52 protein-coding genes (2 of these 52 only partly in view) are annotated in these 56,944 nt (G+C 71.6%); 30 read left to right on the top strand and 22 right to left on the bottom strand.

Annotation, left to right across the window (positions count from 1 at the left end; genetic code table 11):
• From ACFPLC_RS13815 to trmB, 3 genes are all read left to right on the top strand, one after another.
• On the top strand, window positions 1–505 hold the 3' portion of the coding sequence (locus ACFPLC_RS13815; RefSeq protein WP_378191717.1) for a hypothetical protein. 251 nt of this gene lie to the left of the window's left edge; 505 of the gene's 756 nt are visible here — the last part of the coding sequence; its start codon lies beyond the left edge, outside the window; the stop codon is at window positions 503–505.
• 159 nt (window positions 506–664) lie between these two features.
• Window positions 665–1,234, top strand: coding sequence for a hypothetical protein (locus ACFPLC_RS13820; RefSeq protein ID WP_229902884.1), 570 nt, complete (start codon window positions 665–667; stop codon window positions 1,232–1,234).
• A 75-nt stretch (window positions 1,235–1,309) separates the two neighbouring features.
• On the top strand, window positions 1,310–1,945 hold the full coding sequence (gene trmB / locus ACFPLC_RS13825) for a tRNA (guanosine(46)-N7)-methyltransferase TrmB (RefSeq protein WP_378191945.1): 636 nt from the start codon (window positions 1,310–1,312) through the stop codon (window positions 1,943–1,945).
• 92 nt (window positions 1,946–2,037) lie between these two features.
• Here trmB and ACFPLC_RS13830 read toward each other — a convergent pair whose 3' ends face one another.
• Window positions 2,038–4,287, bottom strand: a complete 2,250-nt coding sequence (locus tag ACFPLC_RS13830) for an FtsX-like permease family protein (protein ID WP_378191720.1) — start codon at window positions 4,285–4,287, stop codon at window positions 2,038–2,040.
• A complete protein-coding gene (locus ACFPLC_RS13835; protein WP_378191722.1) occupies window positions 4,284–4,985 on the bottom strand; it encodes an ABC transporter ATP-binding protein in 702 nt (233 codons plus the stop codon). The genes ACFPLC_RS13830 and ACFPLC_RS13835 overlap by 4 nt, the downstream gene beginning before the upstream one ends.
• A 190-nt stretch (window positions 4,986–5,175) precedes the next feature.
• Between ACFPLC_RS13835 and ACFPLC_RS13840 the strand changes: the two genes are divergently transcribed.
• The 3 genes from ACFPLC_RS13840 to ACFPLC_RS13850 are packed head-to-tail and all read left to right on the top strand — an operon-like array spanning window position 5,176 to window position 8,953.
• A complete protein-coding gene (locus ACFPLC_RS13840; protein WP_378191724.1) occupies window positions 5,176–6,975 on the top strand; it encodes a sensor histidine kinase in 1,800 nt (599 codons plus the stop codon).
• Window positions 6,972–7,622 carry a response regulator gene (locus ACFPLC_RS13845; protein ID WP_191313514.1) on the top strand — a complete coding sequence of 217 codons (651 nt, stop codon included), beginning with the start codon at window positions 6,972–6,974 and terminating at the stop codon, window positions 7,620–7,622. Before ACFPLC_RS13840 ends, ACFPLC_RS13845 begins: the two co-directional genes overlap by 4 nt.
• Window positions 7,623–7,645: 23 nt before the next feature.
• Window positions 7,646–8,953 carry an amidohydrolase family protein gene (locus tag ACFPLC_RS13850; RefSeq protein WP_378191727.1) on the top strand — a complete coding sequence of 436 codons (1,308 nt, stop codon included), beginning with the start codon at window positions 7,646–7,648 and terminating at the stop codon, window positions 8,951–8,953.
• A 183-nt stretch (window positions 8,954–9,136) separates the two neighbouring features.
• On the opposite strand, the gene ACFPLC_RS13855 is transcribed toward ACFPLC_RS13850, so the two are convergent.
• From ACFPLC_RS13855 to ACFPLC_RS13875, 5 genes are all read right to left on the bottom strand, one after another.
• Entirely contained in the window at window positions 9,137–9,814 is a 678-nt protein-coding gene (locus ACFPLC_RS13855) for an SDR family oxidoreductase (protein WP_378191729.1), read from the bottom strand.
• Entirely contained in the window at window positions 9,811–11,445 is a 1,635-nt protein-coding gene (locus ACFPLC_RS13860; protein ID WP_378191731.1) for a DUF7850 domain-containing protein, read from the bottom strand. The genes ACFPLC_RS13855 and ACFPLC_RS13860 overlap by 4 nt, the downstream gene beginning before the upstream one ends.
• Window positions 11,446–11,532: 87 nt before the next feature.
• On the bottom strand, window positions 11,533–13,596 hold the full coding sequence (locus tag ACFPLC_RS13865; protein WP_378191733.1) for a PhoX family protein: 2,064 nt from the start codon (window positions 13,594–13,596) through the stop codon (window positions 11,533–11,535).
• A 98-nt stretch (window positions 13,597–13,694) separates the two neighbouring features.
• Window positions 13,695–14,912, bottom strand: a complete 1,218-nt coding sequence (locus ACFPLC_RS13870; RefSeq protein WP_378191735.1) for an MFS transporter — start codon at window positions 14,910–14,912, stop codon at window positions 13,695–13,697.
• Entirely contained in the window at window positions 14,902–15,360 is a 459-nt protein-coding gene (locus ACFPLC_RS13875; protein WP_191313508.1) for a MarR family winged helix-turn-helix transcriptional regulator, read from the bottom strand. Before ACFPLC_RS13875 ends, ACFPLC_RS13870 begins: the two co-directional genes overlap by 11 nt.
• 67 nt (window positions 15,361–15,427) lie before the next feature.
• Between ACFPLC_RS13875 and ACFPLC_RS13880 the strand changes: the two genes are divergently transcribed.
• Window positions 15,428–16,066 carry an HAD family hydrolase gene (locus ACFPLC_RS13880; RefSeq protein WP_378191738.1) on the top strand — a complete coding sequence of 213 codons (639 nt, stop codon included), beginning with the start codon at window positions 15,428–15,430 and terminating at the stop codon, window positions 16,064–16,066.
• Here ACFPLC_RS13880 and ACFPLC_RS13885 read toward each other — a convergent pair.
• From ACFPLC_RS13885 to ACFPLC_RS13900, 4 genes are all read right to left on the bottom strand, one after another.
• Window positions 16,059–16,757 carry a hypothetical protein gene (locus ACFPLC_RS13885; protein ID WP_378191740.1) on the bottom strand — a complete coding sequence of 233 codons (699 nt, stop codon included), beginning with the start codon at window positions 16,755–16,757 and terminating at the stop codon, window positions 16,059–16,061. The genes ACFPLC_RS13880 and ACFPLC_RS13885 overlap by 8 nt on opposite strands.
• Entirely contained in the window at window positions 16,754–17,284 is a 531-nt protein-coding gene (locus tag ACFPLC_RS13890; RefSeq protein WP_378235823.1) for an RNA polymerase sigma factor, read from the bottom strand. Before ACFPLC_RS13890 ends, ACFPLC_RS13885 begins: the two co-directional genes overlap by 4 nt.
• Window positions 17,285–17,375: 91 nt before the next feature.
• Window positions 17,376–18,464 (bottom strand): inositol-3-phosphate synthase, encoded by a 1,089-nt coding sequence (locus tag ACFPLC_RS13895; protein ID WP_378191742.1) that lies wholly within the window; start codon window positions 18,462–18,464, stop codon window positions 17,376–17,378.
• A 13-nt stretch (window positions 18,465–18,477) separates the two neighbouring features.
• Window positions 18,478–19,080 (bottom strand): PadR family transcriptional regulator, encoded by a 603-nt coding sequence (locus ACFPLC_RS13900; protein WP_191313504.1) that lies wholly within the window; start codon window positions 19,078–19,080, stop codon window positions 18,478–18,480.
• 245 nt (window positions 19,081–19,325) lie between these two features.
• On the opposite strand from ACFPLC_RS13900, the gene ACFPLC_RS13905 reads away from it, so the two are divergent.
• From ACFPLC_RS13905 to ACFPLC_RS13915, 3 genes are all read left to right on the top strand, one after another.
• A complete protein-coding gene (locus ACFPLC_RS13905; protein WP_378191744.1) occupies window positions 19,326–19,721 on the top strand; it encodes a DUF5318 domain-containing protein in 396 nt (131 codons plus the stop codon).
• A gap of 67 nt (window positions 19,722–19,788) precedes the next feature.
• Entirely contained in the window at window positions 19,789–22,458 is a 2,670-nt protein-coding gene (locus tag ACFPLC_RS13910; RefSeq protein WP_378191746.1) for a transglycosylase domain-containing protein, read from the top strand.
• Window positions 22,459–22,599: 141 nt separating this feature from the next.
• The gene (locus ACFPLC_RS13915; protein ID WP_378191748.1) at window positions 22,600–24,888 is read left to right on the top strand and encodes a transglycosylase domain-containing protein; all 2,289 of its coding nucleotides are present in this window, start codon (window positions 22,600–22,602) and stop codon (window positions 24,886–24,888) included.
• Window positions 24,889–24,954: 66 nt separating this feature from the next.
• Here the strand turns inward: ACFPLC_RS13915 and ACFPLC_RS13920 are convergent, their stop codons facing one another.
• Window positions 24,955–26,001 (bottom strand): Gfo/Idh/MocA family oxidoreductase, encoded by a 1,047-nt coding sequence (locus tag ACFPLC_RS13920; protein ID WP_378191750.1) that lies wholly within the window; start codon window positions 25,999–26,001, stop codon window positions 24,955–24,957.
• A 76-nt stretch (window positions 26,002–26,077) separates the two neighbouring features.
• On the opposite strand from ACFPLC_RS13920, the gene ACFPLC_RS13925 reads away from it, so the two are divergent.
• Both ACFPLC_RS13925 and ACFPLC_RS13930 read left to right on the top strand, forming a co-directional pair.
• The gene (locus ACFPLC_RS13925) at window positions 26,078–27,136 is read left to right on the top strand and encodes an ROK family transcriptional regulator (RefSeq protein ID WP_378191752.1); all 1,059 of its coding nucleotides are present in this window, start codon (window positions 26,078–26,080) and stop codon (window positions 27,134–27,136) included.
• Window positions 27,137–27,184: 48 nt separating this feature from the next.
• Complete coding sequence (locus tag ACFPLC_RS13930) at window positions 27,185–28,735, top strand: glycosyltransferase family 87 protein (protein WP_378191754.1); 1,551 nt, start codon at window positions 27,185–27,187, stop codon at window positions 28,733–28,735.
• On the opposite strand, the gene ACFPLC_RS13935 is transcribed toward ACFPLC_RS13930, so the two are convergent.
• Complete coding sequence (locus ACFPLC_RS13935) at window positions 28,732–29,505, bottom strand: deoxyribonuclease IV (protein ID WP_378191756.1); 774 nt, start codon at window positions 29,503–29,505, stop codon at window positions 28,732–28,734. The two genes, ACFPLC_RS13930 and ACFPLC_RS13935, sit on opposite strands and share 4 nt — an antisense overlap.
• Before the next feature lie 111 nt (window positions 29,506–29,616).
• On the opposite strand from ACFPLC_RS13935, the gene ACFPLC_RS13940 reads away from it, so the two are divergent.
• The 12 genes from ACFPLC_RS13940 (at window position 29,617) to dnaB (ending at window position 39,421) form a co-directional block, all read left to right on the top strand.
• On the top strand, window positions 29,617–30,435 hold the full coding sequence (locus ACFPLC_RS13940; RefSeq protein ID WP_378191947.1) for a hypothetical protein: 819 nt from the start codon (window positions 29,617–29,619) through the stop codon (window positions 30,433–30,435).
• A gap of 117 nt (window positions 30,436–30,552) precedes the next feature.
• A complete protein-coding gene (locus ACFPLC_RS13945; RefSeq protein WP_378191758.1) occupies window positions 30,553–31,461 on the top strand; it encodes a hypothetical protein in 909 nt (302 codons plus the stop codon).
• Window positions 31,462–31,563: 102 nt separating this feature from the next.
• A complete protein-coding gene (locus tag ACFPLC_RS13950; RefSeq protein WP_378191949.1) occupies window positions 31,564–32,424 on the top strand; it encodes a hypothetical protein in 861 nt (286 codons plus the stop codon).
• A 116-nt stretch (window positions 32,425–32,540) separates the two neighbouring features.
• Entirely contained in the window at window positions 32,541–32,864 is a 324-nt protein-coding gene (gene rpsF / locus ACFPLC_RS13955) for a 30S ribosomal protein S6 (protein ID WP_191313494.1), read from the top strand.
• Window positions 32,865–32,881: 17 nt separating this feature from the next.
• Window positions 32,882–33,394 carry a single-stranded DNA-binding protein gene (locus tag ACFPLC_RS13960; RefSeq protein WP_378191760.1) on the top strand — a complete coding sequence of 171 codons (513 nt, stop codon included), beginning with the start codon at window positions 32,882–32,884 and terminating at the stop codon, window positions 33,392–33,394.
• Between the two features lie 43 nt (window positions 33,395–33,437).
• On the top strand, window positions 33,438–33,686 hold the full coding sequence (gene rpsR, locus ACFPLC_RS13965) for a 30S ribosomal protein S18 (protein WP_003098744.1): 249 nt from the start codon (window positions 33,438–33,440) through the stop codon (window positions 33,684–33,686).
• 14 nt (window positions 33,687–33,700) lie between these two features.
• Window positions 33,701–34,162 carry a 50S ribosomal protein L9 gene (gene rplI, locus ACFPLC_RS13970; protein WP_003098743.1) on the top strand — a complete coding sequence of 154 codons (462 nt, stop codon included), beginning with the start codon at window positions 33,701–33,703 and terminating at the stop codon, window positions 34,160–34,162.
• A gap of 126 nt (window positions 34,163–34,288) precedes the next feature.
• The gene (locus ACFPLC_RS13975) at window positions 34,289–34,645 is read left to right on the top strand and encodes a hypothetical protein (RefSeq protein WP_378191764.1); all 357 of its coding nucleotides are present in this window, start codon (window positions 34,289–34,291) and stop codon (window positions 34,643–34,645) included.
• Window positions 34,642–35,241 (top strand): DUF3558 domain-containing protein, encoded by a 600-nt coding sequence (locus ACFPLC_RS13980; RefSeq protein ID WP_378191766.1) that lies wholly within the window; start codon window positions 34,642–34,644, stop codon window positions 35,239–35,241. Before ACFPLC_RS13975 ends, ACFPLC_RS13980 begins: the two co-directional genes overlap by 4 nt.
• A gap of 1 nt (window position 35,242) precedes the next feature.
• Window positions 35,243–36,604, top strand: a complete 1,362-nt coding sequence (locus tag ACFPLC_RS13985) for a hypothetical protein (RefSeq protein WP_378191768.1) — start codon at window positions 35,243–35,245, stop codon at window positions 36,602–36,604.
• 101 nt (window positions 36,605–36,705) lie between these two features.
• A complete protein-coding gene (locus ACFPLC_RS13990) occupies window positions 36,706–37,494 on the top strand; it encodes an ESX secretion-associated protein EspG (RefSeq protein ID WP_378191770.1) in 789 nt (262 codons plus the stop codon).
• 517 nt (window positions 37,495–38,011) lie between these two features.
• Entirely contained in the window at window positions 38,012–39,421 is a 1,410-nt protein-coding gene (gene dnaB, locus ACFPLC_RS13995) for a replicative DNA helicase (RefSeq protein ID WP_191316255.1), read from the top strand.
• Here the strand turns inward: dnaB and ACFPLC_RS14000 are convergent.
• Window positions 39,418–39,870 carry a MarR family winged helix-turn-helix transcriptional regulator gene (locus ACFPLC_RS14000; RefSeq protein WP_191316254.1) on the bottom strand — a complete coding sequence of 151 codons (453 nt, stop codon included), beginning with the start codon at window positions 39,868–39,870 and terminating at the stop codon, window positions 39,418–39,420. The two genes, dnaB and ACFPLC_RS14000, sit on opposite strands and share 4 nt — an antisense overlap.
• Before the next feature lie 66 nt (window positions 39,871–39,936).
• Between ACFPLC_RS14000 and ACFPLC_RS14005 the strand changes: the two genes are divergently transcribed.
• A complete protein-coding gene (locus ACFPLC_RS14005) occupies window positions 39,937–40,329 on the top strand; it encodes a helix-turn-helix domain-containing protein (RefSeq protein WP_378191772.1) in 393 nt (130 codons plus the stop codon).
• A gap of 67 nt (window positions 40,330–40,396) precedes the next feature.
• The gene (locus tag ACFPLC_RS14010; RefSeq protein WP_378191774.1) at window positions 40,397–41,167 is read left to right on the top strand and encodes a dioxygenase family protein; all 771 of its coding nucleotides are present in this window, start codon (window positions 40,397–40,399) and stop codon (window positions 41,165–41,167) included.
• A 230-nt stretch (window positions 41,168–41,397) separates the two neighbouring features.
• On the opposite strand, the gene ACFPLC_RS14015 is transcribed toward ACFPLC_RS14010, so the two are convergent.
• A complete protein-coding gene (locus ACFPLC_RS14015; RefSeq protein WP_378191776.1) occupies window positions 41,398–45,018 on the bottom strand; it encodes a PE-PGRS family protein in 3,621 nt (1,206 codons plus the stop codon).
• Window positions 45,019–45,225: 207 nt separating this feature from the next.
• On the bottom strand, window positions 45,226–46,206 hold the full coding sequence (locus tag ACFPLC_RS14020) for a hypothetical protein (RefSeq protein WP_378191778.1): 981 nt from the start codon (window positions 46,204–46,206) through the stop codon (window positions 45,226–45,228).
• 288 nt (window positions 46,207–46,494) lie between these two features.
• On the opposite strand from ACFPLC_RS14020, the gene ACFPLC_RS14025 reads away from it, so the two are divergent.
• Genes ACFPLC_RS14025 through ACFPLC_RS14035 form a run of 3 tightly spaced genes read left to right on the top strand, consistent with a single transcriptional unit; the run spans window position 46,495 to window position 49,534 of the window.
• Window positions 46,495–47,736 carry an AI-2E family transporter gene (locus ACFPLC_RS14025; RefSeq protein WP_378191780.1) on the top strand — a complete coding sequence of 414 codons (1,242 nt, stop codon included), beginning with the start codon at window positions 46,495–46,497 and terminating at the stop codon, window positions 47,734–47,736.
• Window positions 47,733–48,869, top strand: a complete 1,137-nt coding sequence (gene macS / locus ACFPLC_RS14030) for a MacS family sensor histidine kinase (protein ID WP_378191782.1) — start codon at window positions 47,733–47,735, stop codon at window positions 48,867–48,869. The genes ACFPLC_RS14025 and macS overlap by 4 nt, the downstream gene beginning before the upstream one ends.
• A complete protein-coding gene (locus ACFPLC_RS14035) occupies window positions 48,866–49,534 on the top strand; it encodes a response regulator (protein ID WP_378191784.1) in 669 nt (222 codons plus the stop codon). The genes macS and ACFPLC_RS14035 overlap by 4 nt, the downstream gene beginning before the upstream one ends.
• 3 nt (window positions 49,535–49,537) lie before the next feature.
• On the opposite strand, the gene ACFPLC_RS14040 is transcribed toward ACFPLC_RS14035, so the two are convergent.
• Window positions 49,538–50,548, bottom strand: coding sequence for a hypothetical protein (locus ACFPLC_RS14040; RefSeq protein ID WP_378191786.1), 1,011 nt, complete (start codon window positions 50,546–50,548; stop codon window positions 49,538–49,540).
• 78 nt (window positions 50,549–50,626) lie between these two features.
• Between ACFPLC_RS14040 and ACFPLC_RS14045 the strand changes: the two genes are divergently transcribed.
• Window positions 50,627–51,289, top strand: a complete 663-nt coding sequence (locus tag ACFPLC_RS14045; protein ID WP_378191788.1) for a DUF1707 SHOCT-like domain-containing protein — start codon at window positions 50,627–50,629, stop codon at window positions 51,287–51,289.
• A gap of 72 nt (window positions 51,290–51,361) precedes the next feature.
• Here ACFPLC_RS14045 and ACFPLC_RS14050 read toward each other — a convergent pair whose 3' ends face one another.
• The 5 genes from ACFPLC_RS14050 to ACFPLC_RS14070 all read right to left on the bottom strand — a co-directional run.
• Window positions 51,362–52,795, bottom strand: coding sequence for an MFS transporter (locus tag ACFPLC_RS14050; RefSeq protein ID WP_378191790.1), 1,434 nt, complete (start codon window positions 52,793–52,795; stop codon window positions 51,362–51,364).
• Window positions 52,796–53,273: 478 nt separating this feature from the next.
• Complete coding sequence (gene ptsP, locus ACFPLC_RS14055; RefSeq protein WP_378191792.1) at window positions 53,274–54,920, bottom strand: phosphoenolpyruvate--protein phosphotransferase; 1,647 nt, start codon at window positions 54,918–54,920, stop codon at window positions 53,274–53,276.
• Window positions 54,913–55,650, bottom strand: coding sequence for a hypothetical protein (locus ACFPLC_RS14060; RefSeq protein ID WP_378191794.1), 738 nt, complete (start codon window positions 55,648–55,650; stop codon window positions 54,913–54,915). Before ACFPLC_RS14060 ends, ptsP begins: the two co-directional genes overlap by 8 nt.
• A gap of 28 nt (window positions 55,651–55,678) precedes the next feature.
• Window positions 55,679–56,548 (bottom strand): ribokinase, encoded by an 870-nt coding sequence (locus ACFPLC_RS14065; protein ID WP_378191796.1) that lies wholly within the window; start codon window positions 56,546–56,548, stop codon window positions 55,679–55,681.
• Between the two features lie 328 nt (window positions 56,549–56,876).
• Window positions 56,877–56,944: the final stretch of a hypothetical protein gene (locus ACFPLC_RS14070; RefSeq protein ID WP_378235824.1), read on the bottom strand. It continues 991 nt past the right edge of the window; 68 of the gene's 1,059 nt are visible here — the last part of the coding sequence; its start codon lies beyond the right edge, outside the window; the stop codon is at window positions 56,877–56,879.

The raw sequence follows: 56,944 nt of genomic DNA on the forward strand, positions 1-56,944 counted from the left end.
CCAGGCGGTGCCGAGCCGGGTGCCCGCGCTGCTGGCCAAGGTCGCGGTCGTCGGCGCGGTGGGCGCGGCGCTCGGCCTGGTCATCGGCTTCGGTTCGTGGGCGATGGCCGCACTGGTGCAGCCGGACGCCGACTTCGCGCTGCACACCGCCGCGGACTGGCGCGCGGTGCTCGGCCAGAGCCTGGTCTTCCTGTTCACCGCGGTGGCGGGGGTCGGCGTGGCGCTCCTGCTGCGCAGCGTCGCCTTCGCGCTGACGGTGGTCATCGTGTGGACCCAGGTGCTCGAAGGGCTCTTGGTCTTCATCCCGGGCATCGGCAAGCACGTCTACCAGTGGATGCCGTTCCACGCCGCCGACGAGTTCGTCGGGGCGGGCGGGTTCGCCGCGGGACCGCTGGGGCTGGCGCCCGCGCCGCTCGGCCCGTGGGGCTACTTGGGTTACTTCGCGGCGATCACCGTCGCCCTGCTGGCGGCCGGGGTGCTCGTGACGGCACGACGCGACGCCTGAGCGTGACCGCCGTCTCAATACCGCACGAAACCTTGTTAACAAAAGGTGAAACAACTGTGGCTTCTCTCACAGGCACCGGACATACTGCTACGACCAGGCAAAATTCATAAGTGAGAGCACCGGACCCGTCTGAACTCCCCCTGGAGGTGAATCTTGACGGTGGACACCGGGCAAGAATTGGGTGGCACGATTCCCCGAGCCCGCGTCGAAGGCGACGCTCCCCGGCTCGAACCCATGCTGGACCTCGAATGGTCGCGGGCGATCGAACTCCCGCAGGCCGCCATGACGGCCGCGACGCCGTCCGAACTCCGCCGGGCGTGGGTGCACCGCGCGCCCGAAGACAGCGTCCTGGCCCTGTTCCGCGCTTCGGCCGGGATGGCCGGGCCGATCCCCGCGCCGTGGTGGCTGCGCGCGATGGCGGACGGCAAGCTCGATTCCCGGGAACAGGGTTTCCGCGTCGAGGACCGGATCGCGCAACTGCTCGGCAGGCGCCCGGGGTGGGAATTCGTCCCGTGGGCCGCGGACGGCGAATCCGGCTACTGGGAGTTCATGCCGTCCGAACGCGGGAAATCGGGACACGCGATTCCGACCACGGTGATGAACACCGACCGGCACGAGGGCTGGATCGACGTCCTGCCGGCGCACACCGGGCCGACGCCGGACCCGATCCCGATCGCCGGGCTCGCCGGACTGCGGTCGCGTCTCGGGGTCATCGAAGCCGTTCGTTAACCTCGGCGGGTGCAAAACGAGGAAGGCGGACGTCGGCTGCGCAGCGTGGTCAGTTACGTCAAGCGCGGTGGCCGGATGACCGTCGGGCAGCAGCGGGCGTGGGACGACCACTGGCCGCGGCTGGGCCGCACGGTGAGCGAGCTGCCCGAGGGGCCGCTGGACTTCACCGAGTGGTTCGGCCGCGAGGCGCCGGTGATGCTGGAGATCGGCTCCGGCATGGGCGAGACGACGTCGCAGCTGGCCGCCGCGGCGCCGGAGCTGAACTACGTCGCGGCCGAGGTCTACGACCCGGGCCTCGGCCAGCTGATGCTGCGTGCCGAAAAGCTGGGCGTCGAGAACCTGCGGCTGCTGCACGGTGACGCCGTCGTCCTGCTGACCGAGCACGTCGAGCCGGACACGCTGCACGGCGTGCGGCTGTTCTTCCCGGACCCGTGGCCGAAGAAGAAGCACCACAAGCGGCGGATCGTGTCGCCGTCGTTCGCCGCCCTCGTGGCGTCGCGGCTCGCGCCGGGCGGCACCTTCCACATGGCGACCGACTGGGAGAACTACGCCGAGCAGATGCTCGAAGTCTGCTCCGCGGAACCGGCCCTGCGGAACCGGTACGACGGCTGGGCGCCGCGGCCGGAGTGGCGGCCGGTGACCAAGTTCGAGCAGCGCGCCGACGTCGAAGGCCGCGTCTCGCACGACCTCATCTTCGAAAAGCGGTCGTGAGTGCGTAACAGTGTTCTAACACTGTTACGCACTCACGACCTCCCTCTGTACCCCCGGTGTTCGCCCCTCCCCCGACAGAGGGGCGAACACACCTATTCGTCGGCCAGCGGCTCGGCCTGGACCCGCTTGAGCGCGGGCGTGCAGACCGACGCGCCGAGCAGGGCCACCCCGACCCCGAGCACGACCGGCGCCAGCAGCCACGGGCTGAGCACGATGCCCCGCGCGTCGACCATGCTGTAGAGCCCAACGCCGACCAGTACGCCGACGATTCCCGCGCCGATGGTGGCGACCAGTGCCGGCAGCGCGGCTTCCATCCGCAACGCCCTCGCCAGCACCCGCACCGGCGTGCCCGCGGCCATCAGCGCCCCGAAGGTGCGCCGCCGGTCCATCACCGAGCCCGCGGTCGCGACCGCGGCACTGCACCCGGCCAGGATCCCCGCCGCGATCAGCCCGATCACGGTCACCCGGCGCAGGTCGCCGAGCTCGGTCTGCTGGTTGAACAGGTACTGGTCGCGGCTGCCGACCTCCGCGCCGGCCGCCGGTCCGGCCAGTGCCGTCCGGACGATCTCGCGGTTCGCGTCGGTGGTCGGCGCGACGACGGTGTAGTCCGTCGGCGTGAGGCCGTCCGGCAGCGCGGCCGGATCGACGATCAGCGTTTCCGACAGGTCCGCGTCACGGGGATGGACGGCTTCCACCCGCGTCCCCGACTTCGCGGCCACCGCCGGTCCCTCCCAGCTCGCGGCGAACTTGTACTCGGCCAGGTCGACCGCCGAGTCACCGAAAACGCCCGGGCCGCCCGCGCAGTTCTCCGGCGTGAGCCCGTAGCGGGTCAGCTTGACGGCGTCGGCGCAGGTCATCACCAGCGCGCGGTGGCCGTACCGGTTGGGGGCCTGGCCCTTCACCAGGTAGACCTCGCCGACCGCGACGGCCTTCTCGTTCTGGCCGTACTTCTGCAGGGCGGCGTTGGCCTGGTCGACGATCGTGCCCGCGTGCCGGCCGTCGCTGTCGACGTAAAGCACGGAGTCGACGTAGGACCGCCCGCCGCCGGCCATCGATTCGAACGTCGGCAGCAGCGTCAGCGCCATCGACCCGGCGAACACCGCCAGCACGATCCCGGCGGACGCGCGGTAGGCGCCCTTCGGATCGTCACGCAGACGGCGGCCGGCGAGCAGCGCGGACGGGCGCCGCCAGATCCGGACGAACGTGCCGCCGACCGCCGACGTCACCCACGGCCCGACGATCGCGGCCGAGCCGACCAGGAAGAACAGCCCAGCCATGACGAGCCCGATGCCGCCGTAGTCCTTCGCCGTCGTCACCGCGACGAGGAAGAACGCTCCGGCCGCGGGCAGCGCCAGCAGCCGCCACCAGTGCAGCGGTTTCTTCGTGTGACCACCGGTGGCGAACAGCGGGTTCTTCAGCACGCGGCGCAGGCCGAGGACACCGGCCAGGACCACGAGCACCGGGATGGCCACGACGATGGACACCGTCAGGCCGACCGGCAGCGCGAAGTCGGACGCCAGCCAGGTGCCGCCGGCCCACGGCACGAACGACGCGAGACCGTGCAGCGCCGGGCTGATCAGCAGCCCGAGCACCGCGCCGATGCCCGCGGACAACGTCGTCTCGGCGGCCACCATGTTCGTGACCTGCCCCGGCGTCGCCCCGGCCAGCCGGATCGCGGCGAGCCGCCGTTCCCGCCGGGCCGCGGTCAGCCGCGCCGAGGACGCGACCAGCACCAGGCTCGGCACCAGCAGCACGATGATCCCGACCCAGGACAGCAGCATGAGCAGCGGGTCCGGGCTCGCCTTCCCGCTCGGGAAGCCCGGTACCTGTGAGGAGTTCTCCGGCATCGCGTCCGGCGCGTGCCCGGTGAGGGCGACGAGCTGCTCCGGGAACCGGAGGCCGTCTTCGCCGAGCGCGCCGACGGGCCTGCCGAACCGGTCGCCGAGCCGGTCGGCCGGGTTGGCCTGCAGGAGCCGGCCGAGCGCGGGCGACACGACGGTCTCGCCCGGGCCGGGCAGCTGCGGCACGCCCGGCGGCAGCTGGATCGACCCGGGCGTCGCCCCGGGCGCCAGCGCCACGTCGACGCGGATGATCTGCTTGCCGTCGAAGTAGTCCTTCGACGCGTTGAAGAGCAGGTTGACCGGGCCGTCGGACCCGTGGCTGTAGAACTGCTCGCCCTGCCAGAGGGCACGCTGTTCGCGGTTCTGGGTGGCGAACGGCAGCGTCGCCAGCAGCAGCACCAGCCCGGTCGCGACGGCCACCCCGATCGCGGTGAGGATCGCCGACGTCCGGGTCCGCCGATCGACCTTCAGCACCCGCAGGGCGATCTGGAGGGAGTTCACGCCGCCAGCCTCGTCGCGATCAGGCCGTCGCGGATGGCGACGGTCTTGGGCATCGACTCGGCCAGTTCGCGGTCGTGCGTCACGACGATCACCGCGGCGCCGGTCTCGTGCGCGGCGCCGAGCAGGGCGTCCATCGTCTCGCGGCCGGTGCGCGTGTCGAGCGCGCCGGTCGGCTCGTCGGCGAAGATGACCTTCGGCCGGTGGGTCAGCGCCCGCGCGATCGCGACGCGCTGGGCCTCGCCGCCGGACAGCTCACCGGGGCGGCGCTTTTCCTTACCCGCCAGGCCGAGCCGGGACAGCCAGCCGCGGCCGGCCTCGATGGCCTCCTTGCGCCCGAGCCCGGCCAGCAGCGACGGCAGGGCGACGTTCTCTTCGGCCGACAGCTCGGCCACCAGCATCCCCGACTGGAAGACGAACCCGAACTCGGTGCGGCGCAGTTCGCTGCGCTTCTTCTCGCCGAGGTGGTCGATCCGCTGCCCGCCCAGGAAGATCTGCCCGTCGTCGGCCCGGAGGATGCCGGCCAGCACGTGCAGCAGCGACGTCTTGCCCGAGCCGGACGGCCCGACGATGGCGACGGCGTCCCGCGGCTGGATGTCGATGTCGATGCCGGCCAGGGCGTACTGGGTGCCGTAGCGCTTCACCAGCCCGCGGCCGGAGAGCACCGGGCCGTTCGTCGCGTGTGGCGTGTTCGGGTGCACGAGGTTCTCCCCTGCGGTTCGATGTCACAGTCGGTTCGGATCTTGATGCCGACGAGCCTCGCCGAAACCACCCGGTGTCCACTTCGGGCAGACGGCCACCGCCGCCCCGGTCCGCCTCGGCCGATCGGCCGAGGGAGAGCGGGCCAGTCGGCCAAGGTGCGGGTCCCGGGGAATCACGTAACGTCACGCTGTGCCCGCCGCGCCTCCGCCGAAAACCCTTTCCACCCGCGCCACCGCCTTGGTGCGGCGCATCGGCGTGCCCTCGGTCGTGCTCTACGCGGCGCTGGTGTTCGACGTCCTGTTCACCACGCAGGCGGCGCTCGACGACCACGGGCCGCGCCTGGTCGACTTCGGCCTGCTGCCGGGCATCCTGGCGATGGCCGCCTGTGGCGTCTGGGCGCAGAAGCGGGCCGCGGTCGCCGGCGTGACGGGTGGCGGGGTGCTGATTTTCTCCACCCTCTTCATCCACGCGTTCCACATCCCGCCGTACTCCAGTGTGCTGCCGAAGGTGACGATCACCGAGGTCGTGGCCGGGGTGCTGATGGTCTACTACGTGGCCCGCCGGGCCCGGGCGGGCGTGGCGTTCTGCGTGGTCGGCTTCCTGGTCGTCGCGGGCCTCATCGCCGTCTTCGGCCGGTACTCGAGCGTCGCCGACATCGACGGCGGCACCGGCACGCAAGCCCTGTTGTTCGGGTTGCTGCTGCTCGCCGGCCCGCTGGTGCCGGCCATCGCGGCCCGCGACCGCAGCCCCCGCGCCGATCCGCGGACGCGGCGGCTACACCGGGTGAACGAGCTGGCGATGGGGCAGTGGCCGCTGATGGGCGTGCTCGGCTTCGCGCTGCTGTTCGAGTTCGGCTACACGTATTCGAACACCGTCCGCGGCTTCCCGATCCTGTTCTGCTCGATCGCCGCGGCCGTGATCGCGGTGCTGTCCCCGCGGCGGCCCGCGGACGCGCTGCTCGGCCTGGCCGGGATCGTGCTGCTGTCCGCGGTCATCACGCCGTTCCTGCAGCTGCGGTCCTACGACTACCCGGTGCCGGGCGGCATCCCGGCCACCCAGATCGTCGCCGGGATGGGCGTGGTGGTGAACCTGACCCGCGCCCGCGGGCTGAGCCAGTCCTGGGCGCGGGTCGCGGTGCTCGCCAGCGTCGTCGCGCTCGGGGCGATCCTCAACTCGAGCGGGCACGAGGGCCTGCAGACCGATCCGCAGGTCCTGTCGGTGCTCGCCTTCGCCGCGACGCTGATGCTGGGCATCGCGATCGCCGTCGGCCTGATGCTGCGCTCGCGGGACGCCCAGCGCACCCAGGCCGTGCAGACGGCGGTGAGCGACGCGCAGACCGCCGAGCGGATGGCGCTGGCCCGGGAGCTGCACGACGTCGTCGCCCACCACGTCACCGGGATCGTGGTGCAGGCCCAGGCCGCGCGGATGATGGCCGAGAAGAAGCCCGAGATCGCGGTCGAGGCGATGGCCCGGATCGAGAACGCCGGCGTCGAGGCGCTCGCGGCGATGCGGCGGCTGGTCCGCTCGATGCGCGGCGACGCCCCGGCCGGAATGAGCGAATTCAGCGAGCAGGCCACCACCGACCTGGGCGCCGACCTGCGGAAACTGGTCGAAAGCGCGAATCACGGCGTACCGACGTCGATGCACCTGGACCTGCCGCCGGACCTGCCGCACGAGGTCGGCCGCTCGGCGCTGCGGCTGGTACAGGAGTCGCTGACCAACGTCGGCAAGCACGCCTCGGGCGCGACCGAGGCCTTCGTCGTCGCCGAAGTCGTGGGTGACCAGCTGCACCTCCGGGTGACGGACAACGGGCGCGAGACGGCGCACCGGCCGGCCGGCGGGTCGGGCGGCTACGGTCTGGTCGGCATGCGCGAACGCGTCGCGCTGCTCAAGGGCCGGTTGTCGGCCGGGCGGGACCCGGACGGCGGCTGGCGGGTCGAAGCTTGGCTGCCGCTGGCGGCCGGAGAAGACACGGAAGGGGACGAGTGATCCGGGTACTGATCGCCGACGACCAGGAGATGGTGCGGATGGGCTTCCGCATGATCCTGGACGCGCAGGACGACATCGAGGTCGTCGCCGACGTCGCGGACGGCGTCTCGGCGGTCTCGAAGGCCCGCGAACTGCGCCCGGACGTCTGCCTGCTCGACATCCGCATGCCCGGCCTCGACGGCCTCGAGGTCACCCGGCAGCTGGCCGGGCCGGACGTGGCCGACCCGCTGAAGGTGGTCGTCGTCACGACGTTCGACCTCGACGAGTACGTGCACACGGCGCTGCGCAACGGCGCGTCCGGCTTCCTGCTGAAGGACGCGGGCCCGGCGCTGCTGATCGAAGCGGTCCGCGCGGCCGACCGCGGTGACGCGCTGGTCTCGCCGCAGATCACCGTGCGGCTGCTCAAGCACTTCAACGGCGGCGCGGTGAAGCCGCAGGCCGCGTCGCCGTCCGAGCCGCTGACCCCGCGCGAGCTGGACGTGCTGAAGGCGGTCGCGCGCGGGCTGACGAACACCGAGATCGGCGCGGAGCTGTTCATGTCGCTGTCGACGGTGAAGACGCACCTGGCTTCGGTGCAGAGCAAGATCGGCGCGCGGAACCGGGTGGAGAGCGCGGCGTGGGCGTGGCGGAGCGGAGTGGTGTCGTAGTTTTGGGTGCGTAGTATCCAGAGATGCAACGCCGTTTCCACGCCCCTGTCGTTCTCCCCGCCGACCCGTCCTGTTCCCTTCTTCGTGACGCGGTCGTCGATGTCGACGCCGACGGGCGCATTTCGTACTGCGGACCGGCGGCCACCGCCCCCGAGTCCGCCGCACCGGTCACCACCCTGACCGGCATCCTCCTGCCCGGCCTGGTCAACACGCACGCGCACAGCCCGATGACGCTGCTGCGCGGCATGGGCGGCGACCTGCCGCTGCTGCCGTGGCTCAACGAGATCATCTGGCCTGCCGAGGCCAAGCTGCGCCCGGAGGACGTCCGCACGGGCATGCTGCTCGGTTCGGTCGAGATGCTCCGCCACGGCGTCACGACCAGCGCCGAGATGTACTTCGAAGGCGAGCAGCTGGTCGACGCGGTCCTCACGACGGGCGGCCGCGTGCTGGTCGCGCCCCCGGTGATGGAGCTGCCGGGCCTGGACTGGAAGGCGCAGCTGGCATCGATCGACCGCTGGATCGACACGGACGGCCTCCGCTTCGGCCACGGCGACCGCATCGAGCTGGGCTACGGCCCGCACTCGGCGTACATGTTGTCCGCGGAAGGGTTGCGCGCGACGGCGGAATCGGCGTTGTCGCGGGGCGCGCTGGTGCAGATCCACGTGGCGGAGGCGGCCACGGAGGACACGGCGGTGCGTGAGGCGCACGGATCGGTGCCGGCTCTGTTGAAGGAGCTGGGCATGCTGGACGGCCGGGTGCTGGCGGCGCATTCGATCCACTTGTCGGATGCGGACATCGCGCTGTTCGCTTCTTACGGCGTCGGCATGGCGCACTGCCCGGGCTCGAACGCGAAGCTGGCTTCGGGGATCGCGCGGATCGCGGACCTGCGTGCCGCGGGGGTCGCGGTGGGTCTGGGCACCGACGGCCCGGCGTCCAACGACGACATCGACCTGTGGGAAGAGCTCCAGCTCGCGGCGATGTTCGCCCGGTTGGCCACGGGTGATTCGACGGTGATCACGGCGGCGGACGTGTTCCTGCTGGCGACCCGGGGTGGGGCTGCGGCTTTGGGGCGGTCGGACATCGGGGCGCTGGAGCCGGGTCGGTGGGCTGATCTGGTGCACATCGATCTGGACGATCCGGCGTTCGCTTGTGGGCTGGACGTGCCGGACGTGCAGTTGCTGTCGAACCTGGTGTGGGCGGCGGGGTCGCGGCGGGTTCGGGACGTGTGGGTCGCGGGGGAGCAGGTGGTGGCGGATGGGGAGTCGGTGAAGGTGGACCGGGCGAAGGTGCAGGCCGGCGTGGCCGAGACGGCGGCCCGGCTGCGGGCTTGATCCAGCGCTGGATTTGATCCCCGGCGGCGCGGCCGCAGGGCTGGACTTGCACCCCACCCAGACCTCCCCACCGCCCCGATCCGAAGCCACAACACGGCCGGCAGTGCCGGGTCAAGGCACGCTTTCCCGCCTTGACGCGGCGCTGCCGGCCGTAGTCACAATCGCGGCTTCGGGGTGGTGGGCTTAGCGCGGCCGAAGGATCACTTCCGTCGGATGGGCATCCGGGGTGGCGGCCACCGCCGTCACCACCGCGGTCGCCACCGAGTCCGCCTTCAGCAGGTGCGCGGTGTCGTACTCGCGCCCTTCGCCGGCAAAGATCTCCTGCTGCATCTCCGTGTCCGTGCGCCCCGGGTACACCGACGTCACGCGGATGTCGCGTTCCTCCTCGCGGAGCGCGTCGGCGAAGGCGCGGACCGCGAACTTGCTCGCCGCGTACGGGGACCAGCCCGGGCGGGCGTTCAGGCCAGCTCCCGAATTGATCACCACGACGTGTCCGCGGGCTGCGCGCAACGCCGGCAGCAACAGGCGGGTCAGCTCGACCACCGCCAGGGTGTTGACCTCGAAGTTGTCACGCCAAGCGTCCACGGAAAGATCCTCGACGCGGCCCAGGCGCGCGATGCCCGCCGAGTGGACCAGCACGTCCAGGGCGGTGATGTCCGCGACCGCCGAGGACAGCGACGCCGGGTCCGTCAGCTCGACCGGCCACGGCTTCGCGCCCGGGAGTTCCTTCGCCAATGCCGCCAATGCGTCGGCGTCGCGGCCGCCCAGCAGGAGCCGGTGCGTGGGGGCCAGCTGGTGGGCGATCGCGGCGCCGATTCCGCGGGAGGCGCCGGTCACCAGGGCGAGGGGAAGATCCGTCATGGCCCCACCGTAGCGGCGAACCCGGCGTCCACCGTGCGGTCTTCGCGCTTGCCCGAACCCACGGTGCGCGGGTCCGTGCAGCCGGACACCGGGTCCACGTCGGAGTCGCGGGTGTCGTCGCCGGCGTCCTTGGCCGCCGGGTGGTGGCCGGCCGCGGTGAAGCACACCTGATACGTGCCGTCCTCCAAGCCGCCGAAGGTGTACGAGCCGTCGGGGCCGGTGACGACGCTCGCCACCTGCTTGCCGCTCGCGTCCTTCAGGACCGCCTTGACGCCGGCGAGGCCCGGTTCGCCCGCGTCCTGCTGTCCGTTGCCGTCCGTGTCCGCCCAGACGAAGTCGCCGATGCGGTTCGTCGGGGACACCAGGCCGAGGTCCGCCGCGAAGTCCTCGTGGGACGGGGCGCCCACGGTGCGCGGTGCGGTGCAGCCGTCCGGGCCGGCGTCCGAATCGCGGTCTTCGCTGCCGGCGTCGCGCCGGGTCACCGTGAAGTCCGCCGGGACGGCGAAGCAGACCTGGTACGTGCCGTCCTTCAGCTTGTCGAAGCCGTACTTGCCCTTGTCGTCGGTCGTCGCGGTGCCGACCGTGCCGCCCGCGCCGTCCTTCAGCGTCACCTTGACGCCCGCGACGCCGGGCTCGTCCGGGTCCTGGAGGCCGTCGCGGTTGCGGTCCGCCCAGACGAAGTCGCCGATCTTCGCGATGGCCGGCGGCGGCAGCACGGTGATCGTCGCCGACGCCGTCTTGTCGCCGAGCGTGCCGCCCGGGTGGTGCACGCCGGTCACCTTCGCCGTGTTGACGTGCCCGCTGTCGGCCACCGTGAGGTCCGGGTGGTCGCAGGTCAGCTGCCGGTTCGCGCCCACGGCCAGCGCGAACGGCTCGAACGAGCCGGGGCACCACGGGTCCTGGACGGTGATCCCGGTGAGGTCCTCGGTGCCGTCGTTGGTCACGGTGACGCGGTAGTGCGCGGTCTCGCCCGCGGTGACCGTCGCGAACGACGCCCACGCGCCGGTCGCCGGGTTCTGCACTTCCTTCTTCACCGAGTACGCCGCGAGCCGGAGGTCGACGCAGTCCCAGTGCAGCCGGTCGAGGGTGGTCGTGGCGAAGAACTTCACCGCGGCCGCCTTGGCCGGGGCCGTCGCCGCCGGGAAGTCCTGCCGGGCGAGGGTGCCGTCGCCCGCGTAGTGATCCGCGACCAGCTTGGTCTCCTGGATCTGGGTGCCGGTGGCGTCGTAGAACCGCAGGCCGGTGGCCGGTTCGTAGCGCGGCGCGCGGGAAGCGGTCCAGACGCGGAGGGTGTAGACGCCGCCGGGGACGAACCGCTCGGTCTGGTAGGCCGTGCTGGTCTTGCCGTCCGGCGTCTGGATGACCGCCGCCCGCTGACCGTCGACGGCGTACTCCTGCTCGGTCGCCAGTCGCGGCATCTTCGCGGCCGGGGTTCCGGGCGGGACCGGGGCGGCCGGGGCGAAGATGTACCCGTCGGGGGCGCCGTTGCGGGCCGCGAGCTCGACGCTCGGGTTCGCCGCGAGCCCGCCGCAGACCGGCGGCGCGTCCTCGGCGACGGACGCGGACGCGGGCACGACCGCCGCCGCGATCGCCACCACCGCCACCGCCACCGTGCGCCCGGAGAAGATCACCCTTCGACTATGGCGCGCGGCATGGGCCCGCACCGGCCAATATCCGTCCACGTAAGAGTGAACTTCGGCCGGTGCGGGCCCGTCTCGTCAGCGTTCGCCGATGCGGCCGGGCAGCCCGAAGCGGCCCTTCTTCCACACCGAGACGATGGCCGGCCGCGGCTGCGCGGTGCCGCCGTCGGGCCAGTGCGACGTCGGGTTCGCCGAGCTGGCCGCGTTCTCGCCGGGGTGCTGGACCGCGACGAGCACCAGGTTGTCGGTGACGACCGGGCCGCACGTCTCGGCACCGACCGGCACCGACAGGAACTGCTTGACGTGGCCGCGCTCCGGCCCGGTGACCGGCACCGAGAACAGGCCGTCGTTCGCGCCGAGGGCGTTGCCGTCGGTGGCGATCCACAGGTTGCCGTGCCGGTCGAACGCGACGTTGTCCGGGCAGGAGATCGGGCTCACCTGGTCCTTCGGGAAGCCGCCGAAGTAGGTGTCCGCCGCCTTGGGGTCGCCGCAGACCAGCAGCAGCCGCCAGGAGAACCGGGTCGAGGCCGCGTCGCCGCGGTCCTCCTCCCACTCCAGGACGTGGCCGTTCTTGTTGCCGTTGCGCGGGTTGACCTCGTCGACGCCGGCCTTGCCCGCCGCGCCGCGGTCGGTGTTGTTGGTCAGCGCCGCGTAGATCCGGCCGTTGACCGGGTTCGGCTCGATGTCCTCCGGGCGGTCCATCTTCGTGGCGGCCACCTTGTCCGCGGCCTGGCGCGTGAAGACGTAGACCTCTTCGGCGGTGAATCCGTCCACAAAGGACTTGTCGCCGCTCGCCAGCGGGATCCACTCGCCGGTGCCGTCGAACTCGCCGTCGGCCGGGAGCTTGCCCGTCCCGTCGATCTCCGAAGCCGGGCTGTCGCCGGTGAACCGGGCGACGTACAGCGTGCCTTCGTCGAGCAGCGCCATGTTGTGCCGCCGCGCGTGCGCGCTGTTCCCCGGCTTGTACTTGCCCTTCGAGACGAACTTGTAGATGTACTCGAAGCGGCTGTCGTCCCCGGAGTAGACGGCGACCCGGCCGTCGGCGGTGATCTTGACGTTCGCGGCCTCGTGCTTGAACCGGCCGAGCGCGGTGTGCTTGACCGGCGTCGAGTTCGGGTCGTTCGGGTCGATCTCGACGACCCAGCCGAACCGGTTCGGCTCGTTGGGCTCCTGCGCGACGTCCCAGCGCTTGTCGAACCGCTCCCACTTGCGGGTGCTCGTGCCGGCGCCGACGGAGTAGCGCTTGAGCCGCGCCGCCGCGACCGGGTCGGTGACCTTGTCGGAGTTGGCGAAGTACTGGTCGAAGTTCTCCTCGCCGGAGAGCACCGTGCCCCACGGCGTCACGCCGCCGGAGCAATTGTTCTGCGTGCCGCGGACCTTGCGCCCGCTCGGGTCGGCCGAGGTCTTCAGGTACTTCGAGCCGGCGGCCGGGCCGCGGACCTCGAAGATCGTGTCGAGGGTGATCCGGCGGCCGTACCGGCTCGGGACGGCTTCGAGACCGCCGTGGATCGGGTCGCGGCGGGCCTGCAGCACCGAAAGGCCGTGCGCGGCCCAGGCGATCTTGACCTGCTCCTCGGTCGGGTTGGCCGGGTCGTACTGGTCGGCCGGGAACATGTGGACCTCGGTCGTGTACTCGTGGTTGACCACGAGCAGGTTCGACAGCCCCAGCGGGTCCTGGGGGATCAGGCCGACGAAGTCGTTGTTGTAGCCGAACTGCTTGGCCTGCGCGGCCGCGGTCTGCTTGGCGAAGTCGAACTTCGGCGCGCCCGGGACGACCGGGTCGCCCCAGCGGACGACGACACGCTGGGCGTAGCCGTCGGGGATGCTGACCGCGTCGAGCTTGTTCGGCGGGACCGGCGTGAAGTCGGTGCCGGGCACCGGGCGGGGGTTCGGCTTCCGCAGCGGCTCGGCCGCCGCGACGCCCGGGGAGAGCGCGGCGAACCCGCCCGCGGCGGCGGCCATCACGGCACCCGCCTTGAACACGCGGCGGCGGGAGATGTCCTTGACGACGTCACCGAAGTACTCGTTGCCGGAGTCGTTCGCCTCGGGGTGGGCGCACGCGTTGCCGCACCGGTACTCGCAGGTCACCGGGGAGCGGCCGCCCGGGTGGGCGGCGAAGAGCGGGAGCAGACGGTCGGGCACGAGGCCTCCATGGTGGGGGTTCGGGAACGCCCCGACCGTAAGCTCCCAAAACCAGCCTTTCCGGACATTCAGGTGAACGTTCGGTGTACTGGCGCTGGTCAGAATTCTTCGCCGACGAGCACCGCTTCCTGCGGCAGGGTGTGCGGGTCGGCCTTCTTCTCCCGCAGCGAGAGCAGCGCGCCGGCGATGACGCACAGCACGGCCGAGGCGAGGAACGGCGCCTGCGGCGACCCGAACCACTCGGCGACGTGCCCGACGAGCGTCGCGGCGACCGCGCCACCGAGCCAGCGGCAGAAGTTGTAGCCCGCGCTGGCGACCGGGCGCGGCGCGTCGCTGATCGCCATCGCGGTGCCGGTGAACAGCGTGTTCAGCAGGCCGGACACCAGTCCGGAGACGATGATCCCGGCGACCAGCACCGGCTTGCTCGGCACGGCGAGGACCAGCATCAGCACGGCGTACCCGAAGACGGCGGCCGCGGCGGCGTGCCGCTCGCCGAGCCGGGCGGCCAGCCGCGGCGCGAGGGCGACCCCGGCGACGGCGACGCACAGGCCCCAGCCGCAGAACACCAGGCCGACGGCGATCGCGCTCCAGCCGAGGACGAACGGCGACCAGGCGAGCACGGCGAAGAACGCGGCGGTGTACAGCGCGGAGGCGACGGAAGTGCGCAGCAAGCCCCTGTGCTTCAGCGCGCGCAGCGGGTCGAGCAGCTTGACCGGCGCTCGGCGTTCGTGCTTGTCGCTGTCGAGGAAGACCGCGCACAGCACCAGCGCGCCGGCCATCAGGATCGCGGTGCCGAGGAACGGGCCGCGCCACGAGATGCTGCCGAGCAGCGCGCCCAGCAGCGGGCCGACCGACAGGCCTACGCCGAGGGCGGCCTCGTAGAGCAGGATCGCGCCGGACTGGCTGCCGGTCGCGGCGCCGACGATCACCGAAAGCGCCGTCGCGATGAAGAACGCGTTGCCCAGGCCCCAGACCGCACGCAACCCGACGAGCTGCTCGATCGAGCCGGCGGCCGCGCAGAGGGCGGTGGCGGCGACGATCAGCGTCAGCCCGACCAGCACGGTGCGCTTCGCGCCGAAGCGGGCGCTCGCCGCGCCGGTGAGCAGCATCGCGACGACCTGGACGCCGAGGTACGACGAGAAGAGCAGGGTGACCTGGGACGGCGTCGCGTCCAGGCCCTTGGCGATGGACAGCAGGATCGGGTCGACCAGGCCGATCCCCATGAAGGCGATGACCGCGGCGAACGCGGTGATCCACACCTGCTTGGGCTGGCCCTTGACCGCGTCCAGCAGGCTCGAGTGGTGTTCAGCGCTCATCGCTGATCAGTTCCTCCTTCTTGGTGTCGACGAGCAATTTGGCGAGAGCGGGCAGGGCGGCCTCGATCGCTGCGCGGTCGGCGTCGTCCATCGCGATGAGCCGCTCGCGGAGGAACTCCTCGCGAGCCGTCACCAGTTCGGCGTAAAACCGGAGGCCCTCGTCGGTGACTTCGACCAGCACGGCCCGGCCGTCGGCGGGGTCCGGGCGGCGGGTCGCGAGACCGAGCCGCTCGAGCCTGCCGACGACGTCGGTCATCGACGGCAGCTTCACCCGTTCGAACTCGGCCAGCGCGGACATCCGCCGCGGACCGCCGTTGACCAGCTCACTCAGCACCGAGCCCTGGGTGAGGGTCAGCGTCAGCTGCGGGGTCTGGCGGCGCACCTGGTGGTAGAGCCGGAAGACCAGCGGCCGCAGCCGGTGGGCGAGATCGGTGATCGCGGAAGTCACTTAGCCAGGCTAACAAAAATTAGTAAGGGTAGCTAAGTAAGTCCGCTCACAGGCTAGGCTCGTGGCCATGGACGCGGTGATCTTCGACCTCGACGGCGTACTGGTCGACTCCGAGCGGATCTGGGACGAAGTCCGGCGCGCGGTCGTCGCCGAGCACGGCGGCACCTGGCGCGAGGAGGCAACGCGCGCCTTGCAGGGGATGAGCACCCCGGAGTGGGCCCGCTACCTGGTGGAGGAACTGGGGGCGCGGTCCACCCCGGCCGAGATCGCGACCCTGGTGGTCAAGCGGATGGCCGCCCGGTACGCCGCCGAGCCGCCGTTGATCCCGGGCGCGGTCGAGGTCGTGCGCCAGGTGTCGAACCGGTGGCCGGTGGCGATCGCGAGTTCGTCGCCGGTGATCCTGATCAAGGGCTTCCTCGACGTCACCGGCCTGCCGGTGGGCGCGGCGGTGTCGTCGGAGCAGGTCGGAGCGGGGAAGCCGGCGCCGGACGTGTACCTGCGGGCGGCCGAGCTGCTGGGCGTGGCGCCCGGGCAGTGCGCGGCCGTGGAGGACACGACGAACGGGCTGCGGTCCGCGCTGGCGGCCGGGATGGCGGTGTATGCGGTGCCGAACCCGCACTTCCCGCCGGACCCCGAGGTGCTGAAGCAGGCGACCGCGGTGGTGGAGAAGATCACCGACCTGCCGGGTGCGCTCGGGCTCAACTGACCCTGAAGCGCACCGGCGGCGAGCCGGGAGGCACATCGGCGGCGAAGACGACGAGATCCGACAACCGCCCGACCGGGCGTGCCATGATCAAGTCACCGTTCGCCGCGAAGAGCTGCAGAGTGCCAACGCTGGGATCCACGAAGAAAATGGCCTTGCCGGACGGCAGTGGCCCATTGGGCTCACCGATGTACCCGGCGCGCACCGCATGGCCCGACAGTCGCTCGATCGGGAGGCATCGCGGCGAATCGATCCCGTACAGCGGGCTCTCGGCGGCGAGCCGGTGACCGGCGGGCACCGAGGCCACGCACAGCAGCTCGGTGACCCCACCGGATGCGAACGCCCCGAAAGCGTAGGCAGTCCACGAAGATGACTGGCCGGCGAAGTCGATCGCACCGACCGGTCCGACCATCACTTGCAAGGCGTGCAGGGTTCTCGGGGTGAACTTCGCCAGGTTGAGGGGTTCACCCGGGTTCGCCGGTGGGACCGATGCCGTGTTCAGCTGCGTGGCCAGGAGCACGCTGGTCAGCACCACCAGCACCGCGGCCAGCGGCGCGGCCCACACCGCGGCCCGCCTGCGGCGCGGCTTCTGCTGGCGCCGAACCTGTTCCGCCCAGGCTGCCTCGAGGTTGGGCGTGACCTCCCCGGCCTGCTCCCGCAGCGTCTCGGCCAGCTTGCGTTCGAGGTCGGTCATCGCTCACCTCCCAGGTCGTCCCCCAGGTGCTTGCGCAGATTCTCCATCGCGTGGTGCGTCGTCGCCTTGACCGTGCCCGCGGAGATGCCCAGGGTCTCCGCGATGGCCGCCGTGCTGAGGTCCAGCCAGTACCGCAGCACCAGCACCTCGCGCTGGCGCCGGGATAGCCGCCCCAGCACCGCGCGCAGCCGCTGGTGCTCCCAGTTCGCCACCGCCCTGACCTCGGCAGACACCTCGTCGGGCGGCCGCTCCGGCGGGGTCCGCCGGACGACGCGCAGGTGCCGGGTCCGCGACCGCGACATGTTGACCACGGTCGTCCGCAGGTAGCCGGCCACGCGCGTGTGGTCGGTCAGGGAGTCCCAGCGCTGGTGGAGCTTGACGAAGGCCTCCTGGGCGATGTTCTCCGCGTCGTCCGCGCCGAGCAGGTGGGCCAGCCGGGTCATCTGGCCGAAGTACTCGCGGAACAGGTCGTGGAAGGTCGGCGCGCCCAGGTCCCCCGGCGCGCTTTCGCCCACGCTCGCACTCACACCCCGCCAACGCGCACCCCGCCCCACCGGTTTAGTGCAACACGCGAAGAAGGCCGCCACCAGCGGTGACGGCCTTCTTCCCAGCGGAGGATCAGCGCTCGACCTCGCCGCGGATGAACTTCTCGACGGCGTCCCGCGCGGTCGCGTCGTCGTACTGCTCCGGCGGCGACTTCATGAAGTAGGAGGACGCCGACAGGATCGGGCCGCCGATGCCGCGGTCCTTCGCGATCTTCGCGGCGCGCACGGCGTCGATGATGATGCCCGCCGAGTTCGGCGAGTCCCACACCTCGAGCTTGTACTCCAGGTTCAGCGGCACGTCGCCGAACGCGCGGCCCTCGAGCCGGACGTAGGCCCACTTGCGGTCGTCGAGCCACTGCACGTAGTCCGACGGTCCGATGTGGACGTTGCCCTTGCCGAGGTCGCGGTCGACCTGCGACGTCACGGACTGGGTCTTCGAGATCTTCTTCGACTCGAGCCGCTCCAGCTCCTTCATGTTCAGGAAGTCCATGTTCCCGCCCACGTTGAGCTGCATCGTCCGGTCGAGCTGGACGCCGCGGTCCTCGAACAGCTTGGCCAGCACGCGGTGCGTGATGGTGGCGCCGACCTGCGACTTGATGTCGTCGCCGACGATCGGGACGCCGGCGTCGGTGAACTTCTGCGCCCACTCGGGGTCGGAGGCGATGAACACCGGCAGCGCGTTGACGAACGCCACGCCGGCGTCGATCGCGGCCTGAGCGTAGAACTTGTCGGCCACCTCGGAGCCCACCGGCAGGTAGGACACGAGCACGTCGGCCTGCGCCTCGCGCAGCGCGGCGACGACGTCGACCGGGGTCTCGTCGGACTCCTCGATCGTCTCGCGGTAGAAGCGGCCGAGGCCGTCGTGGGTGTGACCGCGCTGGACGGTGACGCCCAGCGGCGGCACGTCGGCGATCTTGATGGTGTTGTTCTCGGAGGCGAAGATCGCCTCGGACAGGTCGCGGCTGACCTTCTTGGCGTCCACGTCGAACGCGGCGACGAACTCGATGTCGCGGACGTGGTAGCCGCCGAAGTCGACGTGCATCAGACCGGGGACGCGGGTGGCCGGGTCCGCGTCGCGGTAGTACTGGACACCCTGGACCAGCGACGCCGCGCAGTTGCCGACGCCCACGATGGCCACCCGTACGCGGCGGTTCTCGCCCATGGGGGTTTCTCCTTCAATCCGTCTGTTCAGTAGGTCTGGTGCCGCGACGCTGCGGCCCGTCCGGCCGGCTCGGGTCTGGCTGACCCTGCCGCTCGGCTTGTTCGTGCGCGATCAGCTCGTTGAGCCAGCGCACCTCCCGCTCGCTGGTCTCCAGCCCCAGCCGGTGCAGCTCGCGGGTGTAGCGATCGATCTTCTCCTCGGCCCTGGCCAGCGCCGCCCGCATGCCCTCGCGGCGTTCTTCGACGCGGCGGCGGCGGCCCTCGAGGATCCGCATCCGCACGTCGGCCGGGGTCCGCGAGAAGAAGGCCAGGTGGACGCCGAAACCTTCGTCGTCCCAGGTCTGCGGCCCGGCGTCGCCGAGCAGCTCACCGAAGCGCTCCTTGCCCTCCGCGGTGAGCTTGTAGACCCGCCGTCCGCGCCGCGACCACGCCCGGTCGTCGGCCTCGTCCAGCTCCTCGACCAGGTACCCGGCCCGCAGCAGCTTCCGCAGGGTCGGGTACAGCGAGCCGTACGAGAACGTCCGGAACGTGCCGAGCGTCTCGTGCAGCCGCTTGCGCAGCACGTACCCGTGCATGGGCGCTTCGTGCAGAAGACCGAGGATCGCGAACTCCAGCACACCGCACCCCCTTTCGGGAACAAACCGAGACCACCCGCGTTGCTCCGAACGAGCGCCTCGATCCAACCTACTCAGCCACTATATCGCGCCGATACATCGAAGTGGCGAAGCTAACCTCGACCGCCTCCGCAGTGCGGGCGAAATTCACCGGAGAGTTATCAAACGTCCGGCGTGTCCGCCCCGGTCCCGGGCCTGGTGGCGCTAGCGGGCGTGGACGTCACAGGAAGAGCCCGTACTCTGTCCTCGTGATTAACCAGCGGCAGGTCGTGGACTTCGCGCTGCAGCGCCGTGCGCTGCTGGCCGAAGTCCGCTCCGGGCGCGTCGGCAGCTACGAAGCCTGTGACGCGAGCCCGTACCTGTTGCGGGCGGCGAAGTTCCACGGCCGGGACGGTGATCAGCCCTGCCCGATCTGCCGCCAGGAGCCGCTGACCCTGGTGTCCTGGGTCTACGGCGACGAGCTCAAGCACGTCGCGGGCTCGGCCAGGACACCCGAAGAGCTGGCCAGGATGGCCGGCTCGTTCGCCGAGTTCACCGTGTACGACGTCGAAGTGTGCCGGGCGTGCCACTGGAACCACTTGGTGCGGTCATACGTCCTGGGCACAGGGGAACCGGCGGGTCCGCGAAGGACCACGGGCCGGTGAGCCACCGTACGACCATCGCAACACGCAGGTCAGTGCCCCTGCGGGTACTGATCCGGGAGGCCCTTCCGTGACCGACGACAACCGTTCCTGGCCCAACCAGGAGCCAGACGCACCCCGCCGTGCCCAGTGGCCGGGTGAAGACGCGGGCCCCGCGTGGCCCGGTGAGTCGCCGCGGCGCGCCACCCCGCCTCGCGGTAACGCCGGGCCGTCGTGGCCCGCGGGCGGCGAAGGCGGCCAGCAGTGGCCCGGTGAGCAGCCACGACGACCGCAGGCCCCCCAAGGCGGCGCCGGTCGCCGGCAGCCGCCCCCACCCGGTGGGCGCCGTCCCGGAGGACCCCCCGGCTCGCCGCCGCAGGGCTTCCGGCAGCCGCCGCCCGGCGGGCGGCGTCCGGAACCGGAACCGGAACGTGAGCCGGATCTCATCACCCACCACGCGCACAACGGGACCGAAGACAGCTACGACCCGTACGACGACGATCGGCGGTTCGACGAGTTCGCCGACGACGTCGAACCCCAGCAGGAGCTCGACGAGAAGGGCCGCCCGGTCCTCTCCCCGGAGCAGCGGAAGAAGCGCCGCTGGAAGATCATCCGGCGGGTCGCCTACGCGTGCGTCGGCGTCTTCTTCGTCGTCCCGGCGATCGCGTTCGTGATCACCTACTTCATGGTGGACGTGCCGACGGCGGAGAGTGTCGCGGCCCTGCAGAGCCAGCCGATCACCTACTACTACGCCGACGGCAAGACGGAGATGGGGAAGGAAGTACCCAAGAGCGGCAACCGCCAGCTGCTCAAGCCGGGTGAGATCCCCGACGTCGTCAAGCACGCCGTGTACTCCGCCGAAGACGCGACGTTCGAGACCAACTCGGGCTTCGACGTCACCGGCATCCTCCGCGCGGTGTTCAACCAGGCCACCGGCGGGCAGGGCGGTGGGTCGACCATCTCCCAGCAGTACATCAAGAAGGCCACCGAGAACGACGCCCCGACGCTGACCCGCAAGTGGACCGAGCTGGCCAAGTCGTTCAAGATGAACAACCAGCAGTCCAAAGAAGAGATCATCACCGGCTACCTGAACATCATCTACTTCGGTCGCGGCGCGAACGGCATCCAGGCCGCCGCGAAGTCCTTCTTCAACAAGGACGCCAAGGACCTCAACGCGTCGGAAGCCGCGCTGCTGGCGGGCCTGATCCAGGGACCGAGCAAATCGGAGAACCAGGAGTACGCCCAGCGGCGGTGGACGTACGTGATGGACCAGATGGTGGCCAACAAGTGGCTGCGCGCCGACGAACGCGCGGCCGCGCAGTTCCCGACGCCGATCCCGAAGAACTCCAACAAGGAGCAGAACTCGGGCAAGATGACCTACCAGCTCCAGCAGCGGATCAAGGAAGAGCTGGGCGCGAAGGGCTACGACGAGACCAAGCTGTTCGCCACCGGAGCCAAGATCTACACCACGATCGATCCGGCGGCGCAGGACGCGGCGGACCAGGCCGTCCAGGAGGGCATGAAGGGCCAGACGGACCCGAACCTGCTCGCCGCGCTCGTCGCCGTGGACCCGAAGACCGGCGGGATCCTCGCCTACAACTACGGCCCGGAAACCGTGAAGGACAAGGACGGCAAGGACGCGATCGGGCAGGACCGGGCGAACCAGGCCCGCAACCCGGGCTCGTCGATGAAGCCGTTCGACCTGACCGGGTTCCTCAAGATGGGCGGTGGCCTCGGCGACATCTTCGACGGCTCGGACAACCGCAAGTTCCCCGGCGTCGCCAAGCCGGTCCGCAACGCGGGCGAGAACGAAAGCTGCGGCCCGCAGTGCACGGTCGCCAAGGCGATGGAGATTTCGGCGAACACCGTGTTCTACGACATGGTGTTCAACAAGGTGAAACCGTCGGGGGTCGTGACCGCGGCGAAGCAGGCCGGTGTCCGGACGACCGACGAGGGTGGCACCGCCACGCTCTTCGCCGGAGACAACAACATCTCGCTCGGCGGTGGTCGGACCCAGGTGGCCCCGAGGGACATGGCGGCGGCGTACGCGTCGTTCGCCAGCGGCGGTGTCTACCACGAGCAGCACTTCGTCTCGAAGCTGACGAACGCCCAGGACGAGGTGGAGTTCGACGAGAACAACATCAAGTCCAACCCGGCGTTCGACGACGACGCGGCGAAGAGCCAGCAGATCGCCGGCAACGTCACCGAAGCGCTGAAGCCGGTCATCGGGCATTCGAACCTGGACTGCCCGCCCGGCCACGAGTGCGCGGGCAAGACCGGTACGCAGCAGTACGCGCCCAAGGAGGGCGACCCCGCCTCGTACAACAACCTCAACGCCCAGACCTGGATGGTGGGCTACACCCCGTCGGTGTCCGCGGCGGTGTGGGTCGGCGGCGACGGCAACCTGCCGCTGAAGGACTCGAAGGGCAAGCCGATCTTCGGTTCGACGATCGCCGGCCCGACCTGGGAGAAATTCCTCTCCCTCTACCTCAAGGGCAAGCCGCCGGAGAAGTTCGACAAGGTCGCGCCGCTCGGCAAGGACGTCAACGAGGTGACCAAGACGCCGTCGAAGCCCCCGGAGACGCCGACGCCTACGGAGACGCCGACCACGACGCCGACCGAGACGCCCACGGAGACGCCGACCGAGACCGAAAGCTCGTCGTCCCGGACCCGCGTCCCCCGGCCGCCGGGCGGGACCACCCCGTCGCTTCCCGGCGGCGGTGACGCGCTCGGCAGACCACCCGGCCAGGAAAACGAATGACCGCCAGGCCCCGCACTGTTCGCAGTGAGGGGCCTCGCTTTTTCCGGACTACAGGCTTTTCCTGAACCACAGCCGTCCGTGGTCCGTGTGGAGTGTCGAGGGGTCTGCGCCCGCAGCCCACCGGCGTACCGAGGACGGCCCGTGTACACCGACCGAAATCGCTCGAGGTCCGGCCGCCGGCCGGTTCCGCGTGGTCGCTACCAGCCACGCCGGCCTCTCCCGCGGCCGGCCGAACCGGACGGCACCGCCACCGAAGTCACCCCGAACCCCGTGGCGGACCGGCGCCGACGCCGCTGGAAGACGGTGCGCCGGGTGCTGTACGTCCTGTCCGGCCTGTTCTTCCTCGTGCCCGCGGTCGCCTTCGTGATCACGTACTTCGCCGTCGACGTGCCTTCGCCGGACACGGTCGCGCAGTCGCAGGGCCAGGCGGTCACCTACCTCTACGCCGACGGCACCGAGATGGGCAAGGACGTCCCCGCCGGCGGGAATCGGCAGATCCTGAGCCCGGCCCAGATCCCGGACGTCGTCAAGAAGGCCGTGATCGCCACCGAGGACGCGTCCTTCGAGACCAACTCCGGCTTCGACCTGTCCGGCATCGCGCGGGCCGCCTACAACCAGGTCACCGGCGGGTCCGGCGGCGGCTCGACGATTTCGCAGCAGTACATCAAGAACGCCTCCGGCGACGACGCACCGACGTTGACGCGCAAGTGGGTCGAGCTCGCGAAGTCGTTCAAGATGAACCAGACGTACGAGAAGGCGGACATCATCACCGCCTACCTCAACATCATCTACTTCGGCCGCGGCGCGTACGGCGTCCAAGCGGCCGCGCAGGCGTACTTCGGCAAGGACGCCGCCCAGCTGAACTACTCCGAGGCCGCGCTGCTCGCCGGGCTGATCCAGCAGCCGGGCCGGTCGGAGAACGCGACGGTCGCCCGCGACCGGTGGGGCACGGCCCTGGACCGCATGCAGCGCAACGGGTACCTCACCGCGGCCGACCGCAAGGCGGCGAAGTTCCCAACGCCGGTGCCGCTCGTCGAATCGCGGCAGGGCACCAAGCTCAACCCGTTCGTCAAGAAGCAGGTCAAGGCCGAGCTGGCCGCGGCGGGGATCCCCGAGGACAGGTACTACTCGGGCGGGTTCCAGGTGTTCACGACGATCGACTCGAAGGCGCAGGAAGCCGCCGAGAAGGCGGTGGCCGAGGGCATGGCCGGGCAGACCGACGACCGCATCCTCGACGCGCTGGTCGCCGTCGACCCGAAGACCGGCGGCGTGCTCGCCTACTACGGCGGCGCGCCGATCGTGAAGGGCCCGAACGGCGAGGACCAGGCCGGGCGGGACTGGGCGGACGAAGCGCACAACCCCGGGTCGTCGATGAAGCCGTTCGACCTCACGGCGTTCCTCAAGGGCGGCCGCGGGCTGAACGCGGTCTTCGACGGCCGCTCGCCGCGGACGTTCCCCGACGTGCCGCTGCCGGTGCGCAACGCCGGCACCAGCAGCAGCTGCTCCGAGCAGTGCACGGTGGCCGAGGCGATGCAGCGGTCCACCAACACCGTCTTCTACGACATGGTGCTGAACGTGACGAAGCCGGGCGGGGTGGCCGAAGCCGCGCAGGAGGCGGGCATCCGCACGAAGGACACCGGCGGCCGCAGCGTGCTGTTCACCGGGGACAACAACATCTCCATCGGCGGCGGGCAGACCGCGGTCACGCCGGCGGACATGGCCGCGGCGTACGCGACGTTCGCCGCCGGCGGCGTCCAGCACGGCCGCCACTTCGTGCAGAAGGTGACGAACTCCCAGGGCGAAACCGCCTACGAGGCCGACACGCGCGCGACGGACGCGTTCGCGGACAACGACCGCGGCAAGAGCAGGCAGATCGCCGGGAACGTGACCGCCGCGCTCGCCCCGGTGATCCCGTTCTCGCGGCTGACCTGCCCGCCCGGCCACGAGTGCGCCGGCAAGACCGGCACCCAGCAGCACACGCCCGGCGACGACGAACCCGCGTCCGCGGCGAACACGAACTCCCAGACCTGGATGGTGGGCTACACGCCCTCGGTGTCCGCCGCGGTCTGGGTGGGCGGCGACGGCGACAAGGACCTGCGCGGCCCGAGCGGCCAGCCGCTGACGCCGTCGCTCGTGGCGGGTCCGGTGTGGCAGCGGTTCATGCAGCTCTACCTGGCCGGGAAACCGGCCGAGCGCTTCGATCGGGTCCAGGCGATCACCTCGCCGCAGGACGACCAGCTGCAGGTCCAGCTCCAGCAGCAACAACAGCAGCAGTTCCAGCAGCAACAGCAGCAGGAGCAGCGCTTCACCATCGGCCGCGGTGGCGATCAGAACCAGCAGCAACAACAGCAGAACCGCGTGCGGCGCGATGGCCGGGGTCCCGGCCGCGGCAACGGGAACGACACCGGCCAGGCGAACTTCGGACCGTGAGCCGCCGGGGGAGGTGGCCGTGACCTCGGATGCTGGGGGTCACCGAGGTCACGGCCGGTCAGGGGGTCAGAGGGCGACCACGGTGCCTTCGACGCCGGAGCGGTGGGCCGCCTCGATGACGCGCAGGGCCTCGACCGAGGACGCCGGGTCCACGGGGAACTCGCCTTCGCCGCGCAGGGCGTCGCGCACCTCGGCGTAGAACTGCTCGTAGCGGCCGACCTCGGTGGGCACGGTCTCGATCTCCGGGCCGACGCCGAGCTTCCCGGCGTCCGACGCCGGCTCGGTGCCCCAGCCCGCGTCGCCCGGCCGCAGGCCGGCCTTGATCTGCGGTTCCTGCACGTCGAGGCCGTACTTGGTGAACGTCGCCCGGTCGCCCAGCACCCGGAACCGCGGGTTCTGCGTGCCCGCCAGCGCGGTGGCCCACAGGTGCGAGCGGACGCCGTTCGCGTGGTGCAGCGCGACGAAGACGTCGTCGTCGACCTGGACGCCGGCCCGGCGGCGGTCGGTCTCCGCGTAGACCCGGGTGACCGGGCCGAACAGCTGCAGCGCCTGGTCGACGATGTGCGCGCCGAGGTCGTAGAGCAGGCCGCCGGCCTCGGCCGGGTCGCCGAACTCGCGCCAGTTGTCCTTGGGCTTCGGCACCCAGCGGTCGTAGCGGGACTCGAAGCGGAACACCTCGCCGAGGCGCCCGGACTCGAGGACCTTCCGCACGGTGAGGAAGTCGGAATCGAGCCGCCGGTTCTGGAAGACCGTCAGGCCGACACCCGCCGCCTTCGCCGCGTCGAGGACCTGCTGGGCCTCGGCGGCGGTCGGCGCGAACGGCTTGTCGACGACCACCGGCAGGCCGGCTTCGATCGCCCGGAGCGCGAGCGGAACGTGCGTGCGGTTCGGCGTGCTGACCACGACGAGGTCGAGGTCGCTCGCCCGCTCGAACAACGCGTCGGCGTCCGGCACGACCTCCGCGCCCGGGTGATCGATGCGCGCTTGCGCGGCGCTGCCCGACGTCGTGATCACCGCCGGGGTGAGCCCGGGCGTCGCCGCCACCAGGGGCGCGTGGAAGACGCGGCCCCCGATGCCGTACCCGAGGATGCCCACGCGCAAGTCGTCCGCCATGCCGCTATTAAACCCCGTCGCTTTTTAAAAACACAACAGCGTTGCCTAACTGATCGGACGTGCGAAGATCTCGTCCATGGCGGAGACCGGGGTGAACCTGCGCGACGTGCGCGAGCACAACCGCGTCCTGCTGCTCTCGCACATCCTGCGCGCCGGCGGCCTCAGCCGGGTGGAGCTCGCCGAACGCACCGGGCTGACCCAGCAGGCCGTCTCCAAGATCGTGCCGGAGCTCCTCGACACCGGCCTGCTGGACGAGCAGCGCCTGCCCTCCGCCGGCGTGGGCAAACCCCGCACGGCACTGCGCATCCGGGCGGGCGCCAGGCACGCGCTCGGCGCGCGCCTCGACCGCGACGAGTACCGCGTGCTGCGCACCAATCTCGTCGGCGAGGTCGAGGAGTCGGCCGGTGGCCCGCTGCCGCGCGGCTTCACGCCCGCGCAGGCCGTCGAGGCGATCGGGGCCACCGCGCTCCAGCTCGCCGACGGCTTCGACGTCGTCGGCCTCGGGCTCGGCGCGGTCGGCCCGCTGGACCACCACGCGGGCCTGGTCCGCGACGCGACGAACATGCCGGGCTGGCGCGATGTGCCCCTGCGCGACCTGCTCGAACAGCGCACCGGGCTGCCGGTGACGCTCGACAAGAACACCAACGCCGCCGCGTTCGCCCGGCTCTGGCCGCACGGCGAGCCGACCGCGACCGCGGTGGTGCTCGTGGGCACCGGCATCGGCGTCGGCCTGCTCATCGACGGGCGGCTCTACCGCGGCCCCCGGACCAACGCGGGTGAGTTCGGGCACACCACGATCGCCTTCGACGGGCCGCGCTGCGCCTGCGGGCGGCGCGGCTGCGTCGAGATCATGGCCAAGCGGGCAACGGGCACCCGGGAGGCCGCGGGCTTCCTCGGCATCGGGCTGGCCGACCTCGTGCAGGTGCTCGACCTGGAGCGGATCGTGCTGGCCGGGCGGGCGGTCCGCGACGAGCCGGACGTCCACCGCGAAGCCGTCTCGGAACGGCTCGAGGAGCTGCTGCCGCTGCCGCACTGGCAACGCATCGAGGTCGTCGAAGACGGCTCCGGCGAGGAGATCGTCACTCGCGGCGCGGCCGCGGAAGTCCTGGCCTCGTACTACGCGAATCCGGCATGATCACCGGCTTCACCACCGCGCACCCCGATCACCGATACGATCCGCCTCGTGCCAGAGGAGACCACGCGGGAGCCGGAACCCGGCCCGGTGACGCTGACCAGGGCGGAACGGGTCGTCCCCAGCTGGAACGAGCCACTGGCCGCGGCGGTCACCAGACCACTCGGCGGCCCGCTCGGTGAGCACGCGGCGGTCGGCAGGCACTGGTTCTGGTCGCCCCAGCGCGTCGGGCTGCTGCTGGCCACGCTGGCGCTGATGCTGTGCTGGTTCGGCAAGGGCTCGTGCATCCAGCAGTACCAGGACGCCAACGGGAACACCCAGCTCGACTGGCGCGCGGGCCGCCCGTTCGTCGCGATGTGCTACTCCGACATCGTCCCGCTCTACGGCTCCGAGCGGCTCGACCGGCCGGGCACCTTCCCGTACTTCACGTCGTGGAAGGAGAGCTCGCAGACCGCCGAGGACAACACCCGGTACATGGAGTACCCGGTGCTCACCGGCCTCTTCCAGTGGGCCAACGCGAAGCTCGCGGCGGGCTGGCTGAACGTCGCCGAGTCCGGCTGGCTCCCCGGCGCCCTGCCGGTGGCGGTCTACTTCGACCTCACGGCGTTCTTCCTGGCGATCGCGTGGCTGGTCACCGTGTGGGCGACCGGCCGGACGGTGAGACGCCGTCCGTGGGACATGGTCCTGGTGGCGATCTCACCGCTGGTGCTGGTGCACGCCTTCACCAACTTCGACGCGCTCGCGACCGCGTTCACCGCGACCGGCCTGCTCGCCTGGGCGCGCAAGCGCCCGCTGCTCGCCGGCGTCCTGCTCGGGCTGGGCGCGGCGGCGAAGCTCTACCCGCTCTTCCTGCTCGGCGTGCTGTTCTTCCTCTGCCTGCGCGCCGGGAAGCTGACGCCGTTCTGGAAGACCGCGGCCGCCACCGTCCTGACGTGGCTGGCGGTGAACGCGCCGTTCATCCTCACCGCGCCCCGCGGCTGGTGGGAGTTCTTCCGGATGAGCACCCTGCGGCCGATGGACCCGGACTCGCTGTACAACGTCTTCTCGTACACCACCGGCTGGGCCGGGTTCGACGGCGTGCTGCAGAAGAACCAGACGCCGACGTACCTGAACATCACGGTGGCCGTGCTGTTCCTGACCTGCTGCGCCGGGATCGCCTACCTCGCGCTCGCCGCGCCCCGGCGTCCGCGCGTCGGGCAGCTCGCGTTCCTCGTGGTGGCCGCGTTCCTGCTGACGAACAAGGTGTGGAGCCCGCAGTACTCGCTGTGGCTCGTCCCGCTCGCGGTGCTCGCCATCCCGCGCTGGCGGCTGCTGCTCGGCTGGATGCTGATCGACGCCGTCGTCTGGGTGCCGCGGATGTTCTACTACCTCGGCGTCGACCACAAGGGCCTGCCCGAGGGCTGGTTCCTCGGCACGGTCGTAGTCCGCGACCTCGCTGTCGTCGGGCTGTGCGTGCTGGTGGTCCGGGAGATCTACCGCCCGGCCACCGACCTGGTGCGGATGGACGGCGAGGACGACCCCGCCGGCGGCTTCCTCGACGGCGCCCGGGACGTGATCATCCCGAACGCCACCCGGCGCCGCCGGAAGGCCGTCGCGGTCTAACCGAGCTGTTCCCGCAGGTAGGCGATGTCGGTGGCCTGCCCGTCGGCCGGCGTCTCGACGACGACCGGGGCACCGGCCTCGCGGGCGACGGCGACCAGGACCTCGGGATCGATCGTCCCGTCGCCCTGCACGACGTTGGCGTGCCGGTCACGGGTGGAGCCGAACTCGTCACGGGAGTTGTTGAGGTGCACCAGGTCGATCCGGCCGGTGATCGCCTTGACCTTTTCGACGGCGGTGGCCAGGTCCCAGCCCGCGGCGAACGCGTGGCAGGTGTCCAGGCAGAACCCGGCGCCGAACTCGCCGACCTTGTCCCACAACCGGGCGATGACGTCGAGGTCACGAGTCATCGCGTTCTCGCCACCGGCGGTGTTCTCGATCAGGATCGGGACCTTGAAGCCGCCCTTCTCCTGCTCGCGCTCGAACAGCTTGCGCCAGTTGTCCAGGCCGGCCTCGGCGTCGTCGTTCGCGCCGACGTGCCCGCCGTGCACGATCAGGCCCTTCGCGCCGATCGCGGCGGCGCCGTCCGCGTGCTGCGTGACGTTCTTCCGCGACGGGATCCGGATCCGGTTGTTCAGCGAAGCCACGTTGATGAGGTACGGCGAATGGATGAACACCTCGACCGGGTCGGCCGCGATGGCCTCGCCGTGCGGGTGCGGCTTCGGGGCCTTCCAGCCCTGCGGGTCGGAGAGGAAGAACTGGACGACGTCGGCTTTGCGCTCGGCGACCGCGGTCAACGGGTCGTCGTCACGGACATGGGCGCCAATCAGCATGCCGAGAACGGTACTCCGGGGCCCTTTTCCGGCCGGTGAGCCCGGTTGGTCACGCTCGTGGAGTACCGTGAGCGCGTTCCGTGATCCAGATTGGTCCGATTGCCGGAGGGCATGATGGGGAAGCACGTCGCCCGGATCACCGCCGTGGGGTTCACGCTGGCCGCGTCGGCCGCCTTCGCGGCGCCCGCGGTCGCGGAAACCAACCCCACCCTCGGCGGGAGCTGCCCGGCCACGCTGCAGCAGGGGAGCTCGTCCGGCCTGACGCTCGACGCCGGCGCCCCGCTCAACGCCCCGAACCAGCTCACCGTGGGCCTCGACTCGAGTTCGCTGAACACGAACGGCACGGCCCCGCTGCTCAGGCTGCCGCTCGGCGACACGGTCAAGGCGCTCGGCATCGGCAAGGTGCCGCTGATCGGCGACGCCGCGGCGAAGGGCGTCTGCCCGGCCGCGCAGGCCACGGTCAACACGGTCGGCGGCCTGACGCAGGGCGTGGCCGACGACCTGCCGCCGCTGCCCCTGCCGCCGACGCCGGGCCCGAAGCCGCCGCAGCCCACCCCGCCTACCCCGCCCGCGCCGCCCACCCCGCCCACCCCGACACCGCCGAACCCGGGTCCGAACCCGCCGGGCAGCAGCACCGGCCCGATCGTGACCGCTCCGGGGAACGCGGGCCTGCCGGGCGACGCGATCTCGGGCATCGTCACCAGCTCCGCGCTGCTGCCGGGCACCCTGGCCCAGGCGCCGGTGATCGCGCAGATCATCCCGGGCGAGCAGGTCCCGCCCCCGACCGTCGACGCCCAGAAGTCCGGCACGGCGGAGGCGCTGCCGGGGGTCACGCCGCCGGCGAAGCTGCCGATGCTGCTCGCGGTGCTGGCGCTGGCGATCGTCGCGGCCGCGCTGGTCCGGGCCTGGATCCGCCGCAGCCCCGCCTGACGCACGGTGACACCGGGTTCCACCCGAATGCCGCACATTTCTGAACGAGCGGGCGTCACCCGGCTGCCTTAGCGTCGTTGTACTGGGAAGTAGGCGACGACACCAGGGGCGGCGAGCATGCAGGATCGGACACGGAGGGCTACGGCGGTCGGTGCGGCGGCGGTCGTTCTCGCGGGTTCCGCCGTGCTGGGCCTGCCGGGTACCGCCTCGGCGGACACGATCACGGCCAAGTGCGGCGACACGATCAGCGCCAAGCCCGGTGACACGGTCAAGGCCACCACTCCGCTGCTCGGCCTCCCGCTCAACCTCGGCGTCGTCACCGAAGGCACCAAGGTGCTGACCGGGACCATCAACGCCATCCTCGGCACGCTCTGCCAGGTCACCGTGAACGTGGTCAACACCGTCGTCTCGCCGGTGCCGGTCGTCGGCGCACCCGCGGCGAGCGCGATCAACCAGGGCGTCCAGGGCGTGACCAGCGGCACCCAGCAGGGCCTCCGTTCGCTCAGCGGTGGCGGCCAGCCCGCGCCGCAGCAGCCGGGCGGCACGGGTGGCAATCCCCAGCAGCCGCCCGCCCAGGGTGGGACCGGGGGCGCGCCGCAGCAGGGCGGTACCCCGGCGGGCACCACCCCGATCCCCGAAGCGAACAGCCCGCTGCTGCCCGGCTTCGCGAACGCCCCGATGTTCGGTGGCTTCCCGTTCGCCCTCGGCACGGGTTACGCCCCGATGCGCGACTACAGCGGCATCCCGTTCGCGACGGCCGGGCTGTTCAGCCCGTCGCCGGCCATCCGGTACGGCAGCCAGATCCCGGGCTACGCCCCGCAGTACGGCCTCACCGGTCCGGATGGCGCCTCGGACGGCAATTCCGGCGTCCAGACCGCGGGCCAGGCCGAAGCGCTACCCTCTGCGTCGGATGGGTTCACGAACGGGTCGAATCTGCCGCTGCTGATTGCGGTTCTCGCACTCTCCGGAGCCAGCGCCGGGCTGGTCCGGACCTGGGTGCTCCGCCGAATGGCCGCTGCGAATTGAGCCAACTGCCGAGTATCTTTCACGTATCTCGGTCGTTCATCCTGATGGTGCCTCGAACGACGCCCCCGTGATTTCTGGAGGACTGTGCTCGTGCGGAAGCTCATGACCGTCACCGCCATTGCCGCGTTCATGGCCGGGGGCGCGTTCCTCTCCACGGGCACCGCCTCCGCCGCGACGACCCTCGTGAGCAACAGCTGCACGGGCTCGGTCACCGGGCAGATGGGCGACCTGGTCGCGATCGACGGCGCCTCGGTCAAGTCCTTGGTCACGGACGGCGCCAACAACGCCGGCACCCTGGCCATCGGCAGCTGGGCGGGCGATTCGATCGCCAAGAACCACTCGATCCCGGTGGGCCAGGTGCCCAACGCCGCGGGTGGCGAGGCGACCGGCGCCGCGATCGGCAAGGCGGTGCGCACGGCGCTGGCCAACTCCGGCACGTGGGGCCTCGGCCTCGACTGGAACAAGACGCTGAACAGCGTCGAGAGCACGGTCGCCAAGGGCTGCGGCCTCACGCTGCTCGCCGGCAACTACGTGGCGCCGAGCACCCCGGCCCAGCCGGGCGCGGGCGGCACCGGCACCCAGCAGGGCGGCACCGGCACCACCCCCGGCGGCGCGTCGGGCAACCTCTCGAACCTGAACCCGGGCACCGCCGGCGGCACCGGCGGCAGCGCCCCGATGCGCGACTACAGCGGCATCCCGACGGCGACCGCCGGCACGGCCGTCGCTCCCGGCGTGCGCTACCCGGCGAACGGCACCCTGCCCGGTGACGCCGCCGCCCCGCAGGCCGGCGTGGGTGACCAGAGCGGCCAGGGCGCGGACATCCGCGACGCGGGCAACGCGCAATCGCTGGCCTCGAACAGCACGCCGAACGACGTGCAGCTGCCCATGCTGATCGCGGTGATCGTGCTCGCCGGCGTGACCGCCGGGCTCGTCCGCACCTGGGTCCTGCGCCGGGCCGGCTGAGCCCCCGAGAAGAGACCCGCTGTCCGGTCCTGTCGGTACCCCCAGGTAGCCTTACCTGGACAAACCCTCCTGCCACGGACAGTCCGTGGCCGCGAGCCCATAGGAGGTGAGTGGTTGTGTCACGCCATTACGAGGTAATGGTCATCCTGGACCCCACGCTCGACGAGCGCACGGTCGCCCCCACGCTGGACAACTTCCTCAACGTGATCCGCACTTCGGGCGGTTCCGTGGAGAAGGTCGACGTCTGGGGCCGTCGTCGCCTCTCGTACGAGATCAAGAAGCACGCCGAGGGCATCTACGCCCTGCTCGACCTGAACTCGTCCTCGGACGCGGTGAAGGAGCTGGACCGCCAGCTGTCGCTGCAGGAGACCGTGCTCCGCACCAAGGTCATGCGTCGCGAGGTCAAGCGCGCCGCGGCCAAGCCCGCCGCCAAGGCCTGAGCCGAAGGGGAATCCCGATGGCTGGAGACACCGTCATCACGGTGGTCGGCAACCTGACGTCCGACCCGGAGCTGCGCTTCACCCCGTCCGGTGCGGCGGTCGCGAACTTCACCGTCGCGTCCACGCCGCGCACCCTCGACCGGCAGTCCGGCGAGTGGAAGGACGGCGAGGCGCTGTTCCTGCGCTGCAACATCTGGCGGCAGGCGGCGGAGAACGTCGCCGAGTCCCTGACCCGCGGCGCCCGCGTCGTCGTGCAGGGCCGCCTCAAGCAGCGGTCGTTCGAGACGAAGGAAGGCGAGAAGCGCACCGTCGTCGAGCTCGAGGTCGACGAGATCGGGCCCTCGCTGCGGTACGCCACGGCCAAGGTCAACAAAGTCAGCCGCGGTGGCGGCGGTGACTTCGGCGGCGGCGGTGGCGGCGGCGGGAACCGCGGCGGCGGTGGCGGCATGCCGGCCGACGACCCGTGGGGCTCCGCCCCGGCCGCGAGCGGCGGCGGTGGCGGCGGCTTCTCGGACGAGCCCCCCTTCTGATCTCGTACACATTCCACAAGATTTGAATTACCAGGAGTAGACAGTGGCCAAGCCACCCATCCGCAAGCCCAAGAAGAAGGTCTGCGTGTTCTGCAAGGCCGAGAAGAAGGGCCGCCCGGAACTGATCGACTACAAGGACACCAACCTGCTGCGGAAGTACATCTCCGACCGCGGCAAGATCCGGGCCCGTCGCGTCACCGGCAACTGCAGCCAGCACCAGCGTGACATCGCCATCGCGGTCAAGAACTCCCGCGAAATGGCGCTGCTGCCCTACACCTCGACCGCGCGCTAAGGGAGGGCACGGAAATGGCGAAGATCATCCTCACCACGGACGTGGCCAACCTGGGCGGCCCCGGCGACATCGTCGAGGTCAAGGACGGCTACGCGCGCAACTACCTGCTCCCGCGGGGCTACGCGATCGTGGCCTCCAAGGGCGCGGAGAAGAACGTGCGCACCATCCAGCGCGCGCAGGAGAGCCGTCGCATCCGCGACCTCGACCACGCCAAGGAGATCAAGGCGACGCTGGAGGGCCTCGGCGCCATCCAGCTCACCGGCAAGGCGGCCGAGGGCTCGAAGAAGCTCTTCGGTTCGATCACCGCCGGCGAGATCGTCGACGCGATCAAGGCGGCCGGTGGCCCGCTGCTCGACAAGCGCGTCATCGAGCTGCGCGACCACATCAAGACCGTGGGCAAGCACTCGGTCGGCGCCCGGCTGCACCCGGACGTCAAGGTCGACGTGCGGCTCGAGGTCAAGGCCGTCGCGCAGTAAGGCAGTACGTCGTGAGAAGGCGGGTCACCCCTGGCGGGTGGCCCGCCTTCACGCTTTCCGGGGAACCTCGGACACCGCGGCGGCGTCGGAGGAGAATGGGCGAGGACGCGAAGGGGATGGGATCGCATGGCTAACGAGGTCAACATGTCCGCGCCGGCCGGCGGTGGCGGCGGCTTCACGTTCGACGCCGACAAGATCGACGGCGTCATCAAGAAGTGGCAGGACCTGCTGGCCGACCTGAAGCGCGACTTCGACGACGCCCACCTGATGGCGAACGTGAAGGCGCCCGGCAAGGAGTTCGCGAGCGGCGACTGGGAGAAGCTCGCGAACCCGTCCGGCAAGGCGTTCCTCGAGCAGAACCAGAAGATGCAGGACTACGTCAAGAACTACATCGACGCGCTCACCGCCGCGAAGCAGAAGATCACCACCAAGGAGTCGGACACCTACTCCGACCTTTCGAAGACGGGGAACCAGGCCACGTGAACCGACGACTCATCGCCGTTCCCGCACTGGCCGTCGCCGCGCTCGCGCTCACCGGCTGCGCCGGCAAGACGCGGGGCACCGCCAACCCGGCGCCGTCCACGGCCGAGTCGGGCAGCGAGACCACCCGGTCCACCGCCGACACCGCGCCGAGGGTGCCGAGCCCGTTGAACACCGCGTCGATCACCTCGGACGCCTGCACGACGCTGACCGCGTCGGCGCGCTCCGACCTGGGGCTCGGCGAAGGGCAGCCGCGCACCACGGGCAACGGCCCGAGCTGCACGTTCCAGGAAGCCGCCGACCCGGGCAACCAGATCGACGTGACCACGGTGACGGCGAACAAGAACGGGCTGCAGGACGTCTACGACACCAGGGCGAACGACGCCTACTTCGGCGAGACCCAGGCCTACGGCTACCCGGGCGTCTACGCCGGCCCGGTGGACGCCCGCAACAACGGCAAGTGCGGCCTGTTCGTCGCGGTGACCGACCAGCTCACCGTCAACATCCTGGTCCAGTACGACCACGGCCCCGGCGTATCGGACCCGTGCTCGGTGGCGATGAAGTTCGGCGAGTCGATGATCCGCTCCCTGGGAGGCTGAGGTGCTGGAACTGGTGCTGCTGGGCGGCTTCGCCGCCTACAACCTGGCGACCACGCATTCCGACGACCACACGTCGGTGCAGGGCGATCGCAAGATCGACTGCTACGACATCTGGGAGAAGATCACCACCGGTCCCGGAGCCGGTTCGATCGAAAGCGGGCAGTCGGCGGCGAACCGGCTGAGGGGCGCCTACGCCGAACGCCTCGGCACCATCGACGCGCTCGCCAAGGAGATGGACGCGGCCTGGACCGGCGGCGGCGCCGAAGCGGCGCAGAACGCCGGCGCCCACCCGCTGCGGGTGTGGATGGAGGACTCCGGCACCAAGCTCACCGACTCCGACAAGTACCTCGGCGAGCAGCACAACGCCTTCACCACGGTGCACGCGCAGGTGCAGCAGGTGCCGAAGGACCCGCCGAAGAACAACCTGCTCAACGCGATCACGCCGTGGACGACCGACACCGACCGGGCGATCCGCGACTACAACGCCAAGGGCCAGGCCAACGTCGACGCCTTCAACACCTATTACAAGGCGAGCAACGACAACGGCCAGAAGATGCCGACGTACGCGGCGCTGAAGGGTCAGCAGGAGAACGTCAACGTCGACGGCGGCAAGGACGGCAAGAAGAAGCCGGGCGACAAGAACGGCAACGGGACCGGCGACGGCAACGGAACCGGCAATGGGACCGGGACCGGCACCGGCTCGGTGCCCGGGGTGAACATGCCGGGCCCGGGCAGCGTCCCGTCCTTCCCCGGCCAGCCGAACACCCCCGGAGGCAGCTTCGACCCGGGCAAGGTGCCGTCCTTCGACCCCTCGAAGCCGCCGTCCTTCGACCCCTCGAAGATCCCGGGCGGCAGCTACGACCCGTCCAGGATCCCCGGCGTGGGCAGCTACACCCCGCCGAACTTCGGCGACGGCACCCACTCCTCGGGGTTCACCCCGCCGAAGATCCCCGGCGCGAGCGGCTTCGGGCCCGGCGGCTCGGGTGGCGCGGGCGACTTCTCCATCCCGGGCGGTGGCTTCGGGCCCGGCGGCTCGGGCGGGATCGGCGACCCGGCGGCCGGCTTCGGCCCGGGCGGCGTGGGCTTCGGGCCCGGCGGCTCGACCGGGGCGGCCATGCCCGGCGGCGGGGACGCGGCCGGCGCCGGCCGGGGCGGCGCGGGTGCCGGCGGGGCGATGGGCGGCGGGTCGGCCGGCCGCGCCGGAGCCTCCGGGATGGGTGGCATGGGCGGCATGCACCCCGGCGGCGCCAAGGGCCAGGGCGGCGGCGACGAAGAACGCACGTCGAAGTACCTGCTCGGCGACGACCCGAACGACATCTTCGGGACCGACGAGCTGACCGCGCCGCCGGTCATCGGCGAGTAGCGCACGCGGGGCGCGGGGCGCGTGCCAAGATGGGCGCGCCCGGCTCCCACCGGGTCCACCAACGATCTTCACTGTGTCCGATTTTTCTGGGGGCAAGAGCGGTGCTGGACAGGCAGGTCACCATCACGACCGGCACCCTGATCAACCTGATCCGGCGCCGGGGCGGCGAGCCGCACACGGTGCTGTCGGAGAAGCCGACCTGGTACAGCGACGAGGCCCAGCGCGCCGAGGACGAGCAGACCAACGCCGAGCTCGCCAAGGCCGGGCTGTTCGGCCCGCGCGGCATGCACCCGGGGTTCGTCGCGACGATCGAGGCGATCGCCCGGCCGCAGCTGGAGTACTACGGCTGGATCGACGGCGGGTTCCAAGGCAAGCCGGTGAGCTACCGGCTGCTCGCCGGCAGCGCCGGCGGTGAGGCGTTCGTGCTGGCCAAGCACGAGGAGCTGGACGTCGTCGTGCTGGAGTCCACGCGTCCGGGCGAGCTGCTCGACGACTTCCTCGGGCAGATCCCGAAGCTGGCGCCGGCCCGCGGGACGCCGCTCGCCGTGCCGAAGAGCCAGCTCGAGGGCACCGCCCGCGGCGACGACGGCGCGTTCGCGGTGCTCCGCAGCGACCGCCCGGCCGAGGGGTCGCAGGAGGTCGAAGAGCTCCGCCGGATCCTCGCGTTGCGCCGGATGGGGAGCGGCAGCCTCTACGTCGCGGCCCGCAGCCGCACCGGCGCCCGGCACCGGATCGAACGCCCGGTGAACTACATCGATACCTCGGAAGGCCGGTGGCTGACCGAAGAGATTCCGGGGCGCGGCGAGAACCGGATCGCCTTCACCCCGGCCGACCAGCGCGTTCTCGCCGACCGGTTACGCAGCGCACAGGGCCGGCTCACCGCGGCCTGACGCAGGGCCGTTCAGCCCACCGGGTCATCGCGTCTACCCTCTGTGATATTCATCCACAGGCCGTGCGGTCCAATGGGTTCGAGCTGGTCCACGACACGCCGAAGAACGGACTTCCCGCGACACGCCGGACGAGTTTTCCGCAAGTTCTCCACACCTTGTACACAGCCCCTTGACCTGCGGATTCGTCAAAGCCGATCAGGCTTGTCCCCAACTTGTCCACAGCTCTCGCGACACCTGTGATTGGTTACCCCCGTTCATCCCCAGGTTGTCCACAGAAGGGTCCCCACCCTGAATTGCCATCGGCCGTCCGGGGGATCTAGCGTGCCCGCTCGGGCCTGTACTCACGGTGGTGCTCCGCGTGTCTGCGGCAGCCGGCCGGCGTTGTCGCCGATCATCGGGGGGCGAGGTCCGGTGCACGACCGGTGGACCAAAAGCCGGGGCGCCAGCCCCGTGCTTCGAGAGCGAAGATCCGGCATAATCGAACAGGTGTTCGGCCGATGAGGAGGTGTCCGGGGCGGTGGCGCTGACCGACGACCGCAGTCCGATGTACGCGGAGTCCGACCCGGGTCCGAGCGACCCCGGTCCCGGTGGTGGCGGCTTCGACCGCCAGCCGCCGCAGGACATCGCGGCCGAGCAGTCCGTGCTCGGCGGCATGCTGCTGTCGAAGGACGCGGTCGCCGACGTCATCGAGGCGCTCGGCCCCGACGACTTCTACCGGCCCGCGCACCAGGCGATCTACGACTGCATCCTCGACCTCTACGGCCGCGGCGAGCCGGCCGACCCGATCACCGTGTCGGCCGAGCTGGAGCGGCGCGGCGAGCTGGGCCGCGTCGGCGGCGCGCCGTACCTGCACACGCTGATCGCGACGGTGCCGACCGCGGCGAACGCCGGCTACTACGCCGAGATCGTCTCGGAGAAGGCGGTGCTGCGCCGGCTGGTCGAGGCGGGCACCCGGATCGTGCAGTACGGCTACGGCGCGGCCGCGGCCGACGGCGCGAACATCGACGAGGTGGTCGACCGCGCGCAGGCCGCGATCTACGACGTCACCGAGCGCCGGACCAGCGAGGACTACGTCGCGCTGGAAGAGCTGCTGCAGCCGACGATGGACGAGATCGACGCGATCGCCTCGCGCGGCGGCCAGTCGCAGGGCATCCCGACCGGGTTCACCGACTTCGACGAGCTGACCAACGGGCTGCACCCGGGTCAGATGATCATCGTCGCCGCCCGTCCCGGTGTCGGCAAGTCGACACTGGGCCTGGACTTCGCCCGCTCGGCGTCCATCCGGCACGGCCTGACCAGCGTCATCTTCTCGCTGGAAATGAGCCGGACCGAAATCGTCATGCGCATGCTTTCGGCCGAGGCCAAGATCCGCCTCGCCGACATGCGCGGCGGCAAGATGTCCGACGACGACTGGACGCGGCTGGCCCGCCGGATGAGCGAGGTCTCCGAGGCACCGCTGTTCGTCGACGACTCGCCGAACATGACGATGATGGAAATCCGCGCGAAGGCGCGCCGGCTGAAGCAGCGCAACGACCTCAAGCTCGTCGTCCTCGACTACCTGCAGCTGATGACGTCGGGCAAGCGCGTCGAGTCGCGGCAGCAGGAAGTCTCGGAGTTCTCGCGGCAGATGAAGCTGCTGGCGAAGGAGATCGAGGTCCCGGTGATCGCGATCAGCCAGCTGAACCGTGGTCCGGAACAGCGCACGGACAAGCGCCCGATGCTGTCCGACCTGCGTGAGTCCGGCTCACTGGAGCAGGACGCCGACCTCGTCATCCTGGTCAACCGCCCGGACGCCTGGGAGCGGGACGACCCGCGCGCGGGCGAGGCGGACCTGATCATCGCGAAGCACCGCGCCGGGCCGACGGCGACGATCACCGTCGCGCACCAGCTGCACTACAGCCGCTTCGTCGACCTCTCGCACGACTAGCCGAGAGCGCTGTACCCGCGGACGAACGCCGTGAGGAGCCTGCCGAACGTCTCGCGGTCCTCCTCCGGCCAGTCCGCCATGACCTCCGCGAACACCCCGCGGCGGAAGGCGTGCATCTCGTCGAGGTGCTCCTGTCCGGCCGCGGTCGGTACGAGCACCGCACGCCGTCCGTCGCGCTGATCAGCTTCGCGGCGAAGCAGGCCCTGCTCGACCGCGCGCGCCACGAGCCGGCTCGCACGGGGCTGGTCGACGCCCATCGCCGCGCTCAGCGCCGTCACCGTGCTGGGCTCTCCGCGTTCGGCGAGTTCTTCGACGACGTCGAGCAGCTCGAACACCGGGTCGTGCGCGCCGCGGCCTCTCGCCTTGCCGATCCGGCTGAGGGCTCGCCGCTGCTGGCTGCGGCGGATCGCGATCATGGCGCGCTCGACGTCGGCCACCGCGTCCGTCATGGTTGCTCCACCTCCGAACTACATGTAATTTTACATGTAGTTGCTCATCGACATGTTGGAGTCCTCATGAAACCCCTCGGCTGGTGGCTGCGCCACCTCCACGAGCTCCTCGAATCCTCCATGACCCAGGCCCTCGACGCGGAGTCGCTGACCCGCCGGCACTGGCAGGTACTCAACACGATCGCCCTCGGCGCCCGCACGCCGGAGCAGGTCGACGCGGCGATGGCGCCGTTCGTCGCCGGCGAGGGATCGATGGCGCCGAAGGTGGCCGACCTGCGCGCCCGCGGGTGGGTCACCGAAGACGGTGCCTTGACCGCCGACGGCCGCGAAGCCCACGCCCGCGTCGAAGCGCACGTCAAGCAGTTCCGCGCGAAATCCATGGCGGGCATCAGCGACGACGACTACCGCACCACGCTGCGGACCCTCGAAAGGTGCGCCGCGAACCTCGAAGCTGCCTGAGGAATATCCCGGGGCCCGCGGGCGTCAGGTACGGTGGTAGTTGAACTTTCAACATCTGGAGCCGTCGATGACCCGCACCCCGGTCCTCTACCTCAGCCACGGAGCGCCGCCGCTCGCCGACGACACCACGTGGACCCGCCAGCTCGCCGCCTGGTCGGCCGACCTGCCGAAGCCCCGCGCGATCCTCGTCGTGTCGGCGCACTGGGAGGAAGCGCCGCTGACCATCGGGGCGACGACGACCGTGCCGCTCGTGTACGACTTCTGGGGCTTCCCCGAGCGCTACTACCAGGTGAAGTACGCGGCTCCCGGCGCACCGGAGCTGGCAGCGAAGGTCCGGAAGCTGCTTCGCTCGACCGAGACGCCCGTGCACGACGCCCCGGAGCGCGGCCTCGACCACGGCGCCTACGTGCCGCTGGTCGAGATGTTTCCGGACGCGGACCTCCCGGTGCTGCAGGTTTCGATGCCTTCGCTCGACCCGCGGGAGCTGTTCGACCTCGGCCGCAAGCTCGCGCCGCTGCGCGACGAAGGCGTGCTGATCATCGGCAGCGGCTTCTTCACCCACAACCTGAGCGGCATGGCCCGTACCACCGACGGGACGCCGCCGTCCTGGTCGGCCGAGTTCGACCACTGGGGTGCCGAGGTCCTGCGCGACGGGGACCTCGACACCCTGCTGGACTTCCGGCACAAGGCGCCGGCGGCGGCGCTCGCGCACCCGCGCATCGAGCACTTCGCCCCGTTGTTCGTCTCCCTCGGCGCCACTTCGGACGAGGGATCCGGGCGCACGGTGATCGACGGCTTCTGGCACGGCCTGGCGAAGCGTTCCCTCCAGTTCTCCTGACCGCCCCCTGAAGACGCAAGCGAGCCCCAGGAGCCGATTCGGCTCCTGGGGCTCGTCGTCTCCAGGGAAGGAGAGCTTTCCGGTGTTCGCGGGAGGCCCGCGTCCGCGGTCCGTCGCCGGGTGCTCCGTGCGAGGTCGCCCTCGCGGCGCGTGAAGCGCTCGGCGGCGTGACCACGGGGATCGTGGGCCGGCGGGTTCCCGTTTCGGAGAACCCGCCGGCTTTCACCGCACTACTTGCGCTTGATCAGGCCGATCAGCTTCGCGAGGAAGCCGGTGGAGTCCAGGCCCGACATCGCCGGCACCTGCGGGGCGCTGTCCAGCACCGGCAGCTTGGCGTTCACCGGCACAGCCTGGGCGACGGGCAGCGCCGTCGGCAGGGCGGCCGGCAGCTCCGAGGCCGCGACGGGCAGGCCGGTGGCCGGCACGTCCGCACGCTCGGTGCCGTGGCCCACGAGCGAGCCCAGCGACGAGAGGCCCTTCACCGCGGGCAGCGCGGTGGGCAGGGCCGGCAGGGCCGGAACGCCACCGAGGGCCGGCAGCGCGACGGGCAGGGCCGCCGGAGCGTCCGCACGCTCGGTGTGCCCCGGCAGGACCCCACCCAGCGCCGACAGCCCGGTCACCGCGGGCAGCGCCGCGGCGGTGGGCAGCGTCGGCAGGGCCGGCTTCGGCAGCGCCGGAACGCCACCCAGGGCCGGCAGCGCGACGGGCAGGCCCGCGGCGGGGACGTCCGCACGCTCGGCGCCGTGACCGCCGAGGTTGCCCAGCGACGACAGGCCGTTCACCGGCAGCGCCGCGGCGGGCAGGGCCGGCACGGCCGGCTTCGGCAGCGCGGGCACCGCGACGGGCAGGCCCGCAGCCGGGACGTCCGCACGCTCGGCGCCGTGGCCACCGAGGTTGCCCAGCGACGACAGGCCGTTCACCGGCAGCGCCGCGGCGGGCAGGGCCGCCTTCGGCAGCGCCGGGGCGGCGGGCAGCGGGCTGTTCACCTTCGGCGTGGCGGCACGCTCGCCGAGCGGAGCCGCGACCGGCAGCGCGGGCAGGCCCTGGGTGGGCAGCTCGGCGGCCGGCAGGTGGCCGGCGAACCCGGTCACCGCGGGCACGGCCCGCATCGGCAGGCCCTGGGTCGGCAGCCCCTGGGTGGAGAGGTTGCTGGTGTGCACCGAGTGGGTCAGCCCGTCCAGCGACGGCAGCCCGCCGAGCAGGCCGGCGACCGGCAGCTGGCCCAGCAGCCCGTCGACCGCGGGCAGCCCGCGCTGGGCCGGCAGGCCGCTGCGGAACGCGGCCAGCGAGGGCAGCTCGTCGGCGGCCAGCTCGGAGCCCTCGGCCGGGAACGCGATGGCCTTCGCGGCGGCGTCGTCGTCGATGCGGGTCATGTCCGTGGCGTACGCGGTGGCGACGCCGAGCAGCTCGAGAGGCACCCCGAAGATCTGCACCGGCAGCGCGAACGCGTGGTAGCCGTTGATGCCCGACACGCTGGACAGGTCGCCCGCGGTGGCGGCCTTGCCGCCGTTCTCCGTGGTCAGCGTGTTGTCGCCGGCGGCGTTCGCCACGCCGCCCACGGCCGCCGCGTCGCCGAACAGCTGCGCGATCGCGGTCAGCGGCAGGTCGAGGATGTTGCCGGAGATCGCGCCTTCGACACCGGAGGTGGTGTCGTCGCCCGAGTTCTCGACCTCGGTGATGTTGATGCCGGTGCCCCTGGCGACACCCGCCGCGCCGGCGGCGTCACCGAAGACCTGCGCCGCCGCCAGCGGGTCGACGCCGACGATGTTGCCGGCCACGCTGCCGCGGTCGCCGCTGGTGGTGGCGTTGCCGCCCGCCTCCGACTCGACGTCGTTGGTGCCCTTGCCGGTGCCCAGCGCGGCGGCGGCGATCCCGTCGCCGAAGACCGAGCCGGCGCCCGCGATCGGGGCCTTCACGATGTTGCCGGTCACCGCACCGTCGCGGCCGTCGGTCACGGCGTTGCCGCCCGCCGTCGCGTCGGTGATGTTGTCGTTCTCACCGGTGCCGATGCCACCGAGGGCGCCACCGACGCCCATCGCCTGCACGGGCAGCGCGACCGGGGCTTCGACGATGTTGCCCGCGGCGGCGCCCGCCGGGCCGGCCGCCTTGAGCGCGCCGCCCGCGTTGGACGTCGTGTCGGTCGAGCCCTTGCCGTGGCCCTGGCCGATCAAGGCACCACCGACGTTGGCGACCTGCACCGGGGTCGACACCGGGACCGCGCCCAGGTTCGAGCTCAGGAAGCCGTTGTCGTCGTCGGTGTTGCCACCGCCGCCGCCGGAAACGACCTTGGTCTCGTCGGCCGCGCCGGAGCCCTGGCCGATGAACGAGCCGCCGATGCCGAAGACCTCGGCGGGCAGGCCCACCGGCACCTGGACGATGTTGGCCGAGCCGGACGAGTTGTGGCCGATCGTGCCGTCGTACCCACCGGCGGTGACCTTCTTGTCCTCGGTCGCCGTGCCGGTCGCGTTGCCGATGTGGCTGCCGCCGATGCCGAAGACCTCGGGCGCGCCCGCGGCCTGGGTGTTGACGATGTTGCCGCCCAGGAAGGCGCCGTTGCCGCGGGTGAAGCTGCCGTTGCCGGCGTTGGCGTCGGTCGTGTTGTCGTGCGTGGCGTTCGCCTGGCCGATGTAGGTGCCACCGATGCCGAAGGCCTCGACCGGCAGCGCGAGCGACGGGTTCAGGACGTTGCCCGACCCGCTCGAGTTGTCACCGGCGGTCTTGACGAGGCCACCCGAGTCGACAGTGCTGGAGGAACTGCCGGCGCAGGGGATGCCCGCCGAGGCGTTGCCGATCCACGAGCCCGCGACGCCCGCCACGTTGGCGATCGGGGACAGCGAGGCCGCCCCGGCGTTGCCGGACAGGAACGAGTCGTTGCCGCTGGTCTCGAGGTAGGTCGGGACGCCGCCGCGGACGGTGCGGTCGGCCCCGGCGAGGGCGTCGGCGGAGGTGTTGCAGCCGTCGGAGTTCGACAGCGAGCCCCACACCGCGCCGGAGTTGCAGTTGAACTTGACCGGCAGGGCGATCGGCGCACCGATCACGTTGCCCGACCCGGAGGCCCGGTCGCCGGAGCTCAGCAGCGAGCCGCCGGAGGTGGCGACGGTGTCGGCGGAGTAGCCGTGGCTCTGCCCGTTGCCGAGCAGGTAGGACGCGGCGTTGCCGGTCACCTGCACCGGGGTGGCGAACTGGCCCGCGACCACGTTGCCGGAGAGCGAAGAGCCGTCGCCGCTGGTGGTGACGTCCCCGGTCTCGGTGGTGCTCTGGCTGGCCGACCCACCGGTCACGCGGCCGGTGCCGCCGGCGACCCCGCCGCCGTTGCCGGCGATCTGGACGGGGAGCGCCCAGTCGAGGACCACGGCGTTGCCCGCGAGGCTGGAGTCCTGGCCCGTCGTCTTGACGTCCTGGTCGTGGCCCCAGCTCTGCGAGTGGTGGGTGCCCACGACGTGCGCGTCGCCGCCCACGCCGATCGCGTTGTCGACGATCTGGATCGGGACGACGAGGTCGCCGGTGACCTTGTTGCGCTTGAGGTTGTCGTGGCTCGGGGTGAACCGGCCGCCCAGGGTGCTTTCGTTGATCGGGCTGGCGTCGTCGAACTGCTTGGCAGCCTCGTTCGCGGCCTGCGTGGCCGGCTTGGTGCTCAGCTCCGTCTGCCCCTCGGGCAGGTCCAGCTGGCCGAAGGGGACGCCGACCGCGTTGTTGGCTTCCTGGATCGGAACCGTCACGTTCAGGTCGAGCGGGGAGGCAGGGGTGTCGGGGTTGACGTTCTCGTCAGCCGAGGCGATGCCGGTGCCCAGCATCAGCAACCCACCCGTGACAAATGCGGTCTGGAGTCCGCGCTTTGCCCACGTCTGCATGGGGTTTTTCTCCTTTATTTCGGGTTCCCTTGCGGGTTCATGGGGGTGCGCCCGTCGAATTCGGAAGAGGTCCGAGCCGCACCAGGGGGAGGTGGAACTTCTTGCGGGCGCACGAAAGCGCACCGCCGTGTCACGGGTGTTGCGCGGACGCGAAGCCGTCAGAGAACGACGGACGTGGGTGCGTCAGCGACCCGTGGAGGGAGGTGTTCAGTCAGGAGTGACGCCGGGCTGTTCGCCCGGGGTGCGCAGCGAGTGGCGCAGGCCGGCGCGGCTCATCGCCGCGACGGCGGAGTCGGCGGCTTCGGTGGTCCAGAAGGGGACGCCGAAGTTGAAGCCGTCGAGGTGTCCACCGGGGGCCGTGGTGCCACCCGGGGCGGTGGGGACGGCCGGCGCGATCGGAAGCTGCGCCGGAGCCAGCGGCGACGGCAGGTCACGGTGCCGGTCGCGGAAGTGACCCGCGGCACCGGTGACGTCGTCGTGCTGCCCACCCGCCGGCATCGCGAGCTCGGCTCGCAGCGCGGCGGGAAGTTCGACGGTCGAGACGGCGGGCGTGCCCGCCACCTGACCGGTGCCGGAGGTCACCGGCTCGTCCTCGACCGGGGCGAGGCCCGGGAGGGGGTGGAGCGGAACCAGGTCGCCGTGCCCGGCCGGGTCGAGCAGCTGCCACACGTGGCGGCCGAAGTCGGCGTCCGGCGCGGGGGCGATGGTCTCCTCGATGACCTGGCGGGTGTCCTCGGGCTTGCGCACGATGTGCTCGAACGCGCCGAGGGTGCGCTGGGCCGGGCTCAGCACCGCGTCGTCGGTGAGCTCCGTCACCGAGGCGCTGACGCGCTGGGAGACCTCGCGGCCGGCGGTGCCGGCGTCGGTGCTGCCACACGGGTGCGAGGCCTGCGGCTCGCTCCACGTCGTCGCGTCCTGGTGGCAGACGGCGTCGGTGACGCCGCCGGCGATCTCGCCCGCGAAGTGCCCGGCGCCGTGGTTCACGTCGCCGATCCCGGCCGCCGTGGCGTCGGTGACCGGGGTGACGGAGGCGGTGCCCACCTGGACGGTGTCGGCCGAAGCGGCGGCGCCGGAGACGAGCCACGCGGCGGCGGTGCCCGCCATCGCGCCGCCGAGCACGAGCAGCGCACGCGACACGAGACGGCCGACGCGCTTCGCGCCCTGCCCCTCGCTCGCCGTGGTCGCCACTCGAAGTCTCCTTCATGTCTTTGTTGGGGGCTCCGGGTGGCGGAGCCCCGGCCCGGGCCGGAGGGCCGGCTGTCACAGTGCTGGGTTCGTGATCCGGCCGTTGCGAAAGCGACCTAATCAAACCGGCGCCGCGCCGCGCACCCTCGACACGACTTGATGCCCCCATCGTGTGAAAGACACACCGTGTAGGCCGATTTGACGGTCGGTGATCATGCCTGGCTGTCACCTGTGTCGGACGCGGCCGTGCGAAAACGGCCGAATCGGGTGGTCCAGCGCTACGGTGGGCCGGTGACCCACGCGCGACGCGAAGACCCGTTCCTGCCGGAGCACGAGGACGTCACCGGGCTGATCCCCCGGGGCCTGCGCATAAGTGCCGCACTCGCGTGGCGGTTGATCGTGGTGGCCGCGGCCCTGTACGCCGTGGTCTGGCTGATCGGCTACCTCTCGGTGGTCGTCATCCCCCTGTCCATCGCCCTGCTGGTGTCCGCGCTGCTCGCCCCGGCGGTGCAGAAGCTGGTGGCGGTGCGGTTCCCCCGCGGGCTGGCGACGGCGATCGTGCTGATCGCCGGGCTGGCCGTGCTGGGCGGCCTGCTGACGTTCGTCGTCACGCAGTTCTCCTCCGGCCTCCCGCAGCTGCAGCAGCAGGTGAACGCGAGCCTCGACCAGATCAAGAACTGGCTGCTCAACGGTCCGCCGCACCTGCGGCAGGAACAGATCCAGGACTTCATCAACCAGGCGATCGGGTTCATCCAGAACAACCAGGCGTCCATCACGACGACCGCGCTGACCACGGCGAGCACCGTCGGCGAGATCCTCACCGGGTTCCTGCTGACGCTGTTCATCACGATCTTCTTCCTCAGCGGCGGCGACGGCATCTGGTCGTTCCTGGTCCGCGGGGTGCCGAAGCGGGTCCGCAACCGGGTCGACGTCGCCGGGCGCCGCGGGTTCGCGTCGCTGGTCAGCTACGTGCGGGCGACGGCCGCAGTGGCCGTGGTGGACGCGGTCGGCATCGGCATCGGCCTGTGGATCATGGGCGTGCCGCTGGTGATCCCGCTGGCGACGCTGGTGTTCATCGGCGCGTTCATCCCGATCATCGGCGCGGTCATCACCGGCGGGGTCGCCGTGCTGATCGCGCTGGTCACGAACGGCTTCATCGGCGCGGTGATCGTGCTGGCCATCGTGATCGGCGTGATGCAGCTGGAAAGCCACATCCTGCAGCCGCTGCTGCTCGGGCGGGCGGTGAAGCTGCACCCGCTCGCCGTCGTCCTGGCCATCACCGCCGGCCTGGTCGCGGGCGGGATCGCCGGCGCGCTGCTGGCCGTGCCGCTGCTGGCCGTGCTGAACGCCGGGGTCCGGTCGCTGCTGCACGAAACCGATCCCGACCCGGCCGAGGTGAACGTCCTCAAGGACCAGGCCGCGCAGCCGAACGACGCCGAGCCCGGGTCGCCGAAGGCCGAAATCGCGACGGTCGGCGAGGCCGAAGCCGACTCCTCCACGGCGGAACCACCGAAGCGCGACAAGAAGCCGTGACCGTACGGAAAACGCCCGACCCGGTCACGCCCATGTGGCGGGGCGTGCTCGCCTTCCGCTTCCTCACCTGGGCGTTCGCCTGCGGCACGGTGATCGTGCAGAGCGGTGAGTACCGGCGCGAGTGGCTGGCGTGGACGATCCTCGGCGTGATGGCCGTGTGGTCGGTCGTGAGCAGCTTCCTCTACCTGCGCGAGCGGACGCGCCCGCCCGCACTGGTCGTCTTCGACCTCGTGCTGACCACCGGGCTGCTGCTGACCTCGCCGTGGGTGCTCAGCGACGCGCAGTTCGCCATGAACGTCCCGCTCATCACCACGGTGTGGGCGGCCGTGGCGCCGGTCGCCGCGGGCGCCCGGTTCGGCGCGGTAGGCGGGGTGCTCGCCGGGCTGGTCGTCGGCGTGGCGACCGGGCTGGCGCGGGAGAAGTTCGACCTCGACGTCGCCCGCGACGGCGTCCTGCTCGCCGCCGCCGGCCTGCTGGTCGGCATGGCTTCGACGATGGCCCGCCGGTCGGTGGCGCGGCTGGAGCAGGCGCTGCGGAAGGAAGCGGCCACGGCCGAGCGGGAGCGGCTGGCGCGGTCGATCCACGACAGCGTGCTGCAGGTGCTCGCGCGGGTCCGCAAGCGCGGCAACGAGGTCGGCGGCGAAGCGGCCGAGCTGGCCCGGCTGGCCGGCGAGCAGGAGATCGCGCTGCGGTCGCTGGTGACGACCGAGCCGGGGCAGCTGACCGACAGCGGCACGATGAGCCTGCGGGCCGCGCTGCAGGTCCTCGCCACCTCGTCGGTGCAGGTCTCGGCGCCGGCGGACGACGTCGAGCTGCCCGCGCACGTCACCGGCGAGCTGGTCGCCGTGACCCGCGAAGCGCTGTCGAACGTCGAGAAGCACGCGGGGCCGGACGCGCACGCTTGGGTGCTGCTGGAGGACCTCGGTGACGAGGTGGTGGTGAGCATCCGCGACGACGGACCGGGCATACCGGACGGCGTTCTCGAGCAAGCCGCCGCGGACGGGCACCTCGGCGTGGTGGAATCCATCCGGGGCCGGGTTCGCGACCTCGGGGGGAGCGCGACCCTCGACACCGGGCCCGGCCGGGGCACGGAGTGGGAGGTCAGGGTGCCGAGCACGAGGGGTGCGAAATGAGCGACGAACCGCGGATCTCGGTGATGGTGGTCGACGACCACCCGATCTGGCGCGACGGGGTGGCCCGCGACCTGACCGAACACGGCTTCGACGTGCGGGCGACCGCACCGGACGCCGAGGCGGCGCTGCGGATCGCCCGGACCGTGCGGCCGGACGTCGTCCTCATGGACCTGAACCTGGGCAGCACCTCGGGCGTGGACGCGACCCGCGAAATCACCGCGGCGCTGCCGTCGACGAAGGTGCTGGTGCTCTCGGCCAGCGGCGAGCACAAGGACGTACTGGAGGCGGTGAAGGCCGGTGCGTCCGGCTACCTGGTGAAGTCGGCGTCCGCGGTGGAGCTGGTCGACGCCGTCCACCGCACCGCCGCCGGCGACCCGGTGTTCACCGCGGGCCTGGCCGGGCTGGTGCTCGGGGAGTACCGGCGGATGGCCGACGCGTCGGCCGAGGGCGCGGCGGGCGCCGAGCCGCCGCGGCTGACCGAGCGCGAGACCGACGTCCTGCGCCTGGTCGCGAAGGGCCTGACCGCCCGGCAGATCGCCGAACGGCTCGTGCTGTCGCACCGGACGGTGGAGAACCACGTGCAGTCGACGCTGCGGAAGCTGCAGCTGCACAACCGCGTCGAGCTGGCCCGGTACGCGATCGAGCACGGCCTCGACGGGGAGTGACCGTCAGGGGATGACCGCGAAGCCGGACCAGTCGCCCTTCGGCAGCGCGGCCTGGCTCAACCGCCACTGCGGTTCGCCGGGGTGCCAGGCGGCGAGGACGCCGTCGGCGAGCACGAGGTCCCCGGCCTCCGACCAGTCGAAGCCCCCGCCGCGTTTCAGGTGCTCGGTGACGTACGGCATCCCGGGGGCGTGGTCCCAGGTCGGCCCGCTCGGGCGCAGCAGCCAGATGTCCCGCGTCTGCGTGCTGGTGCCGCGGTAGGCGGGGTTCCCGAAGTCGACGGCCCAGATCGTCCCTTCCCGCGACGGCACCACGGTGGGCGCCGGGCCGATCGAGGGCCGGCTGAGCTTGCGGCTGCTGTTGTCCCGCAGGTCGACCAGGGTCAGGTCGGTCAGGCCGTCGAGCAGCAGCCAGTCGCCGGCGGCGCCGAGGATGCGCGGCGCCTGCCGGATCGTGCGGCCGGTCGCCGGCTCGATCAGGGCGTCCGTCGACTCGGGGGTGCCGGAGTTGATGGTGATCAGCAGGCCGTGCTCGGTCTCGGTCCGCACCTGGGTGCGGCAGCTGGCGGGCTGGCCGGAGCCGAGCTCGCCGGCGGTGAGCGAGACGTGCTGGAGACGGCAGTCGTCCGGGGTGTCCGGCCGGATCAGCCACACGCCTTCGCCGGCGGCGTCCGGCCCCGCCGACCAGGCGCGGCCGAGGGAACGCGGCGGGCTCGACGGCCCGGTGTACTCGAGGAGTTCGGAGGGCTCGGGGGTCCGGGCGTACCGCGGGTGGACCGTCAGGATGACGTGCTTCCCGACCCGGACGACGTCCACCTGCACGTCACCGCCGGGGTAGCCGGGCGGTGTCCCGGCGGCACCGCGGTCGGCGGCGAACAGGGTGGGGCCGGCGGTCGGCAGCAGCGCGGTGACGCCGATGCCGCCGGTCGCCTGGATGCCGGAGAGTTCCGCCAGCGGCGCGGGCGGCGGCGCCGGCGGTTCGGCGCTGCACCCGGCCAGCAGGACGGCGGCCGCCACGGCGGCGGCGCGGATTACGGGTCCGTTCAGGGTTTTCCCCCGATCTCCCTGGTGAAATCCGGTTCTACCATCATGGGCATGGGCGAGGAAGAGACCGCGGCGGCGGAACCGGTGACCGAAACCAAGCCGTTGAGCGAGCGCGATCTCCGGGTGTCGGACCAGGAGCGCGAGCACGTCGTCGGCGTGCTGCAGAAGGCCATCGGCCGCGGGATGATCGACCTCGACGAGTTCACCGAGCGCACCGACCGCGCGCTGGCGTCGCGGACGCGGGGCGAGCTGAACGCCGTGCTGGCCGACCTCGCGGGGCTTTACCACCCGGCCGCGGCTCTCGCCGCCGCTCCGGCGTACGCGGCTCCGGCCGGCTACAGCGGCTTCCCGTCCGGGCAGCGCGTCGAACTGAACGCGAAGTACTCGTCGCTGCACCGCGGCGGGCCGTGGGTGGTGCCGTCCCAGCTGGTGGTGCGCAACAAGTACGGCTCGACGAAGCTGGACTTCACCGAAGCCCAGGTCCAGTCGCCGGTGGTGCACATCGAGCTGGACGCCAAGTGGGGCTCGGTCGAGATCATCATCCCGGAGCACGCGGCGGTGGACCTCAATTCGATCGGCGACGTCAAGTTCGGCTCGATGGAGGACAAGACGCGCAGCAACGGGCGGATGGGCAACCCGCGGTACGTGCTGAGCGGCCGCGTCCACGGCGGTTCGCTGGTCGTCCGGCACCCGCGGCGCGGTCTCTTCGGCTAGCCGGGGCCCCTCTGCCCCCGGCGTCAAGAAGGCCTCCCCACCCAGGCATCGGGTGGGGAGGCCTTCGCTCGTTCAGGCGGCCCGCAGGTTCCGCGCCACGAACCAGACGAGGGTGGCGAACGCGACGGCGGCCAGCGCGGCGACGACGTGCAGGCCGGTGGCGAAGCCGTGCGCGCGGACGACGGCGTTGCCGAGGGTCCCGACGGTCGCGATGCCGATGGCGTAGCCGAACTCGTTGACGGTCTGCGCCAGCGACGCGGCGGCGCCCGCCTTGCGCTCCGGAACCGAGCCGACGACGAGGTCGGTGCCCAGCGCGACCATCGGCCCGACGCCCAGCGACGTCACGGCGAACCCCAGCGCGGGCCACCCCGGCCCGGCCACGGGGTCGGCGACCGCGAGGATCACCATGCCGGCCGCGGCGAGCGCCACCCCGCCGGCAATGAGGACGTTCGTCTGCACGCGGCGCGCGAGGTGCGGCGCGGCGAGGAAGCTGACGGTGGAGCCGGCCATCCCGGGCAGCAGCCCGAGCGCGGCGCCGACCGGCGAAAGGTGCTGCGCGAGCTGCAGGAACTGCGCCGTGAAGAGCATGGTGGTGCCGCCGAGCATGCTGAACAGGAGCATTCCGCCGAGCGTGGTGCGGAAGGCCTTCGCGGCGAAGAGGCTGAAGTCGACGAGCGGGTCTTCGAGGGCGCGCTGCCGCTTGTAGAAGACGTACCCGACGGCCAGGCCGATGAGCAGAGCCGTGGTGGGGACGACGTGGAGGCCGTCACGCGCGATTTCCTTGATGCCGTAGACGGCGGGCAGGATGGCGGCGAGCGAGAGGGCGACGCTGGGGAGGTCGAGCCGTCCGGCCTGCTCGTCGCGGTACTCGGGCAGCAGCTTCGGGCCGATGACGAGCAGCAGGACCATGGCGGGAACGCCGAGCAGGAAGACCGAGCCCCACCAGAAGTGCTCGAGCAGCAGCCCGCCGACCATCGGCCCGATGATGGCGCCGACGGTGAAGCAGCCGGCCCAGATCCCGATGGCCTGCGCCCGCTGCTGCGGGTTCTTGAAGAGGGTCCCGATCAGGGAGAGCGTGGAGGGAGCGAGGGTCGCGCCGGAGATCCCGAGAACGGCCCGCGCGGCGATGAGCATCCCGGCACTGGGGGCGAAGGCGGCCCCCACGGAGGCGAGCCCGAAGGCGGCGGCCCCGATGAGCAGCAGCTTCCGCCGCCCGATTCGGTCGCCGAGGGTCCCCATGGTGACCATGAGCCCGGCGACCATGAAGCCGTAGGTGTCCATGATCCAGAGCTGCTGGGTCCCATCGGCGTGCAACCCGGCGGCGATCTTCGGGAGCGCGAGGACGAGGACGAAGACGTCGAGCGAGACGAGCAGGGTCGGCAGGGCCAGCACGGCCAGGCCGACCCACTCCCGGCGCCCGGCCCTGACGGCTTCGGCCGGGGCGGCTTCGGCCGGGGCGGCTGCCACGGGACCGGCTTCGGCCGGGCCGGAGATGGTGGCGGTCATGGTGAGGTCCTCTCGACGCGGGTGCTTCTCACCTCTTCGTCGAGCGGCCGGCCACGGGATCGACAACGGCCCGGAACTTTTCTCGGTGAAGGCCGCCCCTGGGGCTTCGGGGCGGCCTTCACCGGCTTGAGGCGGGTTGCCCACACCCCTCGATCAATGTGGACAACCACGCTGTTTCAGGTTCGCACAACTCCGCACTGTCGGTGATGACCGATAGACTGAAAGTGGGGGGGTGCCCCCGCGGGTGGGGATGTTTCGTGCTGGGGCGAAACGAGTCAGGCAGGTCCTGGCGGCAGGCCCAAGCGGCCAGACGGAGCCCGACCGCAGGCCCGAGCAGCGGGCCGACCCGAGCAGCAGGCCCAGCCGGACCACAGGCCCCAGCGGCAGGCCGCCCCTGACCCCAGGCCCGGAGCGGCAGGCCGAGCCGGGACCGCACACCAGGGCCGGTGGCGGCCAACTCACCTCCGGCGCGAAAGCCTCAGGGGCGCGCCGCCGTGCGGGCGGCCGTCGGGTTCGAAGTGGCCAGGGTGGCCTCCGCCAGCGCTTCGCACTCCGCGAGGGTCGCCGCCGCCAAACTCGCTCCCACCGCTCGGATCGCCGGGGCGTTCATCGACAGGCTCGTCAGGCCCAAGCCCGCCAGGACCAGCGCCAGGCGCGGGTCGGCGGCCGCTTCGCCGCAGACGCCCGCCGGCTTGCCCGTGGCCTTGGCCGCGTCGCCGATCAGCTTGAGCAACCGGAGGAGGGCCGGCTGCCAGGGGTCGTTCAACTTGGCCACCGCGCCCAGCTGGCGGTCCGCCGCGAACGTGTACTGGGCCAGGTCGTTCGTGCCCACCGAGACGAAGTCCACCGCTTCCAGGATCTCGCGGGCGCTCAGCGCCGCCGCCGGGATCTCGATCATCACGCCCGCGCGGGCGATGCCCGCCGCCCGCACCCGCTCCGCGAACCAGGCCGCTTCCTCGACCGTGGCCACCATCGGGGCCATCACCGACACCTCGGCGCCCGAATCCTCCGCCGCGCCCGCGATGGCCTCGAGCTGGCGGTCCAGCACCTCGGGCCGGTCGAACGCCACGCGCAGGCCCCGCACACCCAGCGCCGGGTTCGGTTCGGCTTCCGGGGACAGGAACGCCAGGGGCTTGTCCGCGCCCGCGTCGAGGGTCCGCACGATCACGGGCTTGCCGCGGAACGGCGAAAGCACGGCCGTGTACGCCGCGCGCTGGTCGGCGACCGTCGGCTCGTCCGCGGCGTCCAGGTAGCAGAACTCGGTGCGGAACAGGCCGACCCCTTCGGCGCCCGCGTCCGCCGCGGCCTGCGCGTCGGCCGGGGAGCCGACGTTGCCGTAGACCTTCACCCGGTGACCGTCGGCCGTGGCGCCGGTGCCGTTCCAGTCGGCGAGCTGGGCCACCGCCGCCGTGACGACCGGGGCGGCCGGGTCCGCGACCTCGACCGTGCCCGTGTCGCCGTCGACCGCAAGCGCTTGCGCGTCCAGGGCCAGCAGCCCGCGCACCGCGACGACGGCCGGGATGCCCAGGGCGCGCGCGAGGATCGCGGTGTGGCTCGTGGGCCCGCCTTCCTCGGTGACCAGGGCGAGCACTTTCGCCGGGTCGAGGCCGGCGGTGTCGGCCGGGGCGAGGTCGCGGGCGACCAGGACGCTCGGCGACGCCAGCTCGGGCACCCCGGGCGGCGCGATGCCGAGCAGCTCGGCGATCAGCCGGTCGCGGACGTCCCGGACGTCCCGGACGCGCTCGGCCATGTACCCGCCGGCCGCCGCCAGCGCCTCGGCGAAGCCCTCCGCGGCCTGGTAGACGGCTCGCGCGGCGGGCAGATTCTGCGTCTTCACCAGGGTCTCGGCCTGCGACGCGAGCGCCGGGTCCGCCGCCATCGCGGCGGTGGTGATGAGGATCGTCGCCGCCTCGCCGGTGGCCGTCTCGGCCTGCTTCTCCAGCCGGCCGGCGACGATCGCGGCCGCGGGGGCGATCCGGGCGGCCTCGGCGGCCGGGTCGGCCGGGGCCGGGGTGGCGGCGGGCTCGCCGAGCGGCTCCGCGACACGGACGACGGGACCACTCGCGCGGCCGGGGCTGACGGCGACCCCCGAGAGGGCGTCCGCGGCGGCATCAAACTCAGGCATGGTCTAGACCATAGCTCAGGTACGCCTGGATATCTCGTGGTGGCGGGCACAAACCGCGTTGCCGTACCTGGTCGAGCACCGGCTTGACCTCCTCGCGCCACCAGGAGCCGGCCAGTTCTTCGCGGCTGCGCACCGGCCGTCCGGCCAGCATACGGCGGAAACCCCAGGCCTCGGCCGAGTCGGCGAGCCGGAACCAGTCGGCCGGGTCGTCGAGCCACAGCCCGAGGCGGACGTCGTCCGGCAGCGGCACGCGCTCGAGGAACATCCGCTCGGCGGTCTTCGACGGCAGGTCGGCGAGGGTCAGGCAGCGCAGCGCGCAGGCGACCGTGCTGATCCAGCGGACCCGCGCGCGGATCGTCCGGGTGCCGCGTGCCCGCGCGATGCCGACGCGGTGGTGGCCGTCTTCGACGAAGAACATGTCGGAGAGCCGCACGAGCCGCACCGGCGGCAGGTCCGCCGTCGTCCGCGTCAGGTACTCCCAGCGGTCGCGCAGTGCGCGGTTGCGCGGCCGGAACTCGCGGTCGAAGTCCCCGGCGCGGGCCACCGTGCCGACAATGCCCTCCAGCGGGACGTCGTAGACGCCTTCGTCGAGTTCGGTCTGCTTGCCGAGCGCCTTGAGGGTCTCGTCGAGCGGCATGATCGCGAGCCGGTCGGGGCGGCGCGCGTCCGCGATCGCCCGCAGCTGAGCGGCGTAGCCGCGCCACCAGGCCGAATCGAACGAGTCGCCCATGTGACCTGCAACACGGCCAACCGCGTGATCATTCCCCCAGGTCGGCGGCGGTGGGGTAGGACGGCTGGGCCCCGTGCCGCGTCACGCTGAACGCCGCGACCCGCACGGCCCGCTTCGCCGCGGAGACCACGTCGGCACCGTCGGCGAGCGACGCGGCGAGCGCGCCCGCGAAGGCGTCCCCGGCCCCGGTGGTGTCGACGGCGTCGACCTTCGGCGACGCCACCTCGGTCGTGGCGTCCTTCTCCACCACCACGGCGCCGGCCGCGCCGAGCGTGACGACGGCCGCCCGCGGCCCCAGGTCGAGCAGCTTCCGGAACTCGGCGCCGGGCCCGGTGAGCCAGGCCGCCTCGTGCTCGTTGACCAGCAGGACGTCGAGCCTGGCCAGCGTCTCCGGGGACAGCTTCGCCGCCGGTGACAGGTTCAGCAGCACCCGGACGCCCTTTTCGGCGGCCCGCGCGACGGCGTGCTCGACGGTCGGCAGCGGCACCTCCAGCGAGACGACCATGACCTCCACCCCGTCGAAGACGGCGTCGACGTCGGCGGGTTCCAGGCCGGAGTTGGCGCCGGGGGAGACGAGGATGGAGTTCTCGCCGTCCGGGGTGACGGTGATGTAGGCGATGCCGGTCGGTCGGTCGCTGGTCCGCACGAGCCCGGTGTCGACGCCGGCGGCGCGAAGCGAATCGAGCAGCAGCCTGCCGTAGGGATCGTCACCGACGGCGCCGAGCAGCGCGACGTCCGCCCCGAGCCGGCCCGCCGCGACCGCCGTGTTGGCGCCCTTGCCGCCCGGCGAAAGCACGGTGTCGCCGCCCAGTACCGTCTCCCCGCCGGCAGGCCGGCGATCCACCGCGACGACGAGGTCGGCGTTGGCGGATCCCACAACGAGGACGTCGGAGTTCATACCCGCACTGTGCCAGAAACCGGTCCGGACCAGGTCAGCACCGGCGAACAAGGGGAAAGTGAAGGTTTTTGTAACTTATCCGGGGCGGAGTGCGACAATCATGCGAGCAGCGGAAGCCTGTCACTCGATCGGGGGATGTCCGTCCCCCGGCCGTCACTTCGTGACCTCGGTCCCGCTCTCCTGGTGCGTCATCGCGGAGACGTGGTGACGTTGCCCCGACCGGCGCGAGCCGGGCAGGGCATCGGGTCGCCGGCGTCGATCACGTAGCCCCCCGAGTGATCGGCGTCGGCGGCGCCCCTGCCCCGCAGATACGCGCGGAATTCCTTCGTCACGCGTTCACCAGCCGCATCGCGTTCTTGGCCGCGCCCGGCGAAACTTTCGCCGCGAGCGTGCGGT

It is taken from the genome of Amycolatopsis plumensis (assembly GCF_042652605.1).
GTDB lineage: Bacteria > Actinomycetota > Actinomycetes > Mycobacteriales > Pseudonocardiaceae > Amycolatopsis > Amycolatopsis plumensis.

What these genes read in the sequence shown, in the direction of transcription:
- ACFPLC_RS13880 (WP_378191738.1), top strand. Translation starts at nt 15,428, where the DNA reads ATGGACGCGGTGATCTTCGACCTCGACGGCGTACTGGTCGACTCCGAG.
- ACFPLC_RS13885 (WP_378191740.1), bottom strand. Translation starts at nt 16,757, where the DNA reads ATGACCGACCTCGAACGCAAGCTGGCCGAGACGCTGCGGGAGCAGGCC.
- ACFPLC_RS13950 (WP_378191949.1), top strand. Translation starts at nt 31,564, where the DNA reads ATGACCGTCACCGCCATTGCCGCGTTCATGGCCGGGGGCGCGTTCCTC.
- ptsP (WP_378191792.1), bottom strand. Translation starts at nt 54,920, where the DNA reads ATGCCTGAGTTTGATGCCGCCGCGGACGCCCTCTCGGGGGTCGCCGTC.
- ACFPLC_RS13975 (WP_378191764.1), top strand. Translation starts at nt 34,289, where the DNA reads ATGGCTAACGAGGTCAACATGTCCGCGCCGGCCGGCGGTGGCGGCGGC.
- ACFPLC_RS14015 (WP_378191776.1), bottom strand. Translation starts at nt 45,018, where the DNA reads ATGCAGACGTGGGCAAAGCGCGGACTCCAGACCGCATTTGTCACGGGT.
- trmB (WP_378191945.1), top strand. Translation starts at nt 1,310, where the DNA reads ATGACCGTCGGGCAGCAGCGGGCGTGGGACGACCACTGGCCGCGGCTG.
- ACFPLC_RS14065 (WP_378191796.1), bottom strand. Translation starts at nt 56,548, where the DNA reads ATGAACTCCGACGTCCTCGTTGTGGGATCCGCCAACGCCGACCTCGTC.
- ACFPLC_RS14000 (WP_191316254.1), bottom strand. Translation starts at nt 39,870, where the DNA reads ATGACGGACGCGGTGGCCGACGTCGAGCGCGCCATGATCGCGATCCGC.
- ACFPLC_RS13850 (WP_378191727.1), top strand. Translation starts at nt 7,646, where the DNA reads ATGCAACGCCGTTTCCACGCCCCTGTCGTTCTCCCCGCCGACCCGTCC.
- ACFPLC_RS13925 (WP_378191752.1), top strand. Translation starts at nt 26,078, where the DNA reads ATGGCGGAGACCGGGGTGAACCTGCGCGACGTGCGCGAGCACAACCGC.
- ACFPLC_RS14060 (WP_378191794.1), bottom strand. Translation starts at nt 55,650, where the DNA reads ATGGGCGACTCGTTCGATTCGGCCTGGTGGCGCGGCTACGCCGCTCAG.
- ACFPLC_RS14045 (WP_378191788.1), top strand. Translation starts at nt 50,627, where the DNA reads ATGGGCGAGGAAGAGACCGCGGCGGCGGAACCGGTGACCGAAACCAAG.
- ACFPLC_RS14010 (WP_378191774.1), top strand. Translation starts at nt 40,397, where the DNA reads ATGACCCGCACCCCGGTCCTCTACCTCAGCCACGGAGCGCCGCCGCTC.
- ACFPLC_RS14035 (WP_378191784.1), top strand. Translation starts at nt 48,866, where the DNA reads ATGAGCGACGAACCGCGGATCTCGGTGATGGTGGTCGACGACCACCCG.
- ACFPLC_RS14005 (WP_378191772.1), top strand. Translation starts at nt 39,937, where the DNA reads ATGAAACCCCTCGGCTGGTGGCTGCGCCACCTCCACGAGCTCCTCGAA.
- ACFPLC_RS14050 (WP_378191790.1), bottom strand. Translation starts at nt 52,795, where the DNA reads ATGACCGCCACCATCTCCGGCCCGGCCGAAGCCGGTCCCGTGGCAGCC.
- ACFPLC_RS13855 (WP_378191729.1), bottom strand. Translation starts at nt 9,814, where the DNA reads ATGACGGATCTTCCCCTCGCCCTGGTGACCGGCGCCTCCCGCGGAATC.
- ACFPLC_RS13870 (WP_378191735.1), bottom strand. Translation starts at nt 14,912, where the DNA reads ATGAGCGCTGAACACCACTCGAGCCTGCTGGACGCGGTCAAGGGCCAG.
- ACFPLC_RS13960 (WP_378191760.1), top strand. Translation starts at nt 32,882, where the DNA reads ATGGCTGGAGACACCGTCATCACGGTGGTCGGCAACCTGACGTCCGAC.
- ACFPLC_RS13935 (WP_378191756.1), bottom strand. Translation starts at nt 29,505, where the DNA reads ATGCTGATTGGCGCCCATGTCCGTGACGACGACCCGTTGACCGCGGTC.
- rplI (WP_003098743.1), top strand. Translation starts at nt 33,701, where the DNA reads ATGGCGAAGATCATCCTCACCACGGACGTGGCCAACCTGGGCGGCCCC.
- ACFPLC_RS13920 (WP_378191750.1), bottom strand. Translation starts at nt 26,001, where the DNA reads ATGGCGGACGACTTGCGCGTGGGCATCCTCGGGTACGGCATCGGGGGC.
- ACFPLC_RS13940 (WP_378191947.1), top strand. Translation starts at nt 29,617, where the DNA reads ATGATGGGGAAGCACGTCGCCCGGATCACCGCCGTGGGGTTCACGCTG.
- ACFPLC_RS13945 (WP_378191758.1), top strand. Translation starts at nt 30,553, where the DNA reads ATGCAGGATCGGACACGGAGGGCTACGGCGGTCGGTGCGGCGGCGGTC.
- ACFPLC_RS13895 (WP_378191742.1), bottom strand. Translation starts at nt 18,464, where the DNA reads ATGGGCGAGAACCGCCGCGTACGGGTGGCCATCGTGGGCGTCGGCAAC.